At 71.8% G+C, this 54,577-nt stretch carries 60 protein-coding genes, 2 tRNA genes and 1 riboswitch (2 of these 63 only partly in view); of the genes, 31 read left to right on the forward strand and 31 right to left on the reverse strand.

Features of this window, described 5'->3' with window-relative positions; all coding sequences use genetic code 11:
* Positions 1–1,151, reverse strand: the 5' portion of a protein-coding gene (locus ABD292_RS11470) for an acyl-CoA dehydrogenase family protein (RefSeq protein WP_344207083.1). Its footprint begins 4 nt before the window's first position; only the first 1,151 of its 1,155 coding nucleotides appear in the window; the start codon lies at positions 1,149–1,151; its stop codon lies off the left edge, out of view.
* A gap of 115 nt (positions 1,152–1,266) precedes the next feature.
* On the opposite strand from ABD292_RS11470, the gene ABD292_RS11475 reads away from it, so the two are divergent.
* The gene (locus ABD292_RS11475) at positions 1,267–1,878 is read left to right on the forward strand and encodes a TetR/AcrR family transcriptional regulator (protein WP_020542109.1); all 612 of its coding nucleotides are present in this window, start codon (positions 1,267–1,269) and stop codon (positions 1,876–1,878) included.
* Positions 1,879–1,887: 9 nt separating this feature from the next.
* On the opposite strand, the gene ABD292_RS11480 is transcribed toward ABD292_RS11475, so the two are convergent.
* Positions 1,888–2,706 (reverse strand): MaoC family dehydratase, encoded by an 819-nt coding sequence (locus ABD292_RS11480; RefSeq protein WP_344207084.1) that lies wholly within the window; start codon positions 2,704–2,706, stop codon positions 1,888–1,890.
* A gap of 1 nt (position 2,707) precedes the next feature.
* Positions 2,708–3,607, reverse strand: a complete 900-nt coding sequence (locus ABD292_RS11485) for an SDR family oxidoreductase (RefSeq protein WP_344207085.1) — start codon at positions 3,605–3,607, stop codon at positions 2,708–2,710.
* Between the two features lie 101 nt (positions 3,608–3,708).
* Here ABD292_RS11485 and ABD292_RS11490 point away from each other — a divergent pair, with 101 nt between their 5' ends.
* The 3 genes from ABD292_RS11490 to ABD292_RS11500 are packed head-to-tail and all read left to right on the forward strand — an operon-like array spanning position 3,709 to position 6,720.
* Entirely contained in the window at positions 3,709–5,118 is a 1,410-nt protein-coding gene (locus ABD292_RS11490) for an MFS transporter (protein WP_344207158.1), read from the forward strand.
* A gap of 22 nt (positions 5,119–5,140) precedes the next feature.
* Positions 5,141–5,557 carry an acyl-CoA thioesterase gene (locus tag ABD292_RS11495; protein ID WP_344207086.1) on the forward strand — a complete coding sequence of 139 codons (417 nt, stop codon included), beginning with the start codon at positions 5,141–5,143 and terminating at the stop codon, positions 5,555–5,557.
* A complete protein-coding gene (locus ABD292_RS11500; protein WP_344207087.1) occupies positions 5,557–6,720 on the forward strand; it encodes an MFS transporter in 1,164 nt (387 codons plus the stop codon). The genes ABD292_RS11495 and ABD292_RS11500 overlap by 1 nt, the downstream gene beginning before the upstream one ends.
* A 3-nt stretch (positions 6,721–6,723) precedes the next feature.
* Here the strand turns inward: ABD292_RS11500 and ABD292_RS11505 are convergent, their stop codons facing one another.
* The 4 genes from ABD292_RS11505 to ABD292_RS11520 form a co-directional block, all read right to left on the reverse strand.
* On the reverse strand, positions 6,724–8,232 hold the full coding sequence (locus tag ABD292_RS11505; RefSeq protein ID WP_344207089.1) for a glycoside hydrolase family 13 protein: 1,509 nt from the start codon (positions 8,230–8,232) through the stop codon (positions 6,724–6,726).
* 17 nt (positions 8,233–8,249) lie between these two features.
* On the reverse strand, positions 8,250–8,630 hold the full coding sequence (locus ABD292_RS11510) for a globin (protein ID WP_344207090.1): 381 nt from the start codon (positions 8,628–8,630) through the stop codon (positions 8,250–8,252).
* Positions 8,631–8,639: 9 nt separating this feature from the next.
* The gene (locus ABD292_RS11515; RefSeq protein WP_344207091.1) at positions 8,640–9,635 is read right to left on the reverse strand and encodes a mechanosensitive ion channel family protein; all 996 of its coding nucleotides are present in this window, start codon (positions 9,633–9,635) and stop codon (positions 8,640–8,642) included.
* A gap of 454 nt (positions 9,636–10,089) precedes the next feature.
* The gene (locus ABD292_RS11520; RefSeq protein ID WP_344207092.1) at positions 10,090–10,374 is read right to left on the reverse strand and encodes a hypothetical protein; all 285 of its coding nucleotides are present in this window, start codon (positions 10,372–10,374) and stop codon (positions 10,090–10,092) included.
* 271 nt (positions 10,375–10,645) lie between these two features.
* Here ABD292_RS11520 and ABD292_RS11525 point away from each other — a divergent pair, with 271 nt between their 5' ends.
* The 6 genes from ABD292_RS11525 to ABD292_RS11550 all read left to right on the forward strand — a co-directional run bounded on the left by ABD292_RS11525 (position 10,646) and on the right by ABD292_RS11550 (position 17,656).
* Positions 10,646–12,196 carry an NsdA family TPR-like regulatory protein gene (locus tag ABD292_RS11525; protein WP_344207093.1) on the forward strand — a complete coding sequence of 517 codons (1,551 nt, stop codon included), beginning with the start codon at positions 10,646–10,648 and terminating at the stop codon, positions 12,194–12,196.
* The gene (locus ABD292_RS11530; protein WP_344207094.1) at positions 12,193–12,696 is read left to right on the forward strand and encodes a GNAT family N-acetyltransferase; all 504 of its coding nucleotides are present in this window, start codon (positions 12,193–12,195) and stop codon (positions 12,694–12,696) included. Before ABD292_RS11525 ends, ABD292_RS11530 begins: the two co-directional genes overlap by 4 nt.
* 304 nt (positions 12,697–13,000) lie before the next feature.
* Positions 13,001–14,260: a DMT family transporter gene (locus ABD292_RS11535; RefSeq protein WP_344207095.1), complete on the forward strand. Its 1,260-nt coding sequence runs from the start codon at positions 13,001–13,003 to the stop codon at positions 14,258–14,260.
* 201 nt (positions 14,261–14,461) lie between these two features.
* Positions 14,462–16,165, forward strand: a complete 1,704-nt coding sequence (locus ABD292_RS11540; protein ID WP_344207096.1) for a tetratricopeptide repeat protein — start codon at positions 14,462–14,464, stop codon at positions 16,163–16,165.
* Positions 16,166–16,236: 71 nt separating this feature from the next.
* The gene (locus ABD292_RS11545) at positions 16,237–17,202 is read left to right on the forward strand and encodes a YbgA family protein (protein ID WP_344207097.1); all 966 of its coding nucleotides are present in this window, start codon (positions 16,237–16,239) and stop codon (positions 17,200–17,202) included.
* A 13-nt stretch (positions 17,203–17,215) separates the two neighbouring features.
* Entirely contained in the window at positions 17,216–17,656 is a 441-nt protein-coding gene (locus ABD292_RS11550) for an NUDIX domain-containing protein (protein ID WP_344207098.1), read from the forward strand.
* Here ABD292_RS11550 and ABD292_RS11555 read toward each other — a convergent pair.
* Positions 17,643–18,440, reverse strand: a complete 798-nt coding sequence (locus ABD292_RS11555; protein ID WP_344207099.1) for a hypothetical protein — start codon at positions 18,438–18,440, stop codon at positions 17,643–17,645. The two genes, ABD292_RS11550 and ABD292_RS11555, sit on opposite strands and share 14 nt — an antisense overlap.
* Before the next feature lie 17 nt (positions 18,441–18,457).
* Positions 18,458–19,084: a TetR/AcrR family transcriptional regulator gene (locus tag ABD292_RS11560; protein WP_344207100.1), complete on the reverse strand. Its 627-nt coding sequence runs from the start codon at positions 19,082–19,084 to the stop codon at positions 18,458–18,460.
* Between the two features lie 80 nt (positions 19,085–19,164).
* On the opposite strand from ABD292_RS11560, the gene ABD292_RS11565 reads away from it, so the two are divergent.
* Positions 19,165–20,091 carry a zinc-binding dehydrogenase gene (locus tag ABD292_RS11565; RefSeq protein ID WP_344207101.1) on the forward strand — a complete coding sequence of 309 codons (927 nt, stop codon included), beginning with the start codon at positions 19,165–19,167 and terminating at the stop codon, positions 20,089–20,091.
* An 80-nt stretch (positions 20,092–20,171) separates the two neighbouring features.
* Here the strand turns inward: ABD292_RS11565 and ABD292_RS11570 are convergent, their stop codons facing one another.
* The 3 genes from ABD292_RS11570 to ABD292_RS11580 are packed head-to-tail and all read right to left on the reverse strand — an operon-like array spanning position 20,172 to position 22,243.
* The gene (locus ABD292_RS11570) at positions 20,172–20,624 is read right to left on the reverse strand and encodes a hypothetical protein (RefSeq protein ID WP_344207102.1); all 453 of its coding nucleotides are present in this window, start codon (positions 20,622–20,624) and stop codon (positions 20,172–20,174) included.
* A gap of 39 nt (positions 20,625–20,663) precedes the next feature.
* Entirely contained in the window at positions 20,664–21,299 is a 636-nt protein-coding gene (locus tag ABD292_RS11575; RefSeq protein WP_344207103.1) for a DUF47 domain-containing protein, read from the reverse strand.
* The gene (locus ABD292_RS11580) at positions 21,296–22,243 is read right to left on the reverse strand and encodes an inorganic phosphate transporter (protein ID WP_344207104.1); all 948 of its coding nucleotides are present in this window, start codon (positions 22,241–22,243) and stop codon (positions 21,296–21,298) included. The genes ABD292_RS11575 and ABD292_RS11580 overlap by 4 nt, the downstream gene beginning before the upstream one ends.
* A 187-nt stretch (positions 22,244–22,430) precedes the next feature.
* Between ABD292_RS11580 and purU the strand changes: the two genes are divergently transcribed.
* Positions 22,431–23,285, forward strand: coding sequence for a formyltetrahydrofolate deformylase (gene purU, locus ABD292_RS11585; protein WP_344207105.1), 855 nt, complete (start codon positions 22,431–22,433; stop codon positions 23,283–23,285).
* Between the two features lie 12 nt (positions 23,286–23,297).
* On the opposite strand, the gene ABD292_RS11590 is transcribed toward purU, so the two are convergent.
* The 3 genes from ABD292_RS11590 to ABD292_RS11600 are packed head-to-tail and all read right to left on the reverse strand — an operon-like array spanning position 23,298 to position 26,509.
* Complete coding sequence (locus ABD292_RS11590) at positions 23,298–23,645, reverse strand: VOC family protein (RefSeq protein ID WP_344207106.1); 348 nt, start codon at positions 23,643–23,645, stop codon at positions 23,298–23,300.
* A 4-nt stretch (positions 23,646–23,649) separates the two neighbouring features.
* Complete coding sequence (locus ABD292_RS11595; RefSeq protein ID WP_344207107.1) at positions 23,650–24,441, reverse strand: helix-turn-helix domain-containing protein; 792 nt, start codon at positions 24,439–24,441, stop codon at positions 23,650–23,652.
* Between the two features lie 10 nt (positions 24,442–24,451).
* A complete protein-coding gene (locus tag ABD292_RS11600; RefSeq protein ID WP_344207108.1) occupies positions 24,452–26,509 on the reverse strand; it encodes a prolyl oligopeptidase family serine peptidase in 2,058 nt (685 codons plus the stop codon).
* A 279-nt stretch (positions 26,510–26,788) separates the two neighbouring features.
* Here ABD292_RS11600 and ABD292_RS11605 point away from each other — a divergent pair, with 279 nt between their 5' ends.
* The 3 genes from ABD292_RS11605 to ABD292_RS11615 are packed head-to-tail and all read left to right on the forward strand — an operon-like array spanning position 26,789 to position 28,358.
* On the forward strand, positions 26,789–27,298 hold the full coding sequence (locus ABD292_RS11605) for an HNH endonuclease (protein WP_329591958.1): 510 nt from the start codon (positions 26,789–26,791) through the stop codon (positions 27,296–27,298).
* A 46-nt stretch (positions 27,299–27,344) separates the two neighbouring features.
* Positions 27,345–28,142: a GNAT family N-acetyltransferase gene (locus tag ABD292_RS11610; RefSeq protein ID WP_344207109.1), complete on the forward strand. Its 798-nt coding sequence runs from the start codon at positions 27,345–27,347 to the stop codon at positions 28,140–28,142.
* Positions 28,143–28,145: 3 nt separating this feature from the next.
* Positions 28,146–28,358 carry an FmdB family zinc ribbon protein gene (locus tag ABD292_RS11615; protein WP_344207110.1) on the forward strand — a complete coding sequence of 71 codons (213 nt, stop codon included), beginning with the start codon at positions 28,146–28,148 and terminating at the stop codon, positions 28,356–28,358.
* A gap of 81 nt (positions 28,359–28,439) precedes the next feature.
* Here the strand turns inward: ABD292_RS11615 and ABD292_RS11620 are convergent, their stop codons facing one another.
* The 3 genes from ABD292_RS11620 to ABD292_RS11630 all read right to left on the reverse strand — a co-directional run bounded on the left by ABD292_RS11620 (position 28,440) and on the right by ABD292_RS11630 (position 31,880).
* Complete coding sequence (locus ABD292_RS11620) at positions 28,440–28,940, reverse strand: WYL domain-containing protein (RefSeq protein WP_177241217.1); 501 nt, start codon at positions 28,938–28,940, stop codon at positions 28,440–28,442.
* 110 nt (positions 28,941–29,050) lie between these two features.
* Complete coding sequence (ilvD, locus tag ABD292_RS11625; protein ID WP_344207113.1) at positions 29,051–30,889, reverse strand: dihydroxy-acid dehydratase; 1,839 nt, start codon at positions 30,887–30,889, stop codon at positions 29,051–29,053.
* Positions 30,890–31,052: 163 nt separating this feature from the next.
* Positions 31,053–31,880, reverse strand: a complete 828-nt coding sequence (locus ABD292_RS11630) for a nuclease-related domain-containing protein (protein ID WP_344207114.1) — start codon at positions 31,878–31,880, stop codon at positions 31,053–31,055.
* 202 nt (positions 31,881–32,082) lie between these two features.
* On the opposite strand from ABD292_RS11630, the gene ABD292_RS11635 reads away from it, so the two are divergent.
* Positions 32,083–32,373: a hypothetical protein gene (locus ABD292_RS11635; RefSeq protein ID WP_344207115.1), complete on the forward strand. Its 291-nt coding sequence runs from the start codon at positions 32,083–32,085 to the stop codon at positions 32,371–32,373.
* Between the two features lie 21 nt (positions 32,374–32,394).
* Positions 32,395–32,760 carry a DUF5130 family protein gene (locus tag ABD292_RS11640; RefSeq protein WP_344207116.1) on the forward strand — a complete coding sequence of 122 codons (366 nt, stop codon included), beginning with the start codon at positions 32,395–32,397 and terminating at the stop codon, positions 32,758–32,760.
* A gap of 18 nt (positions 32,761–32,778) precedes the next feature.
* Here the strand turns inward: ABD292_RS11640 and ABD292_RS11645 are convergent, their stop codons facing one another.
* The 3 genes from ABD292_RS11645 to pepN all read right to left on the reverse strand — a co-directional run bounded on the left by ABD292_RS11645 (position 32,779) and on the right by pepN (position 38,043).
* Positions 32,779–33,738 (reverse strand): hypothetical protein, encoded by a 960-nt coding sequence (locus ABD292_RS11645; RefSeq protein WP_344207117.1) that lies wholly within the window; start codon positions 33,736–33,738, stop codon positions 32,779–32,781.
* Between the two features lie 90 nt (positions 33,739–33,828).
* Positions 33,829–35,328, reverse strand: coding sequence for a serine/threonine-protein kinase (locus tag ABD292_RS11650; protein ID WP_344207118.1), 1,500 nt, complete (start codon positions 35,326–35,328; stop codon positions 33,829–33,831).
* A 150-nt stretch (positions 35,329–35,478) separates the two neighbouring features.
* Complete coding sequence (pepN, locus tag ABD292_RS11655; protein WP_344207119.1) at positions 35,479–38,043, reverse strand: aminopeptidase N; 2,565 nt, start codon at positions 38,041–38,043, stop codon at positions 35,479–35,481.
* Positions 38,044–38,133: 90 nt separating this feature from the next.
* Here pepN and ABD292_RS11660 point away from each other — a divergent pair, with 90 nt between their 5' ends.
* Together ABD292_RS11660 and ABD292_RS11665 are read left to right on the forward strand one after the other, a co-directional pair.
* Positions 38,134–38,751, forward strand: coding sequence for a mycothiol-dependent nitroreductase Rv2466c family protein (locus ABD292_RS11660; protein WP_425565059.1), 618 nt, complete (start codon positions 38,134–38,136; stop codon positions 38,749–38,751).
* Between the two features lie 127 nt (positions 38,752–38,878).
* Positions 38,879–40,282, forward strand: a complete 1,404-nt coding sequence (locus tag ABD292_RS11665; protein WP_344207121.1) for an aldehyde dehydrogenase family protein — start codon at positions 38,879–38,881, stop codon at positions 40,280–40,282.
* A gap of 18 nt (positions 40,283–40,300) precedes the next feature.
* Here the strand turns inward: ABD292_RS11665 and ABD292_RS11670 are convergent, their stop codons facing one another.
* Together ABD292_RS11670 and def are read right to left on the reverse strand one after the other, a co-directional pair.
* Positions 40,301–41,062, reverse strand: a complete 762-nt coding sequence (locus ABD292_RS11670) for an SDR family oxidoreductase (RefSeq protein WP_344207122.1) — start codon at positions 41,060–41,062, stop codon at positions 40,301–40,303.
* Between the two features lie 22 nt (positions 41,063–41,084).
* Complete coding sequence (gene def, locus ABD292_RS11675) at positions 41,085–41,570, reverse strand: peptide deformylase (protein ID WP_344207123.1); 486 nt, start codon at positions 41,568–41,570, stop codon at positions 41,085–41,087.
* Positions 41,571–41,659: 89 nt separating this feature from the next.
* Here def and ABD292_RS11680 point away from each other — a divergent pair, with 89 nt between their 5' ends.
* Entirely contained in the window at positions 41,660–42,127 is a 468-nt protein-coding gene (locus ABD292_RS11680) for a ribose-5-phosphate isomerase (RefSeq protein ID WP_344207124.1), read from the forward strand.
* On the opposite strand, the gene ABD292_RS11685 is transcribed toward ABD292_RS11680, so the two are convergent.
* The gene (locus ABD292_RS11685) at positions 42,128–42,283 is read right to left on the reverse strand and encodes a hypothetical protein (protein WP_344207125.1); all 156 of its coding nucleotides are present in this window, start codon (positions 42,281–42,283) and stop codon (positions 42,128–42,130) included.
* A 44-nt stretch (positions 42,284–42,327) separates the two neighbouring features.
* A complete protein-coding gene (locus tag ABD292_RS11690) occupies positions 42,328–43,560 on the reverse strand; it encodes a GNAT family N-acetyltransferase (protein WP_344207126.1) in 1,233 nt (410 codons plus the stop codon).
* Between the two features lie 118 nt (positions 43,561–43,678).
* Between ABD292_RS11690 and ABD292_RS11695 the strand changes: the two genes are divergently transcribed.
* Both ABD292_RS11695 and ABD292_RS11700 read left to right on the forward strand, forming a co-directional pair.
* Positions 43,679–44,794 (forward strand): PP2C family protein-serine/threonine phosphatase, encoded by a 1,116-nt coding sequence (locus ABD292_RS11695; RefSeq protein ID WP_344207127.1) that lies wholly within the window; start codon positions 43,679–43,681, stop codon positions 44,792–44,794.
* Between the two features lie 141 nt (positions 44,795–44,935).
* Positions 44,936–46,240: a M50 family metallopeptidase gene (locus ABD292_RS11700; RefSeq protein WP_344207128.1), complete on the forward strand. Its 1,305-nt coding sequence runs from the start codon at positions 44,936–44,938 to the stop codon at positions 46,238–46,240.
* Positions 46,241–46,471: 231 nt separating this feature from the next.
* Here the strand turns inward: ABD292_RS11700 and ABD292_RS11705 are convergent, their stop codons facing one another.
* The 3 genes from ABD292_RS11705 to ABD292_RS11715 form a co-directional block, all read right to left on the reverse strand.
* A complete protein-coding gene (locus tag ABD292_RS11705; protein ID WP_344207129.1) occupies positions 46,472–46,657 on the reverse strand; it encodes a nucleoside/nucleotide kinase family protein in 186 nt (61 codons plus the stop codon).
* A gap of 50 nt (positions 46,658–46,707) precedes the next feature.
* A complete protein-coding gene (locus ABD292_RS11710; protein ID WP_344207130.1) occupies positions 46,708–47,139 on the reverse strand; it encodes a hypothetical protein in 432 nt (143 codons plus the stop codon).
* Between the two features lie 76 nt (positions 47,140–47,215).
* Positions 47,216–47,292: transfer RNA gene (locus ABD292_RS11715), tRNA-Pro, on the reverse strand.
* An 89-nt stretch (positions 47,293–47,381) separates the two neighbouring features.
* On the opposite strand from ABD292_RS11715, the gene ABD292_RS11720 reads away from it, so the two are divergent.
* A tRNA-Gly gene (locus ABD292_RS11720) sits at positions 47,382–47,455 on the forward strand.
* Positions 47,456–47,535: 80 nt separating this feature from the next.
* Here ABD292_RS11720 and ABD292_RS11725 read toward each other — a convergent pair.
* Entirely contained in the window at positions 47,536–47,799 is a 264-nt protein-coding gene (locus tag ABD292_RS11725; protein ID WP_344207131.1) for a hypothetical protein, read from the reverse strand.
* Positions 47,800–48,023: 224 nt separating this feature from the next.
* Here ABD292_RS11725 and ABD292_RS11730 point away from each other — a divergent pair, with 224 nt between their 5' ends.
* The 4 genes from ABD292_RS11730 (at position 48,024) to ABD292_RS11745 (ending at position 50,558) form a co-directional block, all read left to right on the forward strand.
* Entirely contained in the window at positions 48,024–48,218 is a 195-nt protein-coding gene (locus tag ABD292_RS11730) for a hypothetical protein (protein WP_344207132.1), read from the forward strand.
* A gap of 130 nt (positions 48,219–48,348) precedes the next feature.
* Positions 48,349–48,534: a hypothetical protein gene (locus tag ABD292_RS11735; RefSeq protein WP_344207133.1), complete on the forward strand. Its 186-nt coding sequence runs from the start codon at positions 48,349–48,351 to the stop codon at positions 48,532–48,534.
* Between the two features lie 38 nt (positions 48,535–48,572).
* Positions 48,573–49,205 (forward strand): nucleoside/nucleotide kinase family protein, encoded by a 633-nt coding sequence (locus ABD292_RS11740; RefSeq protein ID WP_344207134.1) that lies wholly within the window; start codon positions 48,573–48,575, stop codon positions 49,203–49,205.
* A 42-nt stretch (positions 49,206–49,247) separates the two neighbouring features.
* On the forward strand, positions 49,248–50,558 hold the full coding sequence (locus tag ABD292_RS11745) for a TrpB-like pyridoxal phosphate-dependent enzyme (protein ID WP_344207135.1): 1,311 nt from the start codon (positions 49,248–49,250) through the stop codon (positions 50,556–50,558).
* A gap of 44 nt (positions 50,559–50,602) precedes the next feature.
* On the opposite strand, the gene ABD292_RS48925 is transcribed toward ABD292_RS11745, so the two are convergent.
* A complete protein-coding gene (locus tag ABD292_RS48925) occupies positions 50,603–50,680 on the reverse strand; it encodes a 50S ribosomal protein bL37 (RefSeq protein ID WP_371252575.1) in 78 nt (25 codons plus the stop codon).
* A 142-nt stretch (positions 50,681–50,822) separates the two neighbouring features.
* Here ABD292_RS48925 and ABD292_RS11750 point away from each other — a divergent pair, with 142 nt between their 5' ends.
* From ABD292_RS11750 to ABD292_RS11765, 4 genes are all read left to right on the forward strand, one after another.
* Positions 50,823–51,605: a DeoR/GlpR family DNA-binding transcription regulator gene (locus tag ABD292_RS11750; RefSeq protein ID WP_344207136.1), complete on the forward strand. Its 783-nt coding sequence runs from the start codon at positions 50,823–50,825 to the stop codon at positions 51,603–51,605.
* Positions 51,602–52,681 (forward strand): galactose-1-phosphate uridylyltransferase, encoded by a 1,080-nt coding sequence (galT, locus tag ABD292_RS11755; protein WP_344207137.1) that lies wholly within the window; start codon positions 51,602–51,604, stop codon positions 52,679–52,681. The genes ABD292_RS11750 and galT overlap by 4 nt, the downstream gene beginning before the upstream one ends.
* A 68-nt stretch (positions 52,682–52,749) precedes the next feature.
* Positions 52,750–52,887, forward strand: a riboswitch (cyclic di-AMP (ydaO/yuaA leader).
* Between the two features lie 6 nt (positions 52,888–52,893).
* Positions 52,894–53,862: a coiled-coil domain-containing protein gene (locus ABD292_RS11760; RefSeq protein ID WP_344207138.1), complete on the forward strand. Its 969-nt coding sequence runs from the start codon at positions 52,894–52,896 to the stop codon at positions 53,860–53,862.
* Between the two features lie 7 nt (positions 53,863–53,869).
* Complete coding sequence (locus tag ABD292_RS11765) at positions 53,870–54,370, forward strand: DinB family protein (RefSeq protein ID WP_344207139.1); 501 nt, start codon at positions 53,870–53,872, stop codon at positions 54,368–54,370.
* A gap of 14 nt (positions 54,371–54,384) precedes the next feature.
* Here the strand turns inward: ABD292_RS11765 and ABD292_RS11770 are convergent, their stop codons facing one another.
* On the reverse strand, positions 54,385–54,577 hold the 3' portion of the coding sequence (locus tag ABD292_RS11770; RefSeq protein WP_344207140.1) for an ATP-binding protein. 290 nt of this gene lie beyond the right edge of the window; 193 of the gene's 483 nt are visible here — the last part of the coding sequence; its start codon lies off the right edge, out of view; it ends in the stop codon at positions 54,385–54,387.

Below are 54,577 nucleotides of genomic sequence, written 5' to 3' on the forward strand. Positions count from 1 at the left end.
TCCCCGATGAGACCCAGCCGCGCGTGTCCCTTGATGAGGTTGCGGGCGATGGTACGGCGCTGGATCTCGTCGGTGCCCTCGAAGATGCGCAGCAGCCGCAGCTCGCGGTACCACCGCTCGATCGGCAGCTCCTTCGTGTACCCCATACCCCCGTGGATCTGGAGCACCCGGTCGACGACCTGGTTGGCCATGACCGCGCCGTTGAGCTTGGCGATGGAGGAGGCGTGCCGGGCGTCCATGCCCTCCTGGACCCGCCAGGCCGCGTACAGCGTGAGCCACTTGGCGGCCTCGATCTCCACCTGGGAGTCGGCGATCATCCACTGGATGGCCTGGTACTCCGCGATCGCCTGCCCCATCGACTTGCGGATCTTGGCGTAGTCGACGGCCATCTGGAGCATGCGCTCGGCCGAGCCGATGGCGCGGGCGGGGATCATGTAGCGGCCCTGGCCGATCCACTGCATGGCCAGCTCGAAGCCCTTGCCCAGCTCGCCGAGGATGTTCTCCTCCGGCACCCGGACGTCCTGGAACACCAGCGACGCCGGGCCCCACTCGCCCATGGTCGGGATCGGCTCGGAGGTCCAGCCCATCTCCCTGTCCACCAGGAAGCAGGTGACGCCGTGCTCCTCGGCCACGGCGAACACCATGACGAAGTCGGCCTCGCTGCCGTTGGTGATGAAGGTCTTCTCGCCGTTGATGATCCACTCGCTGCCGTCGCGTACGGCCTTGGTGCGGATGTTGCGGGCGTCGGAGCCCGCGCCCGGCTCGGTGATCGCGAAGCAGGAGCGGCGCTCGCCCTCGATGGTGGGGATGAGGTAGCGGCGCTTCTGCTCCTCGGTGCCGGCGTAGAGGATGTTGTCGGCGGTGCCGCCGAAGGTGAACGGCACGAACGTACGGCCCAGCTCCATCGCGATGATCGCGGACATGACGGGGCCGAGGGCGGCGCCGCCGTACTCCTCGGGGGTGTTGATGCCCCAGAACCCGGACTTCCTGGCCTTGGCGCGCAGCTCGACCAGGGTGTCGCGGTCGATCGCCGGCCGGCCTTCGCGCTCGTTGCGCAGGACCTCGGGCTCCAGCGGCATGACCTCTCTCTCGATGAAGGACCGTACGGTGTCGCGGATCTGCCGTTCCTCGGGGGTGAGTGAGAAGTCCACGGCCGCCTCCTGCCTGCGGAAATTTCTAGAATCTTTCTCTAGGAATACATTCGGGGCAAGGAGGTCCGGTGTCAAGAATCAGATTCTAGAATTTGGAGGCGCTAGCATGGCACGCATGGCACGCAAGTCGTCGTGGGAGTGGAGCCGCACCGCGCAGACCCGCAAGAGCATGCTGCAGGCGGCCCGTGAGGTCTTCAGCGAGCACGGCTTCGCCGAGGCCAACGTCTCCGAGGTGGTGGCCCGCGCCGGATCCAGCGTCGGCAGCCTCTATCACCACTTCGGCGGCAAGACCGAGCTGTTCCTCGCCCTCTACGAGGACCACCAGGCGGCGCACGAGCAGGCGTCGGCCGCCAGCGTGTCCAAGGCCAAGAAGGAGGGCGTGAGCGACCCGGTCGAGCTGCTGATCGCCGGGGCGCGCGCCTACCTCGCCGGGGCGTGGGAGCGCCGCGACCTGGTCCGGCTGTTCATCGACGGCGACGGGCCGCCCGGCTTCGAGCTGATCAGGCGCACCCGGGGCCGCGAGTGGGTCCGCCAGAACGCCGTGCTGCTCGGCGCCGGCGGCGACCCGCTCGACCGGTTCACCGTGGCCGTGCTGACCAGCATCATCGGCGAGGCCGCGCGCGAGGTCGCCACCTCCGACACCGAGGAGGAGGCGCAGGAGGTCATCGAGGCGGCGATGACGCTGATCCGCCGCCTCGACCCCCTGCGGGTCCTCGACGAGAGCTGAGCCCGGGGCTCAGGCGACGGTGGCCCGGCCGCGGTCGATGACCACCGTGCCGTCGTCCTTCGCCGTACGGAACAGCACGTCGGTCCCGTCCACCCAGATCGACACCGTCAGCGACTCGCCAGGGAAGACGGGGCTGCTGAACCGGCCCGACATCGCCTTGAACCTGGCCGGGTCCGAGCCCGCGACCGCGTGCAGCAGCGCCCGCCCGGTCACCCCGTACGTGCACAGCCCGTGCAGGATCGGCCGGTCGAAGCCCGCCCGCGCGGCGAACTCCGGATCGCTGTGCAGCGGGTTGTAGTCGCCCGACAGCCGGTAGACCAGCGCCTGCTCGGGCCGCGTCGCGTAGGTGATCTTGTGGTCGGGAGCCCGGTCCGGCGCCCGCCAGTCGTCGCGCGGTCCGCGCTCGCCGCCGAAGCCGCCCTCGCCCCTGATGAACACCGAGCTCCGGCTGACGACGACCGGCTCGCCGGTCTCCAGGTCCACCGCCCGCGCCTCGGTCGTCACCAGCGCGCCGGAGCCCTTGTCGTAGATGCCGGTGACCGTGCTGGACGTGCGCACCCCGCCGGCCGGCGGCAGCTCGCGAAACAGCTCGAACGCCTGCTCGGCGTGGACCAGCATGGCCCGGTCGAAGTCGCCGAGCCGCCGCCCCGGCGACTGCGCGGCCAGCACCGCGAACGTCGGCAGCACCCGCTGGCCCTTCTCGGTCGCGAACTCCAGCTCCGACAGGCCCGCGCCGACGCCGAGCGCGTACAGCATGGTGTCCCTGGCCGTCCAGGTGCGCTCGTGCGCCGGCCCCTCCTGGCCGACCACGCCGTGGTCGAGCGGCATGTCAGTCCTCCCGTCCCGGGATGCGGCCGTTGGTGAGCGCGTTGGGCGCGGCCTTCTCGACCAGGCCGGGGATGACCGCGCCCAGCTCGGCCGGGTCCCACCGCGAGCCCTTGTCGACGCCGGGCCCCGCGTGCCAGCCCTCGGCCACGCTGATCGCGCCGCCGCGCACGTTGAACACCCGGCCGGTGATGCCGCGCGCCTCCGCGCTGGCCAGCCAGACCACCAGCGGCGCGATGTCCTCGGGGTCGGCGCCCTTGGCCCCGGAGGAAATGAGGTTCTCGGTCATGCGGGTGAGCGCGGCGGGGGCGACGGCGTTGACGGTGACGCCGTAACGCTCCAGCTCCCGCGCCGCGATGACGGTCAGGCCCGCGATGCCCGCCTTGGCCGCGCCGTAGTTGCCCTGCCCCGGGTTACCGTAGATGCCGGAGGACGAGGTCGTGTTGATGATCCGGGCATCCACCGGTTCGCCCGCCTTCGCCTTGCCCCGCCAGTAGGCGGCGGCGTGGCGCAGTGGCGCGAACGTCCCCCGCAGATGCACCTTGATGACGGCGTCCCACTCGTCGGCGGTCATGTTGACGAGCATCCGGTCCCGCAGGATGCCCGCGTTGTTGACCAGCACGTGCAGGTCGCCGAACCGCTCGATCGCGGCGCGCACCAGGCGTTCCGCGCCGTCGAAGTCGGAGACGTCCTCGCCGTTGACGATCGCCTCCCCGCCCATGGCCTCGATCTCGGCCACCACGTCCGCCGCGGCCCCGGACGAGCCGGTGCCGTCCACCTCCGCGCCCAGGTCGTTGACCACCACCTTGGCGCCCTGCCGGGCGAACTCCAGCGCGTGCCCGCGCCCGATGCCCCGCGCTCCGCCCGTGACGATGACCACGCGGCCCTCGACTATCCCGCTCATCCGACACCTCGATCCTTGACCGGCTGACGATGCGAATTGGATTCTAGTATTAAAATCTAGAAAGGACAGGGTCTCTCTTGACGCTCACGACCACCACTCCCATGGGCCAGGCCTGGCGAACGTTGTCGGTCGTGAGCCTCGCCAGCGTGCTGACCGGTCTCGGCGGCAGCTCGATGAACGTCGCGCTGCCCGAGATCGCCCGGCACACCGGGGCCGACGCCACCGCGGCCGGCTGGATCCTCCTGGGCTTCCAGTTGACCACGACCGTGCTCATGGTGGTATTAGGCAGGCTGGCCGACCTGTTCGGCCGCCGCCGGATGTACCTGCTCGGGCTGGGGATCTACACCTTCGCCGCCCTCCTCGCCGGCTTCTCGCCCAACGCCTGGGTGATCGTCGCGCTGCGCGTGGTGCAGGCCGCCGGGGCCGCCATGCTCCTCACCAACAGCGCCGCCCTCGTCAGCGACGCCTTCCCCCGCGAGCGGCTGGGCGAGGGCATGGGCGTGTACGTGGCCTCGTTCTCGATCGCCGGGCTCATCGGGCCGACGCTCGGCGGGTTCCTTGCCGAGAGCCTGGGCTGGCGGTGGGTGTTCTGGTTCAACGTGCCGATGGGCGTCGTGTGCCTGGTCTGGGGCGCGCTCGTGCTGCGCGGCCCCGCGCCCGGCGACCGGGACCGCGGCCTCGACCTGCCCGGCAGCCTGCTCGTGCTGGTCACACTGGGCGGGCTGCTGCTGGCGCTGTCGGAGTTCACCCGGCTCGGCTGGAGCCACCCGGTCGTGGTGTCCGGGCTGGTGGCGGCCGTCGCCGGGCTGCCGCTCTTCCTGATCAGAGAGCGGCGGGCCGCGCACCCCGTGGTGGACCTGGGGCTCTTCCGCGACCGGGCGTTCGCCTTCGGGACGCTCGCCTCGTTCCTCAACGCCGTCGCCCGCATGGGCATGGTGTTCCTCGTCGCCCTCTACTTCCAGGCCGTACGCGGCGAGGACCCGGTGCAGGCCGGGCTCAAGGTGCTGCCGCTCGCGGTGGCCGCGATGACCGCCTCCGTGGTCTCCGGGTTCCTCCAGCGCCTGCTCACCGCCCGTACGCTGGCCGTCGGCGGCGCCGCCGCCACCACCTGCGGCCTGCTCGTCATGCTGGCCGTGATGTCCACCGACGTCCCCTATCCGGCCGTGGCGCTCGGGCTGGTGCTCATCGGGCTCGGCTCGGGGGTGTTCCTGCCCTCCAACACCACCGCCATCCTCGACGGCCTGCCTTCCGACCGGCTCGGCATCGTCAACGCCATGCGCCTCATGCTCCAGAACACCGGCAACGTCGTCGGCACCGCCCTGGTCCTGTCGATCCTCACCGCCCCGCTCCCGGCCGCCCTGCACCAGCAGGTCTTCGCCGGCACGCTCGGCCGGCTGTCGGGCGGCGCGGTCGAGCAGCTCGTCACCGGCTACCGCTACGCGCTCGCCGCCATGGCCGCGATCTCGGTGCTGACCGTGCTGGCCTGCCTGGCCCGGCGCAGGGCCACCTGACCGGGACCGGTACGGTGGCCAGGTGGTTGAACGCAACGGTCCCCGGCGACACGTCTACCTCCGCGCGGTGCGCTTCGGCGACGTCGACTCCCAAGGTCACGTCAACAACGTGCGCTTCCTCGACTACCTGGAGGACGCCCGCTTCGGCATGTTCGCCATCGACCCGCACAACGCGGGGGAGGAGCCGTTCGGCGGCCTGGTCGTCACCCGGCACGAGATCGACTACCGCCGCCCGCTCGGCTTCCGCCCCCAGCCGGTGCGCGTGGAGACCTGGGTGGAGGAGGTCCGCGCGGTGCGCTTCCGGCTGCGGTACGAGATCCGCGACGACGACGAGCTCTACGTCACGGCCACCTCCGTGATCGCCGCCTACGACGTCGAGCGGGCCGCCCCGCGCAGGCTCAGCGAGGCCGAACTGGCCTACCTCAAGCGCTTCGCGTAATGAAGCGCTGGTGGATGCTGGCGCTGGGCGTCAACGCCCACGCCGGCGTCACCCTCGGGCTGTTCGGCTTACCGCTGGTCATGCCGGAGATCCAGCGCCACTTCGGGGTGTCGCTGCCGGTGGCCGGCATCATCGCCAACGCCTCCGCCGTCGGCATCCTCGCCGCCCTCGTCGCCTGGGGCGCGCTGGCCGACCGGCACGGCGAGCGGCTCGTGCTCGGCGCCGGCGTGGGCCTGGCGGCCGTGCTGTTCGCCGCCGCCTCCCGCGTCGAGAGCGTCTGGGGGGTGGCCGTGCTGCTCGCCCTGGCCGGCGCGGCGGGCTCGGCCGCGATGGTCGGCGGCGGGCGGATCGTGCTGCGCTGGTTCCGGCCGCCCGAGCGCGGCGTCGCCATGGGCGTGCGCCAGGTGTCCTTCACGCTGGGCATGGCGGTGAGCGCGTTCACGCTGCCGCCGGTCGCGGCGGCGTACGGGCTGCCCGGCGTGCTGCTCGTCTGCGCGGGCGTGAGCCTGCTGGCCGCGGTGCTGGCCGCGATCTTCCTGACCGAGCCGCCGCACGAGGCCGCCGGGCAGGGCGCGGCGCCGGCCGGCTCGCCGTACCGGCAGCCGGCGCTCTGGCGGGTGCACGCCACCAGCGCCCTGCACGTGGTGCCCCAGATCGTGGTCACCACGTACGGGGTGACCTGCCTGGTCGAGCTCTACGGCTGGGACGCCGTGTCGGCCGGCCGGCTGTTCGGCGTGGCGGCGATCGGCGGGGCCGCGGTGCGCGTCGCGGCCGGCCGCTGGTCGGACCGGGTCGGGCTGCGCATGCGGCCCCTGTTGCTGATCACGTTCGCCAACGTCGTCGTGCTGCTCCTGCTGGTCGCCGGGACGCTCACCCGCACCTGGCCGGGCCCCGTCATGCTGGCGCTGGCCGCCGTGATGACGGTGGCCGGCAACGGGCTCGCCTACCTCGCGGCGGGCGAGCTCGCCGGGCCCGCCTGGGCGGGGCGGGTGCTCGGCACCCACAACACCGTCCAGAACACCGTCTCCTTGGCCGCCATCCCGCTCACCGGCGTGCTCATGGAGAGCGCCGGGTTCTGGGCGGGCTTCGCCGCGGGGCTGGCGTGCACGCTGCTGTCGGTGCCGGTCGTGCCGTGGAGAAATGAGCGGGCCCGGCGGGGGTGAGGGCTACGCGGCCCGGCGCAGCCACACGGCCGTGTCGGCGGGCAGCAGGCCGCCCTTGACCGGGCCGCTCGCCAGGATCACCTCGTCGTGGGCGGGGAGGCGTACGGGGTGGGTGCCGCAGTTGACGGCGCAGATCAGCGGGCCGCGGGTGAAGAAAAGCGCACCTTCGGGAGAATCCAGCCACTCCAAGGTATAAGGAATTTCCTCCACCAGTTCGCGGCGCCGGGCCAGCGCCCGCCGGTAGAACTCCAGCGTCGAGTCGGCGTCGCCCTCCTGCTTCTCCACGCTCAGCTCCGCGAACTCCGGCGGCTGCGGCAGCCACGGCTCCACCGAGTCGGGGGAGAACCCGTGGGAGGGGGCGTCCACCGTCCACGGGATCGGCACCCGGCACCCGTCGCGCCCCGGCAGCTTGCCCTCCGACTGGAAGAACACCGGATCCTGACGGGCCTCGGCCGGCAGATCGGTGACCTCGGGCAGGCCCAGCTCCTCGCCCTGGTAGAGGTAGGCCGAGCCGGGCAGGGCCAGCATGGTCAGCAGCGCGGCCCGTGCCCGCGCCAGCCCCGTGCCGGGGTCGGCCGTGCCGTAGCGGGTGCGGTGGCGTACCACGTCGTGGTTGGACAGCACCCACGTCGCGTAGGGGACCGCGCCGAGCGTGTCGTCGATCACCTGCTTGAACGCCGTCGGCGACCAGGGCGCCTGCAGCCAGGCGAAGTTGAAGCTCTGCTGCAGCTCGTCGGGGCGCACGTAGAGCGCGAGGTCGTCGAGGCTGTCGGTCCAGACCTCGCCCACCGCCATGCGCTCGCCCGGATAGCTGTCGAGCAGCCGCCGCCAGTCGCGGTAGACGCCGTGCACCTCGGGCTGGCCCCACACCGGCGAGGCCGCCATGAACGACTGGTCGCCCACGTCGGGCAGGCCCTCCGCCTTGTAGAGGCCCATCGCCACGTCGATGCGGAACCCGTCGACGCCGCGGTCCAGCCAGAACCGCAGCACGTCGAGGAACTCCTCGTGCACCTCGGGGTTGCGCCAGTTGAAGTCGGGCTGGCCCGGGGCGAACAGGTGCAGGTAGTACTGGCCGTCGGGCACCTGCGTCCAGGCCGGGCCGCTGAAGGTGGACTGCCAGTTGTTGGTGGTGTCGCGGAAGATGTAGCGGTCGCGGCCCTCGCCCCGCAGCGCCGCCTGGAACCACGGATGCTGGTCGGAGCTGTGGTTGGGCACGATGTCGACCAGCACCCGCAGCCCCAGCTCGTGCGCCTCGGCCACCAGCGCGTCGAAGTCGGCCAGCGAGCCGAACAGCGGGTCCACGCCTCGGTAGTCGGCCACGTCGTAGCCGCCGTCGGCCATGGGGGAGGGGTAGAACGGGGTCAGCCAGATGGCGTCGATCCCCAGCCGCTTCAGGTAGGGCAGCCGCTGCCGCACCCCGGCCAGGTCGCCGACGCCGTCTCCCGAGGCGTCGGCGAAGCTGCGTACATAGATCTCGTAAACGACGGCGTCACGCCACCAGGGGATGTCCATGACGGCTCTCTGCCCCGTCAGGCGGGGGAGTTCACCAAGCTGTGGGCGGCGTAGACCAGATAGTCCCAGAGCCGGGTCTCCTGCTCCTCCGGCAGGTCGAGCGAGTCGACCGCGTCCCGCATGTGCCGCAGCCAGGCGTCCCGCTCGGGCTCGCCGATCACGAACGGCATGTGCCGCATCCGCAGCCGGGGATGCCCGCGCTGCTCGCTGTAGGTCTTGGGGCCGCCCCAGTACTGGACGAGGAAGCCCCGCAGCCGCTCCTCGGCGCCCGTCAGGTCGGGCTCGGGGTAGAGCGGCCGCAGGATCGGGTCGTCGGCGACCCCCTCGTAGAAACGGTGGACGAGGCGCCGGAAGGTCTCCTCGCCGCCTACGGCATCGTAGAAGGAGGTCTCAGTCACAGCATTAGCTTAGGCAATCGCGACCATGGGAATGCCCGCGGTGTCCATGGCCGTCTTGACCCGGAGCCGGAGCTCCCGCGCCACCTCGGCCTGCGCGGACGGCAGGGTCTTGACCGTGACGCGGAACACCATCGCGCTGTTGGACATCTGCTCCACGCCGAAGACCTGGGGCTGCTCGACCATCTTGCTCTCGCGCAGCTCGGAGTCGGCCCACATCTCCTCGGCGGTGTGCTCAAGCAGCACCTTCACGGTGACCACGTCGGCGTCATAGGCGACCGGGACGTCCACGAAGGCGCGCGACCAGCCCTGCGACTCGTTGCCGACTCGGGTGATCGTGCCGTTGCGCACGTACCAGACGCGGCCGTCGGAGTCGCGCAGGCGGGTCACCCGCAGGGTCACGGCCTCGACGGTGCCGACGGCGGCGCCCGCGTCGATCACGTCGCCGACGCCGTACTGGTCCTCCATCAGCATGAACAGGCCCGCGATGAAGTCCTTCACCAGCTCCTGGGCGCCGAAGCCGATGGCCACGCCGAGGATGCCGACGCTGGTCAGCACGGGCGCGATGGGGATGGTCAGCCGGTCGAGCACGGTCAGCGCCGCGGTGCCCAGGATGACGATCGAGGCGATGTACCTCAGCACCGAGCCCATGGTCTCGGCCCGCTGCTTGCGCCGCTCGTGCAGCAGCACGTCGATGCTGTCGGGGGGCGCGCCCTTGCGGAACCTGCTGGTGATCGAGCCGCCCGCGGCCGCCCGGTTGACCACCCGGGTGATCACCCGGTGGGCGATGTTGCGGATCACGAACGCGAACACCACGATCAGGACGATCGTGATGGCGGTCGCCACCAGCGGCGCCCAGGGCGCGTTGTCGAACACCCCCGCGAGCGTGGAGCAGAGCACCGTGTCGTTCTGGCAGACCGTGCTCACTCCGTTCGTGAGCGTGTCCAGGTCGGGCAGGACCGTGGACGTCGACGAGGGCTGTGGCGACGGTGTCACCAGCAGTAGCACTGGGTGGATCCCCCTCCGGAAGCGGTTCGATCGGCTTTGGACCGAGTTGATCTAGTTGATCTAGTTCGGATCCAAAATACCGCCGACCGAACCGCCCGCCGTCACATCACGCCGGGGAAGACGGGGACGCGGGCTCTCTGGGCCGCGGAGGGAGAGAGCCCACGCTCCGATGACGGACGGCTCGGAACGGGACACGCACCCGGAAGCATGTCCCGCGCCGGTTCCGGGAGGGATCCCCCGAACACCCGCCCCGGTGGGACGGGTGGCTTGGCCACGCGCACGGGTGCGAGCCGTGCGCGCGAGATCTGCCGCCCCCGAAAGGGCGGGAACCGGCGGAGTGACACAGGGCGCCTTCGGTCGGAGCCCTCCGCACCGGTCACCCCGCCGGCTCCGAGGAGCCGCCGTGGTCGCGGTGAGCCGTGATGGCCGCGTTCCATCCGGATCACCGCCGTCGTCACTCGCCCACGGCGGCGAGCACTCGGGCGACCTTCGTCGCCGCACCGGCCGGGTCGTCCGCCGTGTGCATCCGCTCGCCCCAGGACCAGCAGTACCACCAGTCCGGCATGTCGGAGATGGTGGCCGAGCGGCAGGTCACGTTCTCCGTCAGGCTGGTCGCCTTCGGGTTGATCACCCGTACGAACTGCCGGCCGCCCTGGGTCCGGACCACTCGGGCGAGCAACCCGCGGGCGCCGAGCTCCTTGACCAGACGCTCCAGCCGCTCGTAGTCGTCGTCCCCCACCGTGTCCTCCTAGGAATCGCTGCTGGTGGGCCAAAGATGGCTCAAGACGGCGGCGGGCGCAACGAGCGGAATCCGGCTACGGGGAGTTGCTTCTCCCTCATGGGATGTAAGAAACAGCCCCTGGGAGGACGATCCTTAACCGTAGGCTTGTCGCGGAGCGTTTCCTTCCAGTCTTCGTTGCTTCATAGTCATGGGTAGGCGCGCTGCGACTTGATGACTACGATCAGTCATCAGTTGCGGACCGGTCGAGACTTGCGGGAGAGGGGCCGGGATGTCCGGCAGGCAGCACAGGGAGACGGAGATCGCGCGGCGGATCCGGGCCAAGGGCCTCGCCGCGGGGCGCACTTCCGCCCAGATAGCCGACGAGATCCACGAAGCATGCGCGTCGCAGTTCAGCACGAGCCGGATCAAGGCGCATCGCCTGGCGCACGGCATCGCGCTGGCCGACGTGATCGAGCAGGTCAGGGCCCTGTTCGATCGAGATCAGAAACCAGCGCCGGGCATCGGCGAGACGCTGCTGTCCGCGTACGAGAGCGGGCTCAAACGCCCGGGGCCCGAATACCTCCACTACCTCTGCACGGTCTACCGGGTCGAGCCCTCCTCGCTCGGCTTCGACGCGCCGTGCATCTGCGGGCACGGTCACCGCATGCCCGGCACCGTCAGCGGCGAGAACATCCCCCGCCCCCTGACGCTGGCCGAGCGCGACCTGGTGCTCCACCCGATGGTGATCGACCCGGAGACGGAGGAGGACGAGAACATCCTCCGCCGCACGCTGTTAAACCTGCTCAACACCGACACGAACCTCTCGGAGCAGCTCGACGGCCCCGTGCTCGGCGCGTGCGAGGGCATCAGGCGTCGCATGGACGAGACGCTCGTGGCGGCCACCGTCTCCGCCCAGATGCTCGACCAGTGGGAGGAGGCGACGGCCAGCTTCGGCCGCCAATACACCACGACGGCCCCGCTGCGGCTGCTGTGCGACGTGCTGCTGGAGCTGAGCGCGGTCCGTACGGCGATGTCCAGGCGCCAGCCCATCGACCTGACGGATCGGCTGTGCCGGATGGCCGCCCAGCTCTCCGGGCTGAGCGGCATGATCCTCATCAACCTCGGCGACCACCGCCTGGCCCGCTCGTTCTTCCGCACCGGGCGGGTGGCGGCCGACGAGACCGGCGACCGCGCGCTGCGGGCCTGGATCTGCGCCCGTGAGTCCCTCGTCCCTCTCTACTTCGGCGACGCCCGCGAGGCGCTGCACCTCGCGAAGAAGAGCCGCGACCTGGCCGGCAACACCCCGTGCGTCGCCCAGGCCATGGCTCCGGTCGTCGAGGCCAGGGCGCTGGCCATGATGTCGGGCATCGACAGCAAGAAGGAGGTCGTCGACCAGGCCAAGCGGGCGCTCGCCCGGGCCAGGAACGCCTTCAGCCACATGCAGGACGAGGACAAGGAAGACCTCGCCTTCGGCTACACCGAGAAGCAGCTCTACTTCTACCAGGGCGACGTGCTCACCAAGCTCGGCCAGACGCTGGAGGCCGAGGTGGTGCTAGACCAGGCGCTCAGCGCCTATGAGGACCACATCCTCGACCAGACGCTGATCCGGCTGGACCAGGCGCAGTGCCGGCTGATCGACGGCGACGTCGCCGAGGCGGTGTCCGTCGCGACCAAGGCGCTCCACCTGGTGGGCAACGAATACCTGACCGACTTCATCGTGCGCCCGGCCACGGCGCTGGAGCAGCTGATCGTGGCGCAGGACCCGCACGCGCCCGGTCTTGAGGAGTTCCGCGCCGCGCTGCGGCGCCCGAGGGCACAGATGAAAGGGGGCGGTGCGTGAAGCTGACCATCAGGCGCTATCGCTGGTCCGATCTCGACACCATTCTCACGCTGCACCAGATCTGCCTCGCCCAGGTGGGCCTGTTCCCCGGCGACGGCGTCTACTACGACGACGACTTCCCCCGCATCCAGGACCTCTACCTGGCCTGCGGCGGTGACTTCCTCGTCGGGGAGACCGGCGGGCGGGTCATCGCGATGGGCGGGCTGAGACCCGTCGACACCGTGACGGCCGAGGTCTGCCGGTTGCGCGTCCATCCCGAGTTCCAGCGGCGCGGCTTCGGCGCGGCCATGCTGCGCGCGCTCGAACAGCGCGCGGCGGAGCTCGGGTTCCGCAGCGTCAGAGGCGACACCACGCTCAACCAGGGTGCGGCGCTGTCGCTCTACCGGCGCCAGGGCTGGCGCGAGCTGTCCAGGGAGCGCGTGGGCGACCTGACCGTCGTCTACGGCGAGAAGCGCCTGGCTCCTCCCGCGGTCCTCGACGCGGCGTCCGGCGCGCTCTAGCCCGGCCCCCTCGCGTTTCCCCCTCCCGAGGCCATCCCCCTCCGGCCTCGTTCGGCGTGACCGTTCCGCCGATCCTCCCTGTTGTGGACAGGACGCGCCATTCCCGTGAAGCGGGATAAGTGAGGAGATGGGGCGACCCCCGGTGCGTGCGAGGTAGGGATGTACGAACCCGCGGGTGAGTGTCTTCACTCCAAGTGGTAGAGGAACCTGCCCGGCTCGCTGGCTGTACATCCACGGCTGCGAATAGTAGTGAGATGCTTCAGCCATGGCAGGTGTGCCCGCTCCCCGACCCCTCCTGGGAGCCGTGCTTCTGTTGTTCGTCAGCGCCGCTTGGGGGTCGGCGTTCCCGCTGATGAAAGACCTCATCCACCGGTTACCGGTCGAGGACCTCCTCGCCGAGCGCTATCTGCTCGCGGCGCTGACGCTCCTGCTGATCCGGCCGCGCTGCCTTCGGGGGCTGCCGCGCGAGACGTGGATCAACGGGGTCATCCTGGGGATCATGTTCGGCATCGGGCAGACCGCGCAGGCCGTGGCGCTGCACGGGCTGCCGTCGGCGGTGTCGGGGTTCGCCGTGGGATGCAGCGTGGTGATCACGCCCATCCTGGCGCTCCTCATCCACAAGGCCCGGGTGCAGACCCGCATCTGGTACGGCGTCGTCTTCGCGCTCGCCGGGATGACCGCGTTCACGCTGATGCGCGGCGTCGAGGAGCACGAGATCTCGCTGATCGCGCTCGCGGCCACCCTCGCCGCGGCGGCGCTCTACTCCGGTCACACGCTCATGCTCGGGCACATCTCCAAGCAGCGGGCCTTCCAGCCGTACGCGCTGACCGCGATCCAGCTCGCCACCATCGGGCTGACCACGGGCCTCGCCGGCGCCAGGGACGGCATCACGCTCCCTTCGAGCGCGCCCGACTGGCTGCTGCTCGCGCACCTGTCGGTGGTGTCGTGCGCGCTGGGGTTCCTCGCCCGCTCCTACGGCCAGGCGCACGTGCCGGCCATCCCGAGCGCCGTCCTCATGTCGTCGCAGCCCGTCTTCGTGGCCCTCATCGCGGTGATCTGGTTCCACGAGCAGCTCGGCTGGAGCATGGTGGTGGGCGGCGGGCTCATGGCGGCCGCGATGCTGCTCGCCGTCCCCGCGCGGGCCACGCCGGACAAGCGGGCCGTCGCGCCGGACGAACGGGCCGCTCCGCCGGACAAGGAGCGCGTGCCGGACCGACGCGAGCTTCTCGACCTGTCCCGCAGGGCCGCGAAGGTGCTGAAGGACCTCCGCGTCAAGCGCGAGGAGCCGGCGGCTCCCTGCGCCGGGCCGACCCCGATCATCGCCAAGAGCGCCTGCGTGGACACCGCCTCCTGCCCCTGGCACACCCGCTCGCTTAAGGGCGGCGGCGAGCCCAGCCTCGAACGCCTCATCGAGCGCGCCACCATCATCGTGCGCGCCAGGAACCTGCCCGGCCCCGGCTGCTGCCGATCGGTCACGCTCCTGGGCCGCTGCCTGTGTGAGTTGATGGAGGAGACCGAGCGCAATCGCATGGAGTCGATGCCTCGGTGGTTCGGCACCAAATAGGTTAGGGAAACCAGTCAAAAGGCAACTACTTCTTATCCCCGGCCCTCCGGCTTATCCACCGCGAACCTTGATATGCGTAGGGATGCCCTCCTGATAGGGCATCACCCCCGCGCGAGTGGAGAGGCACGTCATGAAACGCATCGTCGTCCGCAAGCCTGGCCCCAAGAGGCTCGCCGGGACCTCCAGCGTCATCCACAAGGGGTGACCGGGCCCCACCTCAAGGTCGAGGGCGCACCGCCCGAGAGCTGGCAGGCCGCGCGGCTGCTGATGCCGATGATCGACGCGCACCGGCGGCCACGCGGCCCCTACACCGTCGCGGCGGCGCTGCTGCGCAGGCTGGTGCCCGAGACCCTCGAACGCTCGGCGGAGCTGGTGGCGGCCCACGACATCGAGATCCGGGCAGCGGCGCCCGAGCTGGCCGAGCTGGTCCCGGCCCGGCGGGTGACGATCGACGCCGCGCTGAGCGACGACGAACGCATCCTCGTGCCCGCGCCGCGCCGCACGCTGCGGCTGGCCAACGGCCTCGCCGAGTTCGTCCGCGCCGCCGTGCCGCCGGGACGGGCGCTGGCCGTGTGCAACCTCGCCGAGGCCGACCCCACCGACCTCGAACTGCTCGACGTGCTGGCCCGCCGCGTACCGCCCGGCACGCTCACCCTGCTGCTCTGCACCGGCGGCCCCGAGCCGCCGCCCGACACGCGGGACGCCGCCGCGCTCTGGGCCGTCGTGGACCGCTCCATGCGCGAGGGCTTCCTGCACGCCGTCGCCGAGCTGGGGGAGCGCGGTCTCGCCAGGACCGAGCCCGGCGGGGCCGCGTGGTGGGGCTTCGCGCAGCGCACCGCGACCGCGCTCGGCGGGCTCGGCCGCACCGCCGAGGCCCGGGCGCTCTGGGACCGGGTGCGCGAGGTCAGCCAGGACCCGAAGATGCACGCGGCGGCGGCGTACGGCACCGCCATGCTGGACGCCCGCCACCCCGACCCGGCCCGTCGCGACCTCGGCCGCGCCCGGCGCTGGATCAACCTGGCCATCGCCGTCTCCTCCCTCCTGCCCGACCCCGCCGAACGGGCCTTCAAGCTCGGCTTCGACCGCAACGGCCTGGCCCTGGTCGAGCTGCGCGGGCAGCGGCCCGAGGCCGCGCTGGCGCTGGTGGAGTCGGCCATCGAGCTGGCCCGCGAGCTGGGGGAGCGGCATCCGCTGCACCGCATGGTGCTGCTGGCCAACCGGGCCCAGCTGCTCGCCGGGCTCGGCCGCGACAAGGAGGCCCTGGACGACTACGGGGCCGCCATCGCCCTCGACCCCGCCTTCCCCGACCACTACCTGGAGCGCGGCAACCTGCTGCTCAGGCTCGGCCGGCACGAGGAGGCGCTGGCCGACTACGAGCAGGCCATGCGGGCGGGGCCGCCGCTGCCGGAGGCGTACTACAACCGGGCCGAGCTGCGTGTGACGCGCGGCGACACCGAGGGCGCGCTCGCCGACCTCGCCCGGGTCGTCGAGCTCGACCCGGCTCACCTGGACGCCTCCATCAACCGGGCCGGGCTGCTGGCCGCCCTGGGACGCGACGAGGAGGCCGCGGCCGAGGTGGCCGCCGGGCTCGCCCGCGCGCCCGGCAACCCGCACCTGCTGACCGTGCTGGGGCAGCTGGAGACGTCGGCGGGCCGGTTCGACGCGGCCGCGGCGGCGCTGGACGAGGCCGTGTCGGCCGCGCCCGACCTGGCCGCGGCGTGGGGGAACCGGGGGGTGCTGCGGTACGCGACCGGCGACGTCGAAGGCGCGATCGAGGACCTGAGCCGGGCCATCGACCTCCAGCCCCAGCCCGACCTGTACGGCAACCGCGCCGTCGCGCTGCGCGCCCTGGGCCGCACGGAGGAGGCCGAGGCCGACGAGCGGCGCGCGAGCGCCTTCTCCTGAATCGGGCGGCCTTGCGACGGATCTCCCCGGCCTTGGTTGCCCGCGCTCACCTGACGGGATTGGATAGAAGGATGATCACGGGCAGGCCGGACGCGCGACCGCGGGTGGCGGTGTCGAGCTGCCTGCTGGGCGAGCTGGTCAGATACAACGGCGGCCACAGCCGCGACCGCTTCCTCACCGACGCCCTCGACCCGTACGTCGACTGGATCCGCATCTGCCCCGAGATGGAGGCGGGCCTCGGCACGCCCCGCGAGACCCTCCGACTGGAGGCCGCCGACGACGGCCCCCGGCTGAGGACCCGCGCCACCCACGTCGACCTGACCGACCGGATGCGCGCGCTCGCCGCCGAGCGGGCCGCCGCGCTCGACGTCGACGGGTACGTCTTCAAGGCCAAGAGCCCCACCTGCGGCATCCACGGCGTGCCCGTCTACCGCGCCGACGGGACGCCCGCCGACCGGCGCAACAGGGGCCTGTTCGCCGAGACGGTCATCGCGGCCCATCCGCTGCTGCCGGTCGAGGACGAAGGCCGCCTGCACGACGCGCTGCTGCGCGAGAGCTTCGTGGAGCGCGTGTTCGCGCACGCCCGGCTGCGGGCGCTGCTCGCCGGCGACTGGCGGCCCCGCGACCTGGTCGCCTTCCACGCCCGGCACAAGATGCAGCTCCTCGCCCACGACCCGCTCCGCTACCGGCAGGCCGGGCGGGTGGTCGCCGAGGCGGGCGTCCGGCCCCATGAGGAGGTGGCCGCCGCCTACGCCGCGCTCTTCCGCGAGGCGCTGGCGAGCAAGGCCACGCTGGGCAGGAACGTCAACGTGCTGCAGCACGCCATGGGCATGCTCGCCCTCGACCCGACCCGGCGCGCCGACCTGGCCGAGGTGATCGAGTCCTACCGGGCCGGCGTGGTGCCGCTGAGCGTCCCGACGACGCTGCTGCGCCACCACGCGCGGGGCGAGGCGGCCGATTACGTCCGCGACCAGACCTACTTCTCGCCCTACCCGGACGACCTGCGGCTCCGCAACCACGTGCCGGCTCTCGGATAGCTAGCCTCGGGGGATGGAGCACGTGAGCGCCCGTCCCGCCGCCCGCGTCGTCTGCCTCGACCGCGACGGCCGGGTGTTGCTGCTGCACTGGTACGACCGCGTCGCCCGGGCCGACCTGTGGGAACCGCCCGGGGGCGGCATCGACCCGGGGGAGACGGCGCTCGACGCCGCCCGCCGCGAGCTCACCGAGGAGACCGGGCTGCCCGGCTCGGCGGTGCTCGACCGGCACGTCGTGGTGGCCCGCGACTACGCCTGGCTGGGCGTCCGCTACGTCAAGGACGAGTCGTTCTACCTCGCCAGGTTCGCCGGGGCCCGGCCGGTCGTCAGGCCGGACGGGCTGACGGAGGAGGAGCGGGAGGCGTACCTCGGGTACGTGTGGGCCGAGGAGCTGCCCGCGGCGGGGCTGGAGCCGCCGGGCCTGGCAGAGGTCGTCCGCCGGCTCACGGACCAGTAGGCCGCCGGAGCTTCGCGCCGCCCAGCTCGGTCAGCGTCGTCGCCATCAGCCCGCGCAGCAGCGTGCCGGACAGCTGGTCGTGCACCTGCTCCACCGGCAGGCCCTTGCCCACCCGCTGCCGGTAGTCCTCGCGGGCGGCGGCGTCGGGGAAGGGCAGCGCGGTCATGCCGACGACGACGCTCACCCGGGTGCCGCCGCGCGGCAGCAGGGCGACCGCGTGGGTGCGCAGGCAGGTCTCGTCGGGGGCGCCGTACCAGCCGCACTTGACGGCCGCCTCGGCCGAGCCGAGCGCCTCCCGGACCCCGAACGTCTGCTCGCCCTCCACCTGCCGCATCCACTCCAGCACGTCGGCGGCCACCGGGTCGCCGGCCGCCGCGGACTGGGCGAGCACCGCGTACGCGGTCGCGACCTCCTCGGCGGCGACCTCGACCGAGCCGAAGCGCGAGGGGTCGCCGTTGGGCGGGGTCCAGGACACGCCCGTGCGCTCGCGGAGGTCGTCGAGGATGACGCCGGGCCCGACGCCGAGCCACAGGTTGAGCGTGTCGGCGTTGGAGGAGACCACGACCGCGGGCTCGGCGTGCCGGCGCCAGCGCTCCCGGTCGGGGATGCGGTCCGCGGCCACCCACGCGTAGAGGGGTTTCAGCAGCGACGCGCAGCGCAGCCGGGTCAAGCCGGCGCACGCGGACACCGTGCGGGGCGGCGGCCCGCCGTAGCCGCGCCGGATCCCGGCGGCCTGGGCCGCGGCGCTTTGGTCAAGGTCGTCGAGCAGGTCGTTGAACGCCACGCACCCCACCGTAGACCCTACGGGCGCTCTCCCCAGCGGCCTTCGTACCACTCCGCGCCCGGCGGCTCGCCGGGCAGCGGGGTGCGGCCGGGGGCGCGCAGGCCGTCGAGCGCGATGGCGAGCAGCCGCCGCTTGACGTGCTCCTGCGCGGGGTCGGGCGGGCCGGGCGCGGGGCGGCTGAACTGCTCGATGAGCAGGGAGAGGTCGAGGGCGGTCACGTCCCGCCTGAGCACGCCGGCCGCGTGCGCCCGCCCGACGAGCCGCCCGGCCAGCTCGGTGGCCCGGCGCGAGACGCGCCACATCTCGGGGGTGACCTCGATGGTGCCCGCGACGGGGGCGAGCGCGCCGGAGCGCAGGCCCACGCATTGCCGTACGTACCCCTCCAGGCCGGACCACGGGTCGTCGTCGGCGAGGGCCGTCTCGGCGGCCTCGGCGACGCGCTCCATGGCGATGAGGCACAGCCGCTGGAGCAGCTCCTCCTTGGTGCGGTAGCGGCGGTAGAGGCTGCCCATGCCCACGCCCGCCTGCCGCGCGATGGCCGAGACCGGCGCGTCGAACCCCTGCGTCGTGAACACCTCGTGCGCCGCCCGCAGCAGCCGCAGATCGTTGCGCGCCGCCTCGGCCTGCCTGCCGCGTCCGGACATGGTGACCACGATAGTCGCGGAGCGGTACGCTCCGATAAAGATTGCGGAGCGAATCGCTCCGATAACCGGAAGGGCTGGACATGCGCGCGGTGGTCCTGAGGCGGTACGGCGGACCGGAGGAACTGGTCGCCGAGGAGGTGCCGGACCCGGTCGCCGGGCCGGGGCAGGTGCTGGTGCGGGTCGCGGTGGCGGGCGTGACGTTCGTGGAGACGCAGGTGCGCGCCGACCGGGGCCCGCGGCGGGCCGAGCTGCCCGCCGTCCTCGGCAACGGGGTGGCGGGCACCGTGCTGGCGGTGGGGGAGGACGTGGACCCGGCGCTGACCGGCACGCTCGTCGTCACCACGCTCGGCGGCCAGGGCGGCTACGCGGAGCTGGCGGTGGCCGGCGCCGCGGACGTCATCCCCGTTCCTGAGGGGCTGTCGCCCGAGCACGCCGTCGCGCTGCTGGCCGACGGGCGCACCGCGCTCGGCCTGGCACGCGCCGCCGCCCCTGAGCCGGGGGAGTGGGTGCTGGTGGAGGCGGCGGGCGGCGGCGTGGGCAGCCTGCTCGTGCAGCTCGCGAGCGCCGCCGGGGCGCGCGTGGTCGCGGCGGCCGGCTCCGCCGCCAAGCGCGAGCTGGCCGCCGGTTTGGGGGCCGAGCTGACCGTCGACTACACGCGGCCGGGCTGGGCCGGCGAGGTGCGCGCCGCGACGGGCGGGCTCGACCTCGTCTTCGACGGCGTCGGCGGCGACATCGGCGCGGCGGCGCAGGGGCTGCTGAAGGACGGCGGGAGGATCAGCGTGTACGGCATGGCGGGCGGCCCCATGACCACCCCCGACCCGCGCGTCAAGGCCGTCGCCTGGCCGGACACGGACCTGCGCGAGCTGTCACGGGCGGCGCTGGCCGAGGCCGCGGCCGGCCGCCTCCGCCCGGTGATCGGCGCGGTCGTTCCCCTGGAGTCCGCCGCGTCCGCCCACGCGGCCATCGAGGCCAGGACGGTCGTCGGCAAGACCCTGCTGGTCCCCTGAAGGCCGCCTTAGAGGCGGTCTCTGGACAGGGCCTTCAAAGGACCGCGGAGGAGCCATCGGCGGGCTGCGGGCGCGGGCCGTCAGAGGGGTGACCTGGCCAGGGTCAGGGCCAGGGCGAGTGGCGGCAGCGCGACCAGCGTCAGCGCCGCCGCCACCCGCCACCCCCGGTGGACCCGCGACTCGGTCACGAACGCCGCCACGACCCCCGCCCCCGCGAACGCCGCCCCCGCCGCCGCCAAGTCCGCCCACTGCGACGTCCACGACGGCAGCGCCTCCCCGGCCAGCCGGAACACCACCAGCGCCCCGGCGGCCACCAGCGCCACCCGCCGCGCGGGCCGTACGTCCACCCGCTCCAGCACCCTTACGGCCCCGGCCAGCAGCACCAGGCTGATCACCACGAGCAGCCCGACCGACGGCGCGAGGCACCCCCAGTCCGCGCAGCCCACGCCGAGCCAGGCGACGCGGACGGTGGCCCACCACAGCACCCCGAGGACGGCGCACACCGCGGCCGCCCGCCCCATTCGCCCCGCCATGACCTCCATGTTCTCATCCAGGGCCGGTGGGGGAGCCGCTCAGCGCTTCATGGCGCCGTCCGCGATGGCGTCCGCCGCCTCGCCGATCGCCACCCCGACGATCTCCAGCCGCCGCACCAGCTCCCGCTCCTTCATCTTCTCCGGGGTCAGCTCGTCGCCCGAGAAGATGCGCGAGATCTCGTACTGGTACATCCGCCGGATCGCCCCGCCCGCCTTCTTCGCCTCCAGCGCGTCCACCTCGACCGCCGACGGGCTCGCGGCCAGGTCGCGTACGGCCTGCTCCAGGGCGTCGATGCCGACGATCACCTGGTCCAGCATGGGCGTGAAGCGGATCTGCTCCGGCACCCGGTACAGATGGGACTCGCGCACGAAGTCCCGCAGCGAGTCCAGCACGTCGTCGATCGAGCGCGACAGCCGGAACAGGTCCTCCCTGTCGATCGGCGTGACGAGGGCGGACTGGAGCTCGTCCACGAGGCGGGCCCGCTCCTCGTCGCCCAGGTGCTCGATGGAGCGCATCCGCTCGTGCGCCCCCGTGCGCCCGACCTCGCCGCCGATCATGGCCATGGCCAGCCAGGCCCCCTCCTTGGTGGCTTCAAGCTGGCCGAGCAGCGCTTCGGTCACCCCGGCGTCCATGCGCCCGGAGATGAGATCCCTGATCCACCGCAGCCGCTTCACAACGCTCTCAGTCCTTTCACCGCCAGGGCCAGGACCCAGCCCGCCAGCGCGCTGGCCGGCAGGGTCAGCAGCCAGGCCGTCGCGATCTTCAACGCCGCGTACCAGCGCACGCGGCCGCTGCCCTGCGCGACGCCCGCGCCGATCAGGCCGCCCGCGATGGCCTGGGTCATGCTCACCGGCATCCCGGCCGCCGCGCAGCCGATGACCGCCAGCCCCGACGCCAGCTCGGCGGCGACACCGTGCGGGGGCCTGGAGACGATGATCTCCCGGCTCAGCGTGCGGCCTGCCCTCGGCAACCCGTAGAGGACGCCGATCCCGAAGAGCACGGCCACCAGCGCCGTGTACGGGACCGGCGCGTCACGGAAGCCGATGGCGATCATGAAGAGCGCGAGCATCTTCTGGGCGTCGTTGGCGGCGTACGCGACGGTCTGCAGCAGGAAGCCCAGCCGGTGCCACCGCCCGAGCCCCCGCGAGCCCGTCACCAGCGCCAGCAGCCGGATCAGCACCCATGCCAGCAGCCCGCCGACGATCGGGGCGGCGACGCCGAAGGCGAGCACCTGCGCCACCGTCGCCCCCGACACCGGCAGCCCCCAGCCGAGGCCCGCCCCGGTGAGCCCGCCCACGACGGCGAGGGTGAGGCTGGTCGGGCGGCCCTTGACGCTGAGCGCGACGACCACGCCGAGCGCCGCGAGCACGGCCGCCGACGTCGCGATCCGCCCGCCGGGCGCGTCGAAGTGCGCCAGCCGGTCCACGAACGTCAACGCCACCTGGTAGGACAGCAGCGGCACGACCGCCACCATGAGGATCAGCCCGAGGATGCCCACCGCCGGCCGCACCGTGGGCAGCTTGAGCCCGGTGGCGAGCAGCGCGCCGCCGTCGTTGATCCCGGACACGATCGCGAACAGGGCGGCGACCACGACCAGGACGACGGCGTCCAAAGGCACGCGCTCCACCCCCGTCGGCTCAGGACGATGAGGCGGGACCCGGCCGAGTTACCCAAATCGTCCGCAATGCCGGATAACTACCCCATATTTGATCGCCCAGCGTGTCCCCGGCGACACTCCTCACGCCGGTACGCTCGACGTGACGCCCGATCCACGTCCCCACGACACTAAGCGCGAGAGTGACCGCATGACCAGCCCAGCCGAATACATCCTGACGCTCTCCTGCCCCGACCGCCCCGGCGTCGTGGCCGCCGTCTCCGGCCTGCTCGCCCGCCACGGGTGCAACATCATCGAGAGCCAGCAGTTCGGCGACCGGAAGGCGGAGCGCTTCTTCATGCGCGTGCAGTTCGCCGGAGGGCCGGCCGAGGACGACATCAGGGCGGCCTTCGCCGCGCTCGCCCCCGACTTCGCCATGGAGTTCACGGTCCGGGACGTCGCGCGCAAGCCGCGCGTGCTCATCATGGTCAGCAAGTTCGACCACTGCCTCAACGACCTGCTCTACCGGGTCAAGGCGCGGACGCTCGACATCGACGTGGTCGCCGTCGTCTCCAACCACCCCGACCTGCGCCCGCTCACCCAGTCGCACGGCATCGACTACCACCACCTGCCGGTCACTCCGGAGACCAAGCCCCGGCAGGAGGCCGAGGTGCTGGCGCTGGTCGAGCACTACCAGGTCGACCTCGTGGTGCTGGCCCGCTACATGCAGGTGCTCTCCCAGGACCTCTGCGAGAAGCTGGCCGGGCGGGCGATCAACATCCACCACTCGTTCCTGCCGTCGTTCAAGGGCGCCAAGCCCTACCACCAGGCGCACGACCGCGGCGTCAAGCTGATCGGCGCCACCGCCCACTACGTGACCTCCGACCTCGACGAAGGGCCGATCATCGAGCAGGAGGTGGCCAGGGTCAACCACAGCCACTCGCCCGAGGACCTCGCGGCCATCGGGCGCGACGTCGAGTGCGTGACGCTGGCGCGGGCCGTCAAGTGGCACGCCGAGCAGCGGGTGCTGCTCGACGGCCACAAGACGGTGGTCTTCCCGCGCTGAGCCCGCGGGGGATCAGGGCCGGTAGGTCCCGAACCACCAGGTGTTGCCCTCGGGGTCGGCGCAGCCGTACTCCCTGGACCCGTACGGCTGGTCCACCAGCGCCATGGTGACCCGGGCCCCCGCCGCCACCGCGCGGTCGTGGTGGGCGTCCACGTCGTCCACCGCGACGTAGATCCCCGGCCCGCCCGGCCGGCCCTGGCCGAGCATGATGATGTCGTCGCCTGCCAGCACTTCGACGTGGTAGACCACGCCCTCGTCGTTCTTGGACACCTCGTGCGCCCGGAAGCCGAACGCCTCCGTCAGGAAGTCGAGCGCCGCCCCGCAGTCCTGGTAGCGGGCGAGCGCGTACACGGTTCGCATGCGCTCAGGATGCCGCGCGGCCGCCCCGGGGTCTTGGAGAAATCTGACCGGGCGTGACGCCGCCGAGCGCCCGGAACTCCCTGTTCAGGTGCGCCTGGTCGGAGAAGCCGCACTCGGCGGCCACCAGCGCGGGAGCCGCGCCCGAGCGCAGCAGCCGCGCCGCCCTCCCGAACCTGATCACCCGGGCCGCCCTCTTCGGCGGCAGCCCCACCTGGTCCTGGAACCGCGCCACCAGATGCCGGTGGCTCCAGCCGAGCGCGGCGGCGAGCTCGGGCGCGCGGACCCGCCCACCCGACTCCAGCAGCCGCGCCCACGCCCACGGCACCTCCGGCCCCACCTCGGGCCCCTGCCGGAGGCGGGCCAGCAGCAGCCGGTCGGCCAGCGCCAGCCGCTCCCGCCAGGACGGCGTGGCGGCCAGCCGCTCCACGACCGTCTCCGCCCACGACCCCAGCAGCTCACCGGCCGGCAGGACGCGGTTGGTCAGGTGACGCATCGGCAGCCCGTGCAGCCGCCGGGCGCCGAACGGCGTGAGGAAAACCTGTACGCCCTCCGTCGGCCCCGCCGTGCGGGTGACGGTGAACCGGTCGCCGAGACCGCCCGCGAACGCCGTGAGCCGCTGCCCGTCCACCTCCATCGGCGTGCCGAAGGCGAGGATGAGCACGGCCCCGGGCATCGCCGGCTCCGCCCGCGTCACCGGCGCTCCGTGGCGCTCGCGGTAGGCGGTCAGGCGGGTGACATAGGGACGCAGGGCAGCGCTGGGGACGGCCTCGACCATGGCCAGCCCCAGCGCGCTCACCTCTCCGACTCTAGAGCCCGGTGTGGGCGGCGAGGAAGCTCAGCGTGTCGGCCGACAGGTCGACCGAGCGGCTGACCGAGCGGGCGCCGTGGCCCACCTCGGTCTCATTGCGCAGCAGCACCGGCCGGTCGGAGGTCGTCGCGTGCTGCAGCGCCGCGCACATCTTCCAGGCGTGCAGCGGGTGCACCCGGGTGTCGGACTGGAAGACGGTGAACAGCGTCGCCGGGTATTCCACGCCCTCCTTGACGTGGTGGTACGGCGAGTAGCCCCAGAGCCAGCCGAACTGCTCGGGGTCGTCGGCGGAGCCGTACTCGACGTTCCAGGTCGCGCCCAGGCCGAACAGCTCGTACCTGACCATGTCGAGCAGCGGGGCCGAGCACACCACGGCGGCGTACAGGTCGGGCCGCTGGGTGAGCGCCGCGCCCACGAGCAGGCCGCCGTTGGAGCCGCCGGAGATGCCGAGCTGCCCGGCCGTGGTCACCCCGGTGGCGATCAGGTGCTCGGCCGCGGCGTGGAAGTCGTCGAAGACGTTCTGCTTGTTGCCCAGCATGCCGTCGCGGTGCCACTGCTCGCCCTCCTCGCCGCCGCCGCGCAGGTTGGCGATGGCGTAGACGCCGCCGGCCTCCACCCACGCGAGGATCGAGGCGGAGTAGCCGGGGGTCATGGAGATGCCGAAGCCGCCGTAGCCGTAGAGGATCGTCGGGCGGGGGCCGCTCGCCTCGCCGGGCGGCGAGATGACCAGCATCCGGACGTCGGTGCCGTCCGCGGAGCGGTAGACGACCTGCTCGGTGCGGACGTCCGGCACCTCCACGGCGCCCGGCGAGGCCGCCCACAGCGTGGTCTCGCCGGTGCGGGCGTCGTAGCGCTGGATGGTGGGCGGGGTGGTGTTGTCGGTGTAGCCGAACCAGGCCTCGTGGCCGCCCTCGGGGCGCTCGGCGATGCCGCCGATCGAGCCGAGGCCGGGCGTGGGCACCTCGCCGAGGCGCTCGCCGGTCTCCAGGTCGTGCAGGGTGAGCTCGCTGATCGCGTGGCGGGTCCAGCCCACCAGCAGCACCGGGCGCTCCAGGTCGTCGAGGATGGCGAAGTCGTTGAGCACCGCCTCGGGGTCCTCGGGGATCAGCTCGCGCCAGGTGTCGTAGCCGGGCTCGGCCGGGTCGGTGACGCACACCCGGCCGCGGGAGGCGTCGCGGTCGGTGTGGACGTACAGCCGGCCGTCGCGGCCGAAGACCAGCCCCGCCTGCGCGTCCACGCCCTCCTGGACGACCCTGAGGTCGGGCCGGTCGACCGGGGACGCCGTCAGGTCGGCCACCCAGAGGTCGTTGCGCGGCGCGGTGCCCTCGTGCGCCGAGACCTGCAGCCAGCGGCCGTCGCGGGAGACCCCGACGCCGTAGTAGTTGGTCATCTTCAGCCCCTGGCCGAAGATCATGACGTCGTCCTCCGTGGAGGTGCCGACGCGGTGCAGGTAGACGCGGCGGTGGAACTGGCTCTCGTTCTCCGGCACCTCGGTGCTCGGCAGCCGGCGCACGTAGTAGAACGCCTCGCCGCCGGGCAGCCAGGCCACGGGGGAGTAGCGGCAGCGGTCGATCGGCCCCTCGACCCGGGCGCCCGTCGCCACGTCCATGATGTAGAGGACGGACTCCTCGTTGCCGCCCACCGAGATCTGGTAGGCCAGCAGGCGCCCCTCCTTGTCGGGCTGGACGGCGTCGAGCGTGGTCAGCCCGGACGGGTCGATGGCCATCGGGTCGATGAGCGCCCGCTCGGTGCCGTCGGCCTCGACGACGTAGTAGACCGCGTGCTCCTGGTCGGGCGTGCGCCGGCTGAAGAAGTAGCGCTCGCCTCGCCAGGCGGGCACGCCGACAGAACCGGACCGCAGCAGCTCGGCGATGCGGCTCTTGAACCGTTGCGGCCCCCTGCTCCGGCTGAACAGCTCGCTCTGCGCGAGCAGCCACCCCTTCGTCTCTGGACTGTCGGGATCCTCCAGCCATCGATAAGGGTCCGGTACGGGCGTTCCGTGCAGTTCGTCGATGATGTCTTCGCGACGCGCGGTCGGGTACGGCTCTCGGGTCATGCAGGGAACCCTACTGCCACGGAGCAGGCGTAAAACGCAGGTGAAGCGGGCATAAAACGTACCGTGCGTCCCTTTGGTCAGTCCGGTGAGTGGTTATGGGGTGGCGGGGACAGCGCTGCTAACGCCAGACTTGCTGACAGGACGGTGCCGTGGTGACCATCCGCTGGGCCGTCCGGCGGAGGTCCACGTGACGGAAGCACGAGTGCCCCAGGAGGGGCCGATAGCCGGGACATGCCACGGCATGTCCCCTCTCATACGCAAGCAGCGGGGAGAGGCCCGATGACGCGCCAGGTCCTGCTGCTGAACGCCACTTACGAGCCGCTCACCACGCTCTCCCTGCACCGCGCCGTCGTGCTGGTGCTCCGGGGCAAGGCCGACGTCGTGCACCGCGACGGCAGGGGCGCCGTGCTGCGCTCCGCCAGCTGCACGCTCGACGTGCCCTCGGTGATCAGGCTCCGCAGATATGTCCGCATCCCTTACCGGTCACGCATCCCCCTGACCAGGGCGGCGCTCATGCGCCGTGACAACTACCGCTGCGCCTACTGCGGGCAGCGGGCCGAGACCATCGACCACGTCATCCCGCGCTCGCGGGGCGGCACGCACACGTGGGAGAACTGCGTGGCGTCCTGCACCACCTGCAACCACAGCAAGGCCGACAAATACCTGGAAGAGCTGGGGTGGACGCTCCGCGTCCTCCCCGCGGTGCCGCGCGGGGCACACTGGCGGCTGATCGGCGCCTCCCTCGTCGGCGACCCCCAGTGGGCGCCCTACCTGGAGGCGGCGGCCTGACCGCCTGCTTTGTCCGGGCAGGCCGGTGCCTGGCACCATGCCAGGCATGTGGACCTTCACCTCGGACCCCGAGGAGTACGCCGCGGTCGCCGAGCCCTTCCTGCTCGGCGACCCGGTGGGCAACACCGTCCCACTGACCGTGCTGGCCGACCTGCGCGCCGGCACGCCGGCGAAGGACCCGCGATTCGGCTGGTGGACGGTGGGCGGGCAGGTGCGCGGGGCGGCCTTCCGCACGCCTCCTTACCCGATCGGGCTCGCCGTGATGCCGGTCGAGGCGGTCGCGCCCCTGGTCGAGGCGCTCGGCAGGGCCATCCCCGCGCTGGTCGGCCGGGTCGAGCTGACCGACGAGGTCGTCCGCCTGATGGGCCCGCCCGCGCGGACCGTCGCCGAGCGGCTCTACCGGCTCGGCACGCTGAGCGTCCCCGAGGTGCCGGGGCGGGGCAGGCTCGCCACGCCCGCCGACTTCCCGCTGCTGGTGAGCTGGTACCACGCCTTCGGCGAGGAGGCCGGGCTCGGCGAGGGCGACCCGGCCGAACGGGTGGCCCAGCGGCTCACCCGGCGCGAGCTGTTCGTGTGGGAGGACGGCGGCGCGCCGGTCGCCCTCGCGGCGCTGTCGCAGCCGGCGGGCGGGGTCTGCCGGATCGGGCCGGTCTACACGCCGCCCTCGCGCCGCCGGCGCGGCTACGGCTCCGCGGTCACCGCCCACGTCAGCCAGGTCGGGCTCGCGGAGCGGGGCGAGGAGGTCGTGCTCTTCACCGACCTGGCCAACCCCACCAGCAACGCCATCTACCAGGCCATCGGGTACGAGCCCGTGTCCGACTACGCGCACATCACCTACGCTTAGGCCATGCCGCGTTACGACTTCCGCTGCCGCGCGTGCGGCTCCACGTTCGAGGTGTCCCGCCCCATGTCGGCTTCCGACGCGCCGGCGTCCTGCCCCGAAGGCCACGACGACACGGTGAAGCTGCTCTCCACGGTCGCCATGACCGGCGGCGCCGCCGCACCCCGCCCGAGCGGTGGCGGCGGCGGTTGCTGCGGCGGGGGCTGCTGCTCCTCCTGACCCCGAAAGGCCGGGGTTGCTGTTCCCCCTGACCCCTGATACCGGGGCGGCGGTGCGCCGGCCGCCCCGGGCGTCCTGGCGCTAGGCCGCTCCGGCCCTGACCCGCTTGCGGCGCTGGAACGGCAGGAACCGGTCGGCCAGGTGCGGCCGCGCCGGCGTGAGCGTGGGCTCGACCGCGAGGATGCGGTCGAACCGGAAGGCCCTGATCCCGCGGCGCATCCGGCACACGCCGACGAGATACCAGTATTCGCGGTGCACCAGGCAGGTCACCGGCTCGACGTCGCGGACGGTGACGTTACCCCCGGCGTCGCGGTAGTGCAGGCGGATCATGAGCCGGCTGGTGATGGCGTCGGCCATCAGCCTGGCCCGGGAGGCGATCTCCAGGGGCAGCGGCTCGGTCAGGGTGGTGAGCGTGGCGGCGATGACGTCGTCGTCGAGCTCCAGGTGCTGGAGCGCGTGCTGCAGGCCGCGCCGTGCGGTGACGGCCTGGGGTCCCGCGCCGAGGTGGGCGAGGGAGAGTGCGAGGGCGGCGATCTCGGCGGTCGTCAGCGGGCGAGTATCGTGCTTCACGACTGTCGTCATACCCAAAGAATACGGACCGCGACCGACATTTTTCGAAAACCTGTCCGGAAGGACAGGTGCCCGGACACGCGGAAGCGGCGGGTGGGAAACCCGCCGCTTCGGACGCCGGACTACTTCGACAGTTGTGACAGGTCCCGCGAGGCCCCCGTCGAGGCGGAGGTCGTCATCGCGGCGTAGGCCTGCAACGCCACGCTCACCGGCCGGTTGCGCTCGCGCGGCCGGTAGCCGCCCAGGTCGGCCAGCAGCCGCTCACGCCGCGCCGCCAGCTCCGCCTCGGGGACGCGCAGCTCCATCGACCGGCCGGGGATGTCGATCTCGATGAGGTCGCCGTCCTCGACCAGCGCGATCGTGCCGCCCTCGGCCGCCTCGGGGGAGGCGTGGCCGATGGACAGGCCCGAGGTGCCGCCGGAGAAGCGGCCGTCGGTGACCAGCGCGCACGCCTTGCCGAGGCCCTTGCCCTTGAGGAACGAGGTCGGGTAGAGCATCTCCTGCATGCCGGGGCCGCCCTTGGGGCCCTCGTAGCGGATGACGACGACGTCGCCCTCCTTGACCCGCCCGCCGAGGATGCCCTCGACGGCCTCCTCCTGCGACTCGAACACCACGGCGGGGCCGCTGAAGCGCCAGATCGACTCGTCCACGCCGGCGGTCTTCACCACCGCGCCGTCGCGCGAGATGTTGCCGTAGAGCACCGCGAGGCCGCCGTCGGCGGTGTAGGCGTGCTCCAGGTCGCGGACGCAGCCCTCGGCCCGGTCGAGGTCGAGGTCGTCCCAGCGGTTGTCCTGCGAGTACGCCTTGACCGTGCGCACGTTGCCGGGCGCGGCGTGCCAGAGCTCGACGGCCTCCGGCCGGACGGCGGGCGACTTGACGTCCCAGCCGGCCAGCAGGTCGGCCAGCGTGCCGCCGTTGACCGTGGGCACGTCGCGGTGCAGCAGCCCGGCCCGGTCGAGCTCGCCCAGGATGGCGGGGATGCCGCCGGCCCGGTGGACGTCCTCGACGTGGTATTTGCTGGTCGCCGGGGCGACCTTGCACAGGCACGGCACCCGCAGCGAGATCTCGTTGATCTCCTTGAGGCCGAAGTCGACCTCGGCCTCGCGGGCCGCGGCCAGGATGTGCAGGATCGTGTTGGTGGAGCCGCCCATGGCGACGTCGAGCGCCATGGCGTTCTCGAACGCCTCGCGGGTGGCGATCGAGCGCGGCAGCACCGACTCGTCGCCCTCCTCGTAGTAGCGGCGGGTGATCTCGACCAGGGTGCGGCCGGCGTCCTCGAAGAGCTGCTTGCGCGCCTTGTGCGTGGCCAGCGTGGTGCCGTTGCCGGGCAGCGCCAGGCCCATCGCCTCGGTCAGGCAGTTCATGGAGTTGGCGGTGAACATGCCGGAGCACGAGCCGCAGGTCGGGCAGGCGCTCTCCTCCATCGCCAGCAGCTCCTCATCGCTGACCGACTCGTCGGCGGAGGCGATCATCGGGTCGATGAGGTCGAGCTTGCGGCCGGGGGTCTTGCCTGCCTCCATCGGGCCGCCGGAGACGAAGACCGTCGGGATGTTGAGCCGGAAGGCGGCGAGCAGCATGCCCGGCGTGATCTTGTCGCAGTTGGAGACGCAGATGAGCGCGTCCGCGCAGTGCGCGTTGACCATGTACTCGACCGCGTCGGCGATCAGCTCGCGGGACGGCAGCGAGTAGAGCATGCCGCCGTGACCCATCGCGATGCCGTCGTCGACCGCGATCGTGTTGAACTCGCGGGGGATGGCGCCCGCCTCGCGCACCGCGCCGGCGACCACGTCGCCGACCTCGCGCAGGTGCACGTGACCGGGGACGAACTGCGTGAAGCTGTTGGCGATGGCCACGATCGGTTTGCCGAAATCGCTCCCGGCTACGCCGGTCGCCCGGAGCAGGGCCCGGGCACCGACCATGTTCCTGCCGTGAGTGACCGTACGTGACCTGAGGGCGGGCATCGCGCTTCTCCCATCGCTGTCGAGTCTTCACATGGTACGACCACCGCCCGGTGACTGAGACAAACCGTCCACGCTTCGGACGAGGCGACGACCCGGCGGGAGAGCGCGCGAAAGCGCCGCACGCCCGCCCGGGGAGGCGGCGTGCGGCGCTGCCGGTCGTCCGTCAGCCTTCGCCGTAGCGGGGAGGCAGCACCTTGCCGGCGATCTCGAAGATCTTCTCGATCTCGGCGTCGGTCAGCGCCCGCTCCCGCTTGGTGATCCACTTGCGGGCCCGGTCGCCCTGGTAGACGTCCACGCCCCGGATCGTCATGATCTTCCACGGCACGGGCGGCCCGTAGATCGCGAGCGAGGGCACGACGGGCACCTCGCGCCCGAACGACGCGCTGATCAGCTCGCTCGCCCTCGACGCCTCGAACTTGGCGTGGGTCAGCCGCTCCTTCTGGTCGAACGGCCCGTGGAAGAGCTTCTTGGCCATCTGCACGCGGACCGGGAGGCGCTTGTCCCACTTCTCGGAGTCGACGGCGTAGACGCCGGTCGGGCCGACCACGAGGTGGTCGATCTGCTGCTCCGTGTCGGGGATCGCGCGGGCGTGCAACGTGCGGTAGCCCAGGCGTTCCAGCTTGCGCAGTTGTGCCTCGGTGCGCCGCTCGGCCACGGAGGCGCGCCGCCAGGCGGGTACGGACGAATTGGAGCGTGCCCGGTAGGCCGCCTCCAGGATCGCCGCGACCACGCCCGCGGTCACGCCGATCCGCCAATCCTGCGCCAGGAAGCCCACCACGATCGCCGCGGCGACGCCCACCAGCAGGCGCGTGCGCCACCGGCGGAAACGCGGTTGTGCCAGCAGCTCGCGCACGGACGCGCGTGGCACGGGCGCGTACGTGGAGGTGGGCGCCGATGGCGTCGAGGCGGCGGTCCGCTCGCTCTCCGGCCGGTCGCTCACCCAGATCGGTGACGCGTTGTGACCGTCTTCTCGCTGGTTGTCGGTGTCCACGTGACTCACCGTAGCCCGGAAATCTTGCCGAATCCTAGTGTTGCCCTGTCCATAGTTTTATGGCCCAGCTCATCGTGTTCCACGCCCGTTTTCGGGGTATTAACTACGTTCTTCTCTAGAGAAGTGCCCCCTCACCCATGATCATAACTCCCGCCCCCGCCGGGGTCTGGCCGGACTCGCACACGAGGTTTACGTTCGTGGTGTGAACAGCGCGGCAGAGATCCTGCTCTATCTCTTCGGGGTGTCCTCAGGGCTGTTCGTGCTGATCAGCCTGCTGGTCATGCTGCCGGGACGCGGCGCGCAGCGGCGCGCGGAGGCGGGGCCGGTCTGGCTCGGCGGGCCGTTCCGCAGCGAGCGCGGCGTGAGCACGTCGGGGCTCGTCCTCGCCGACCGGGTGGCGCACTGGGCGGAGGTCCCCGAGAACGACTGGGTGTCAGCGGCCGAGACGGCGGAGCCGAGCCGGCACGTCGGCGGCGCCTCGGCCGGATGGTGAGGTGACGATGGGAGCACCGAGATGCGCGGACTGACCAGCGCCCAGGCCGACGACCTCCGCCAGGCCCTGCACACCGCCGAACGGCGGAGCGGGCTGCGCTTCGGGCTCTTCCTCGGCGCGCCCGCCGCCGGCGGCCGGCGGCACTTCGCCGAACGCCTGCACGCCGCGCTCGGCACGGAGTCCGCCGACGCCGTGGTGGTGCTGGTGGACCTGCACGGGCGCGGCATCGAGATCGTCACCGGCGAGCGCGCCCGCGCCCGCCTCGGCGACGCCGCCTGCCGGCTGACCGCGATGTCCATGGCCACGGCCTTCAGCGCCGGCGACCTGATCGGCGGCCTGCTGCACGGCATCAACGCCCTCGGCGAGCAGGCGACCGCCCGCCGCTGACGCGGGCGCGCGCGGAGGTCAGGCGGCCTCGTGCCGTTCGAGCAGCCGCACGACGTGCTCGCTGACGCCGTGCAGGAGCGTGGAGGGCTCGATGGCGGCGTCGGCGATGGCGGCGAACAGCGCGGGCAGCCCCGGCAGCGGGAACCCGTCGTCCTTGGAGGCGGCGGCGCCGATGGGGTTCTTGTCCAGCGCCAGGCGGCTGCGCTCCCAGGCGTCGAGCACCTCCTCCGGCGACGGCACCCCGAACCCGTGCCCCACGGGCGCGGCGTGCCGCAGCCGCACCAGCGGGGTCTCGGCGAAGGCCAGCGCCGTGCGGGCGCGCAGTTGCAGGTCGGCCCGGGGCTCGGGATCGATCCAGTCCATCGACGTGCAGGGGTTGCGGCAGGTGGCCACGCACACCGCCAGGGCGCCCGCGACCTGGCTGTGCTGCCGGTCGAAGTAGGCCCGCCAGCCCTCCGCCGGCTCCACCGACACCCGCAGAGTGCGGTTGGTGGCCGACTGCTCGGACTTGGTGTGGTCGCACTCCCGGTCGCCGATCACCCCGAACCTGCTCCCCGGCGCGCTCAGCCCGGCCGGCCAGCGGGCCGGATCGCCGGCGTGGCCGAGATGCGGCTCGAACGCCAGCAGCGGCAGGTATTCGCTGGCGATGTGCACGGCGGCGATCATCGGGCTCAGCTCCCGCCGGTGCCACCGCACCGCGATGGCCTCCAGCAGCAGCCCGTACGCCGGCCGCAGCGACTCCAGCGCCCCCCGAGGCTGCTCGCGCGGCGTCTGCGGCATGTGGCAGGCCCGGGCCCGGCGCCTCAGCTCGGCGGGCACCACCCTGGCCTCGGCCGCGAAGTCCTCCGCGTCGAGGGAGAGCAGCCGCTGCCCGAACTCGCACACCTCCGCGATCTCCGCCGCCGGCGCGAGCGCGCCGAGGTCGGCGAAGGCGTAGCGGCGGGCCAGGGCGATGAGCAGGTCACGAGTCGTCTCCACGGGACGACCTTCTCACGATCGCCGAGTGTTCGCGTACACCGGCAAAGCGCGCGGGCAGCCGATTCCGGGCACCCTGCTACGGGCACACGCTTACGGGCACGGCTCGCGGACGCACTGGATGTCGCCCGGTGGGTCGCTCGGCGGCTCCGTCGCCGGCTCCTCCGGGCCGGAGGACTGCGTGGGCTCGGAGGTGGGCTCCTTCGTCGGCTCCTTGCTCGGCTCGGGCGTGGTCGGGGCCGCCGTGGGCGTCTGCGTGGCCGACGCGGTCGGCGTGACCGTCACCGACGGGGTGGGCAGCGGGTCGACGCCCTTCGTCGGCACGGCGGTCGGACTCTGCCGGACCGGAGGCACACTCTGCTGCCGGGAGGGGGCCGGGGTCTTGGGGCCGGTGGTGGCCGTGGTGTCGGTCACGCTGGTCGGCGTCACCGTGGCCTCGCTCGACGAGCGGTCCGGGCGCAGCCACACCGCTCCCGCGACGCCGGCCGACACCAGCACCGCGGCGGCGACGGTGAGCGCCACCCGCGCCGTCCGCCGCACACGCCGCTCGGGACGGGCGGGCAGGGTGCCTGCGGAGGCCCCGCCCGCGATGCCGCCTGCTGGTCCGCCTGCCGTGCCGCCTGCCGTCCCGGCCGTCGCGCCGGGATCGGTCCCGTGAACGCCGCCGCCCGGGAAAGCTCCCAGCCCTCCGGCCGCGACCGCACCCGCGACGCCGGTGCCCGGCGCCGCCGTGGGCCCCGTGTCGCCGGCCCCGTACGGCACGACGTCGGGGGCGGCCAGGGCCTGCCGGGCGGCCGCGGCCATGGCGGCGGCCGACTCCCAGCGCTGCTCGGGCGTCTTCTGCAGCGCCCGCGTCACCACGGCCCGCGGCCCTGCGGGCACCTCGCCGGGCAGCTCCGGCACCGGCGAGTTGAGGTGCTTGAAGATGATCTGCACGGGCGTTTCGCCCTGGAACGGCGGCCGCCCGGTCAGGCACTCGTACGCCACCACGCCGAGCGCGTAGACGTCGACCGCCGGCGTGACCTCGCTGGAGGTCGCCATCTCCGGCGCGCAGTAGCCCGCCGAGCACAACATCTGCCCGGTCGCCGTCAGGTGCCCGGCCGAGACCGAGTGCGCGATGCCGAAGTCGGTGAGCGCCACCCCGCCGCCCTCGCGGACCATGAGGTTGGCCGGCTTGACGTCGCGGTGCACGATGCCCTGGGCGTGCGCGGCGGCCAGCGCGTCGCCGACCTCGGCGACCAGCCGCATGGCGGCGGCCGGGTCGAGCGGGCCGCGGCGCAGCACCCGGTCGAGCGACTCGCCCCGCACGTGCTCCATGACGAGGAAGGTGACCTGGCGGCCGGAGATCTCGCAGGTGCCGTAGTCGTAGACGTCGACCACGCCGGGATGGGTGAGCGTGGCCATGGCCCTGGCTTCGTTCTGGAACCGCTGGGCGAAGGTGGCGTTCTCGGTCAGCGCGGGCGTCATCACCTTCACCGCGACCGAGCGGCCGAGCACCTTGTCCTCGGCACGCCAGACCTCGCCCATGCCGCCGCCGCCGAGGCGACCGGCCAGCACGTAGCGGTCGTTGAGCGTGGTCCCGGCGCCTAGCACGTAGTCGAATCTAACACCGGCTCTGAGGTGGCAGGACCAAGTCGGAGCGGGTGTCGGACGTCCCGCCCGTCCCCGCCCTCGCAGGTAGGGAACACTCACCTCACGGGTATGGTGCGCCGGGCGGAGCGGCACTCCGCCCGGCGCGCGGGATCAGGACGCCGCCGCGTCCTTCTCCTGGTTGCGCAGGGCGCGGCGGACGCCGTCGGCGCCCTCCAGGATCAGCCGGCGCAGCGCCTGCGGCGGCTGCTCGGCGGCGAGGTAGTCCTCGGCGGCCCGTACGGTCGCCTCCTCGATGAGCAGCGCGGGGAAGCAGCCCACCGCGAACGACGACGCCTGGTCGAACGTCCACTCCTTGTAGATGCGCCCGACCTCGGCGAAGTACTTCTCCCGGTACGGCGCGAGCAGCTCGGGGTGATGCGGGTCCTGGAACCCGCCGATCGTGGCGCGCGCGATGTGGTTGGCGAGCTCGCCGCCCACGACGCGCTCCCACGCCGCCGCCTTGGCCTCGGCGGTCGGCAGCGCGGCCCGGCACTGGGCGGCCGAGCGCTCACCGGTCGCCGTGGGGTCGCGCTCCAGCTCGGCCGCGATGCCCGCCTCGTCGATCCGGCCGCCGACGACCAGCGCGTGCACCAGGCTCCAGCGCAGGTCGGCGTCCACGGTCAGCCCGTCGGGCACGGAGGTGCCGTCGAGGATGCCGGCCAGCAGGTCGAGGTCCTCGCCCGAGGTGGCCGCCGGCGCGAACGCGTGCAGGTAGGCGAGCTGGTGGTCCGAGCCGGGCGCGGCGGCGGCGAGCAGCGAGCGCAGCTCGTCGGCCAGCAGCCGCAGGCCCTCGGCCCGCCAGGCCGGGTCGGCGTACTGCTGGACGGCCTGGCGGGCCTGCCGCAGGATCGCCTGGAGCACGGTGAGGTCGGTGACCACGCTCGCGCCCGAGATGACCAGCCGGACGTAGTCGCGGGCCGGCATCTCGCCGTCGCGGGTCATGTCCCAGGCCGCCGACCAGCACAGCGCGCGCGGCAGCGAGTCGGTGAACGCGGCGATGCCGCCGTTCACCAGCGTCCGCAGCGAGTCGTCGTCGAGGCGGATCTTGGCGTAGGTGAGGTCGTCGTCGTTGATCAGCACCAGGTCGGGCCGCTCCGCGCCGACCAGCTCGGCCACGGGCGTCCGGGCGCCGACGACGTCCAGCTCGACCCGCTTGGTACGGGTCAGCGCGCCGTCCACCAGCGAGTACAGGCCGACGGCGATGCGGTGCGAGCGCAGCGTCGGGTAGTCGGCGGGAGCCTCCTGCAGCACCTCGAAGCGGGTGAAACGGCCGTCCTCGACGTCGAACGACGGGCGCAGCGTGTTGACCCAGGCGGTCTCCAGCCAGTCCTTCGACCAGGCCGACAGGTCCCGGCCCGAGGTGCGCTCCAGCGCGTCGAGCAGGTCCTTCAGCTCGGTGTTGCCCCAGGCGTGGTCGGCGAAGTAGTCGCGCACGCCGGCGAGGAAGTTCTCCAGCCCCACGTACGCGACGAGCTGCTTGAGCACCGAGGCGCCCTTGGCGTACGTGATGCCGTCGAAGTTGACCTCGACCGCCTGCATGTCGGGGATGTCGGCGGCGATCGGGTGGGTGGAGGGGAGCTGGTCCTGACGGTAGGCCCAGGCCTTCTCCACGTTCGCGAACGTCGTCCAGGCGCCCCTGCCCCACCGCGTGGCCTCGGCCTGGCAGAGCACCGACATGTAGGTGGCGAACGACTCGTTGAGCCACAGGTCGTCCCACCAGCGCATGGTGACGAGGTCGCCGAACCACATGTGCGCCATCTCGTGCAGGATCGTCTCGGCGCGCCGCTCGACCAGGGCGTCGGTGACGCGGGAGCGGAAGACGTAGTCCTCCAGGAACGTCACGCAGCCCGCGTTCTCCATCGCGCCGGCGTTGAACTCGGGCACGAAGAGCTGGTCGTACTTGCCGAAGGGGTAGCGCACCCCGAACACCTTGTGGAAGAAGTCGAAGCCCTGCCGGGTGACCTCGAAGATGTTGTCGGCGTCGAGGTGCTCGGCGAGCGAGGCGCGGCAGTAGATGCCGAGCGGGATGCCGTCGTGCTCGGAGGTCGCCTTGTGGTACGGCCCGGCCACCAGCGCGGTGATGTAGGTGGACATGACCGGAGTGGTGTCGAACGTCCACCGCTTGGCCGCCTGCACGGTGCCGTGCCGCCCGGCCTGCTCGGGCAGGTTCTCGACGTTGGTCGCGGCGGCGTTGGAGACGACCTCCCAGTCGGCCGGGGCCAGCACGGTGAGCTGGAAGGTGGCCTTGAGGTCGGGCTGGTCGAAGCAGGCGTACATCCGGTGGGCGTCGGCCGTCTCGAACTGCGTGTGCAGGTAGACGCCCTGGTCGACCGGGTCGACGAAACGGTGCAGGCCCTCGCCGGTGCGCATGTAGGAGCAGTCGGCGTCCACGCGCAACTCGTTCGACTCGGCGATCGAGGGGAGCGGGAAGCGGCCCTTCTCCGCGTCGTAGGCGGACACGTCGAGGTCCTCGCCGTTCAGGGTCACCTGGCGGACGTGCGCGCCGTGCAGGTCGATGAAGGTGGACGAACCGGGGACCAGGCCGGAGAAGCGGACCGTGGTGACGCTTTCGAAGCGCTCCTCACCTTCCGTCAGATCGAGGGCGACCTCATACGACTCGACCTTCAACAGCTTGGCGCGTTCGCGCGCTTCGTCCCTGGTCAGGTTGCCTGCCAAGTTCCGCTCCTTTTCAACCGCTTCGTCGGGGTTGTCGGTATCCTGTCACGGCGGGAATAGGATCCGAGCCACCCCAGGTTATGGCCCCACATGGCTGAGAAGATTCCCGTAGACCTCTGGTTCGATCCTTCCTGTCCCTTCGCATGGGTAACGTCACGGTGGCTGCTCGAAGTCGAGAAGGTTCGGCCCATCGAGCCCCGCTTCCGCTTCATGTCGCTCCACTACCTCAATGAGGGCAAGGACGTGCCCGCCGAATACAAGGAGCGGGCGCTCAAGGCGCACGGATCGGTCCGCGTCGTGGCGGCCGCCGCCAAGCACGGCGAGGAGTACATCGGCCGGCTCTACACCGAGCTCGGCACCCGCCTGCACAACGAGGGCCTCGGCAAGGACCCGGAGAAGCTGCGCGAGATCAACGAGGCCGCCCTGGAGGCCGTGGGCCTCGACCCGCAGCTCGCCGACGCCATGGAGTCGGACGAGTGGGACGCCGGCATCCGCGCCTCGCACGACGAGGGCATCACGCTCGTCGGCCAGGAGGTCGGCACGCCGATCATCCGCGTCGGCGCCAACGCCTTCTTCGGGCCGGTCATCACCAGGATCATCAGGGGCGAGGACGCCGGTCGCCTGTGGGACGGCGTCGTCGCCGTGACGGAGTTCGACGACTTCTTCGAGCTGAAGCGCACGCGCACCCGCCGCCCGCAATTCGACTGAAAACCCGCTGTCAGCGCATTACGGATACCCCGCGGGGAGGAAAGACCCTGATCGCGGTGGAGAATCCTCATCCCCGGCTCAGTGAACCTCCCTCGCGAACGCCGGGACGCGCTGTCAGGATGGGGACATGCGTCAGCTGTACATCGGCGGCTCCTGGACCGCCTCAGCGTCCGACGAGTCCATAGAGGTCGTCAACCCGGCCACAGAAGAGGTCATCGACCACGTGCCCGCCGGCTCTCCCGACGATGTGGAGTCGGCCGTGGCCGCGGCGCGAAGAGCGTTCCCGTCCTGGTCGCGCAGCGCGCCGGCCGAACGCGGCAAGCTGCTCGCCGCCGCGGCCGAGCTGCTGAAGCAGCGCGCCGACGACGTCGCCGCGGCGATCGCCACCGACATGGGATCGCCGCTGGGCTTCGCGCTCAAGGTGCAGACCCTGATGCCCGCGGGGGTCCTCGCCTCCTTCGCCCACCTGGCCGAGAGCCATCCGCGCGAGCAGCGCGTCGGCTCCTCCCTGGTCGTCAAGGAGCCCATTGGGGTGGTCGCGGCCATCACGCCGTGGAACTACCCGCTGCACCAGATCGTCTGCAAGGTGGGCGCGGCGCTGGCCGCCGGGTGCACCGTCGTGCTCAAGCCGAGCGAGGTGGCGCCGCTGGCGGCGTACGAGCTGGCCGGCATCCTCGACGAGGTGGGCCTGCCGCCGGGCGTGTTCAACCTCGTCAGCGGGCGCGGGCCGGTCGTCGGCGAGGCCATGGCCGCCCACCCCGAGGTCGACATGGTCTCCTTCACCGGCTCCACCGCCGCGGGCCGCCGGGTGGCCGCGCTCGCCGCCGAGACCGTCAAGCGGGTGGCGCTCGAACTCGGCGGCAAGTCCGCCAACATCATCCTCCCCGACGCCGACCTCAAGCTCGCCGTCAAGGTCGGCGTGGCCAACTGCTTCGTCAACGCCGGGCAGACCTGCTCGGCCTGGACCCGCATGCTCGTCCACCGCGACCAGTACGACGAGGCCGTCCGCCTGGCCGTCGAGGCCGCCCGCGGCTACACCGTCGGCGACCCCTTCGACGAGTCCACCCGGATCGGCCCGCTGGTCTCGCAGGTCCAGCGCGACCGGGTGGTCCGCTACATCAACCGCGGCCAGGAGGAGGGCGCCCGGCTGGTGGCCGGCGGCACCGAACGGCCGCACGAGCGCGGCTTCTACGTCGAGCCCACGGTGTTCGCGGGCGTCGAGCCCGGCATGGCGATCGAGCAGGAGGAGATCTTCGGGCCGGTGCTGTCGGTGATCCCCTACACCACCGAGGACCAGGCCGTCTCCATCGCCAACGGCACCCGCTACGGCCTGGCCGGCGCGGTCTGGGCGGGCACCGAGGAACGCGCCCTGGGGGTGGCCCGCCGCCTGCGGACCGGGCAGGTCGCCGTCAACGGCGGCCGGTTCAACCCGCTGGCCCCGTTCGGCGGCTACAAGCAGTCGGGCGTCGGCCGCGAGCTCGGCGAGTACGGCCTGGAGGAATACCTGGAGATCAAGTCGCTCCAGCTCTGACGCCCGCCGGCGGGCGGCTCAGACCAGCAGGCCCCCGCTGGCGATCAGGTTCTGGCCGGTGATCCACCGCCCGTCGGGCCCGGCCAGGAACGCCACCACCGAGGCGATGTCGTCCGGCCGCCCCAGCCGTCCGAGCGCCGTGAGCGCCTGTGTCCGCTCCAGCGCCTCGGGCGGGTTGGCGCCGCGCAGCATGTCGGTGTCCGTCGCGCCCGAGGAGACGACGTTGACGGTGATGCCGCGCCCGCCCAGCTCCCGCGCCGCCACCTTGGCGAACTGCTCGACCGCGCCCTTGCCGCCGCAGTAGAGCGCGAGCGTCGGGGCGGGCACCTGCGTGTTGAGCGAGGAGATCGTGACGATGCGCCCGCCGTCGCGCATCACCCCGGCGGCCCACCGCAGGGCGAGGAGGACGGCGCGCACGTTCACCGCGAACGAGCGCTCGAAGTCGTCGTCCGTGAGGTCCGCGAGCAGCTTCTGCCCGGTGGTGGTGGCCGCGTTGTTGACGAGGATGTCCACCCCGGGCAGCCGGGCCTCCGCCTCGGCGAACAGCCGCTCCAGATCCTCCTTGACGCCGAGGTCCGCCCGCACCGCCGTCGCGCCCGTCTCCTTCGCGACCCGCAGCGCGGCCTCCTCCGACCGCTCGTAGCAGAAGACGACCTCGGCGCCGTCCTGCCGCAACCGCTCCACGACGGCTCTGCCGATGCCACGGGAGCCACCCGTGACCAACGCGCCCTTGCCGGAAAGCCCTTTGCCGGAAAGCCCCTTGACGGAAAGCACAGTCATGCGGCCACGCTACGCCTCGGGGTCAGGCGCGCGACATGATCCCGCGGGCCTCGTCGCGCGGCAGGCGGTCGACGTACAGGCGGCCGTCGAGATGCTCGACCTCGTGCTGGAAGCAGCGCGCCAGCGAGCCGCGGGCGCGTACGCGCACCGGCCGCCTGAGCCGGTCCACGCCCTCCACGGTCACGCCCGCCGCGCGCGCGACGGGGGCGTAGATCGGCCGTCCGGTGCGCCGGTCGGGCACCGACAGGCAGCCCTCCTCGTCGGCGATCTCCTCCGGGTCGTCCACCGTCAGCACCGGGTTGATCACGTGGCCCTTGCGCCGGTTGATGTCGTAGACGAACAATCGCCGCGACACGCCGATCTGCGGGGCCGCCAGGCCCACCCCGTCGACCGCGTACATCGCCTCGAACATCTCCTCGATCAGGCGGCGCAGCTCGCGGTCGAAGTCCGTGACCGGCTCGGCGGGCGTGCGCAGCACGGGGTCGCCGATGACGCGGATCTCTCGCATGATCCCTGCCTTCGTAAGGGGCGGCGGACGGAAGTGATCCTTACTCTAGTGCGCGAGCCGCCACCCCGGGGCTGTGGAAGACTGGGCGGGTGCGTGTCTACATCGGTGCCGACCATGCCGGCTATGAGCTCAAGAACCACCTCGTGTCCTGGCTGAAGGACCACGGGCACGAGGTGACCGACTGCGGTCCCTTCGTCTACGACGCCGAGGACGACTATCCGGCGTTCGTGCTGCGCGCCGCCGAGGGCGTCGCGGGCGACCCGGCGAGCCTCGGCATCGTCATCGGCGGCTCGGGCAACGGCGAGCAGATCGCCGCCAACAAGGTGCGCGGCATCCGCGCGGCCCTGGCCTGGAGCGAGGACACCGCGCGCCTGGCCCGCGAGCACAACAACGCCAACGTCGTCAGCATCGGGGCGCGCATGCACTCCCTCGACGAGGCCACCCGCTTCGCCGAGGTGTTCCTGGGCACGCCCTTCTCCGGCAGCGAGCGCCACAGCCGGCGCATCGCGCAGCTGGCCTCGTACGAGACGATCGGCCAGCTCCCGCCGCTGCCCTGACTAGCTGTTCTGCCCTTTACGCCGGGTCTCGCGCTTCGGCATCTCGTCACGCAGGGGCCGCCGGTCGGCGGCCTCCTGCTGCTCCTTCGCCGGGCGCGACACGTCGCGGGCGCGCATGGCGATCGTCGCGGTGATCTGCAAGCTCTGCAAGGCCATGCCCCGAGCGTACGTCCGAAGCCCCGGCTCTCGGGAGAGGCGGCTCAGAAGACCCGGCCCGCCCACGGCCTGGGGCTCCAGGACATCGCGGTGGCGAGGTCGCGCACCGCGCCCGGGGTGTGCTCGCGCAGCAGCCCCGCGCCGAGCATCGGGCCGAGCTGCCCGTCGCCCAGATACGCCGAGCCCAGGGCCGCCACCGGCACCGTGAGGTCCGGCTCGTCCTCGACCTGCTTGCACTCCGCGCCCGACGGGTCCGCGGTGAGCCGCCAGCGGCCGGCGTTCCACGGGCACACGTCGTCGTCCACCTCGATCACCAGGTCCACGGGGGCGGCGTAGGCGCGCGCGGTCAGCGCGCGGTCCACCTCGACCAGGCGTACCCACAGCTCGTCGCCGTAGGTCGCGCGGAGCTGGCGCGGGTCGGCCAGGAGCGTCTGCAGGGGGTCGTCCACCGGACGTCTGCCCGCCCGCAGCGTGGTCACGAGGTCCCGGTCCAGCAGGTGGCGCCACAGCAGCGCGTACGCCGCCGGATCGCTCGCCTCCAGCTCATGGAGCCGCACCTCGCCCTCGGGCACCCCGTTGTCGTCCCAGGACGACTTGATTCGGAACAACGCGTACCCGCGCACGCCCCCGTCGTCCTCCGCCAGTACGCAGCGCAGCGCGCCCATCCCGCCCCGGTCGGACTCGTCGTCGGCGAGGCTGCTGTTCCAGAAGGCGGCGTGCCGCTCGTAGCGGCCGGGCCGGGCGGTCACCACGGAGGCGAACAGGGCCTCCAATTCGTCCCGCACCTCGGCCGGCGGCGTCACCCTGATCCGCAACGACGGGTCCGCGGGCGCGTCCGGCACGAACGCCGCGGCACGCTTGGTGATACGGAAGGACAGCTCGCTCGCGGCCCGGCCGTAGCCGAAGCGGCCGTAGATGCCCGACTCGGAGGCGTACAGCGCGGCCACAGCCTCCCCCCGCTCGCGGATGTCGGCGAGCTGACGGCGCATCATCTGCGACAACACGCCGCGGCGCCGGTGCGAGGGCAGCACGCTCACGGACGTCACCCCGCCCACGGGCAACTGCCGCCCGCCGGGAAGCGTCATCCTGAGGCTGAGGGTGTCGGTGGTGCCCACCATGACCTCGCCGTCGAAGACGGCCAGCGTCCGGTCGAACTCGGTCTCGGCCTTGAACCGCTCGATCATCCCGGGCGGCGCGGTCCAGCCGAACCCTTCGTTCATGACGTTGACGTACGCCGTCCACTCGGATTCGGCGATCGGACGGATGGGGAAGCTCATCCGTCCACGGTAGGAGCGGGCAAAGGGGGAGAGCCACCGAATATCCGCACGTAATGATCAAGGCCTTGGTCAAGTGGACTGCCCAAACGGGATGCGGACCGATACAGTCAGGCCCATCATGAGTTCCCGTCCGGCGCCGCTGATCCCGCCACGGGTCCGCGCCGCGCTGGCGCGGGTGCCCTTCCTCGTGTCCATCGTCCGCTTCGTCCGCAGAGGGCCGCTCGCCCGCGACCGCAATCTGCTCATCACGCTCGCCGTGCTCGCGCTGCTCATCGGGGTGCTGGCCGGCCAGGTCTCCACCGAGTGGTTCTCGCCGTCCCTGCTCATCCTCGTCACCCTGGTCGGCGGGCTGCAGCTGCGCCTGCGCAGCCTGGTCGTGCTGCTCGTGGCCGTGGGCGCGGCGCTCGGCTACGTCGCGGTCACGCTCGGCGCGGGCAGCGTCGGGGTGGGGCTCATGGTGACGATCGGGTTCACCACCGTGCTCGCCGTGCTCATGGCGCGCACCCGAGGCAAGCTCGGCGTGCAGGGGCTGCGCGGTGACGCGATGCTGCTGGAGCTGCGCGACCGGCTCAAGAGACAGGGCGAGCTGCCGCCGCTGCCCAAGGACTGGGGCGCCAAGGTGGTGCTCAAGCAGGCCGGCGGGTCCTCCTTCGGCGGGGACTTCCTCGTGTCCATGCGTGACGGCGACAGCGTCGAGATCGCCCTGGTCGACGTCTCCGGCAAGGGCGTGGACGCGGGCACCAGGGCGCTGCTGCTGTCGGGGACGTTCGGCGGCCTGCTCGGCTCGGTCGACGACTTCCTGCCCGCCTGCAACGCCTACCTGCACCGCCAGCGGGGCGACGAGGGCTTCGTGACCGCCGTGCACCTGCGCCTCGACCTCGCGACGGGCGACTACACGATCACCTCGGCCGGACATCCGCCGGTGGTGAAGTTCGACGCCGGCACCGGGAGCTGGCAGGTCGCCGCGGCCAAGGGCGTCGTGCTCGGCGTGGTGCCCGACCTGCACTGCGAGCCCGACAGCGGCACCCTGCGCAAGGGCGACGCGCTGCTGCTGTTCACCGACGGGCTCATCGAGCAGCCCGGCCGCGACATCGACGCCGGGCTCGACCGGCTGCTCGGCGAGGCCGAGCGGCTGCTGCCCTCGGGGTTCCGCGACGGCGCCCGCGCGCTGGTCAACGCCATGGCCTCGGGGCACAACGACGACTGCGCGCTGGTGCTCATCTGGCGGCCGTGACCCTGACGTTCGACACGGGCCAGGTCGTGAGAAGGGCGTACTGTCAACGCCTGCCCAAAATGTCTGAGGCCCTTGAGGACCGGGGAAGTCGACTACCCTGAAGCTGTCTGGACCGTCCGCCTTGCCCTGGAGCGCGCATAGATGAACTGGCTCTATCTGGTGGGGATCATCCTCTTCCTGCTCGGGTTGATGTTCTCCATCGCGCTGCACGAGATCGGCCACCTCATCCCCGCCAAGCTCTTCGGGGTCAAGGTCACCCAGTACATGGTGGGCTTCGGCTCGACCGCCTGGTCCAGGCGCAGGGGCGAGACCGAGTACGGCATCAAGTGGATCCCGTTCGGCGGCTACATCCGCATGATCGGCATGCTGCCGCCGCGCCCCGGTGACGACCCGAACAAACTGCGCAACACCGCCACCGGCCCCTGGCAGGGCCTCATCGAGTCGGCCAGGGACGCAGCCCAGGAGGAGGTGCGGCCCGGCGACGAGGACCGCGTCTTCTACCGCAAGAAGTGGTGGCAGAAGATCATCATCATGTCCGGCGGGCCGCTGATGAACTTCGTGCTCGCGTTCGTCTTCTTCAGCATCCTGCTGGTCGGCATCGGCCTGCCCGCCTGGGCCCCGGTCGTCTCGCCCGAGACCTCCACCTGCGTGATCCCGGTCAGCGAGCAGCGCAAGACCTGCCAGGCCGGCGACCAGCCCACTCCCGCGGCGCAGGCCGGACTCAAGCCCGGCGACCGGATGGTCACCTTCGACGGCCAGAAGATCACCACGTGGGAGGACGCCACCCGGCTCATCCGCTCCCACGGCCCCGGCCCGGTCGAGCTCGGCGTCGTACGCGACGGCAAGCCGCTGACGCTCGACGTCACCCTCATCGCCCAGGACCGCCCCAACCTCCAGGACCCGAGCAAGATCGACAAGAACGTCGGCTTCCTCGGCGTCCTGCCCACCGAGGTCATGCAGCGCCAGAGCATGGGCGCGGTCGTCGGCTACATGGGCGAGCTGACCGGCCGTGTGGCGGGCTCCCTGCTCAACCTGCCGGACAAGATGGTCGGCGTCTGGCACGCGGCCTTCTCTGGCGAGAAGCGCGACCCCGAGGGTCCGGTCGGCGTCGTGGGCGCGGGCCGCATGGGCGGCGAGATCCTGGCCAGCGACCTGACCAACGAGAAGAAGATCGCCATCTTCGTCAACCTGCTGGCCGGCTTCAACCTGGCGATCGGCATGTTCAACCTCATCCCGCTGCTGCCCCTGGACGGCGGGCACATCGCCGGCGGGATCTGGGAGGGCATCAAGCGGGCGTACGCGAAGATCATGCGACGGCCGGAGCCGAAGTACGTGGACATCGCGAAGGTGCTGCCGCTGACGTACGCGATCGCGCTCGTCATGATGGTGATGGCCGGGCTCCTGGTCTACGCCGACCTGGTCAACCCGCTTACCCTGACCGGCTGACCGGCGGCCGTACTTCCCAGGCCGGCTGTTGGAGCAATGTGGCGGTCGCGCCAGGACCGTGAGTTCTGGACGCAGGAGGAAGACCCCGTCGAAGAGCAGTACGGCGTCTGGGGAAGCGGGCGCGGCCGCGGGGGACCACGGTGTGTCGGAACCTCCGATCTGCGACCGGGCCCAGCGAATCGAGCAGGACCCGGCACGATCGCGGGGGTCGAAGTAACAGCCTTCGGCCGACTACCGGCCGCGTCGATAGCGCTGCGCACGGGCGAAGAGGAAGTCGTCGACGGTCACGCGGATGGTGTCGCGGTCCTGCGCGCGCAGGACGACGGCGAGCTCATCGGCCGGCGTGGTCCTGCCGGCGGCGGGCGGCCCGCCGACGACGACCCGCAGCGGGTGCGCGGCCGCGACGGACCCGATCACCTCGACCAGCCGGCTGATGAGCTCGCCGCGGCCCGCTCAGCCCTCGTCCCCTACGAGTAGGGGGCGACCGACACCCCTTCGACGATCGACCGTTCGTCCTCCTCGTCCGCGTCAGGGTCCAGATCGAGAGCCCACAGAGATCCCATCGACCACACGGAGAAGCCGGCGTGGAAGGTGAACCCGATGTCCGAAGACGTGCCCGTGTGGCCCTTCGCAACCAGTCCGGAAACCACCTCGTCCATGAACCGGTAGGTCAGCTGCACGCCGTCGAAGAACACCTCTTCCCCACCGTGGCCCGAGTAGGCGATCTCCACCAGCTCGACCCGGTCGTCCGGGCCGTAGTGGACGATCAACATGGGAGCGGTGTCGTAGACGTTCTTACTGCCGTGGCCATGCACCGGGCCCCCGATCCGGCCCTCAACCTCGGCTCGCTGGTCCCCGACCTTCACCAGGGCCACACCCGCGCCCGGAAGTATCTCCATGCGCCCATAGTCTGCCGACTGATGACCCGCGCCCGGACGCACAAGGCCCCTTCCGCATCGGAAGGGGCCTTCGAGCTGGTCGGGGCGACAGGATTTGAACCTGCGACTTCTTGCTCCCAAAGCAAGCGCGCTGCCAAGCTGCGCCACGCCCCGCTTCGCCGAGTGCGCATGCGCCCCGGGACTCCGGTACGCTTACGCTCTGACGACCGGATGAAGTCTAGACCAGAGTTCGACCGGTTCGCGCGGACGTAGCTCAATGGTAGAGCCCTAGTCTTCCAAACTAGCTACGCGGGTTCGATTCCCGTCGTCCGCTCCAAGCACGAAGGCCCAGGTCCGGGAGTTGATCCCGAGTCTGGGCCTTGCTGTTATCCGACCTTGTCTCTCTGACCGTGCCACTCACGCGCCGCTCGTCTCGTCGGCCTGACCGCCCCTTGCCACCCGCCGGGCTTCCCCGAGCGCCTGAGTGGACGGCCCCACCATGGCGAGCCGATCCTTGCGCCACCGTCGTACGTCTGCCTCTCGGATGCCGGTCAGACTGCGATTGCCGACAGCCGGGGCGAAGTGGTTCTTGAGCAATCTCCGGTAGAGATCTTCCATCGTGGGCTTGATCACGCTGCCGGTGATCCACTGCTCGGCGTATGCGCCGAACGAGATCTTCACCAGCCAAAGATCAGCGTCATGGTACCTGCCGGAGGGAAGCGCTCGGATGGTGCCGAAAGTCGTCGGGCACCGGCCATCATGCAGCCCTCCCTAGCCCTGCGGTGACTGGCTCAACCACGTTGCCGGCGAGGAAGGCTCCAAGGCGGCGGCCCTCCGCGCTGCGCGTGCGGCCTTGGGCCGTTCTCGCGCGGGAGCCGCGCGGGCTGAGGAATCAGGGGTCACCTATGACCAGCATGACGACAGGAGGCTCAGTGATCTTCCATCCGTTCGCGCTCTTCGTGCTCGTGATTCTGCTCGGCGGAGTTGCCCTGTTCGTTGTGATGAGCATCCAGCTCTGGAAGCTGTTCTGTGCAGGCGACGCCTCCGGCGGGGGCACTCGGCTCCAGGGTGATCGCGAAAGCGGTCCAGCCTTCGAGTAGTCAGTGGCTGAGGGCCCGATCTTCCCGTCCGCCACGTCCCGGGCAGAGCCCAGCAGTCAGTCGCACGCGGCTGCCTGGCCTTTCCCTTCTCGTGATCGACACGTCCGCGCGGCGGGAGTAGCGTCGCCTCGTGACCTGGGTCGAGATCGTGCAGACGCTTGCCCTCGTGTCCGTGGCCATCACGCTGGTCATGAGAGCGCGGCGGCGCGGCAGGAATGCTCAGGACCACCGGCAGCTCCGTACGGGGATCATCCTGATGTTCGCCTGCTGGTTCGGCGCGATGCTGCTCGTGCGGATCACGGCCTGGACAGCCTGATCCGAGGTCGGCGGGCGGGCGATCGTAAGCTGAGAAGGATGATGCGCGCGCGACCGATCTCCCGTGACGTCCTGGTCGAGGAGCTGGCCGAGTTGATCGCCGGTCGGCCGCGGGAGGCGTGGGTGCGGGTGGCCGTGGACGGCGCCCCCGCGGCGCGGCCGGAGGCGCTGGCCGACGAGCTGGTCGCCCCGCTGCGGTTGCGCGGGAGGCCGGTGCTGCGGGTGTCCGCCGGCGACTTCCTGCGTCCGGCGTCGCTGCGGCTGGAGCACGGCAGGACCGATCCCGACGCCTTCTACGAGGACTGGCTGGACGTCAAGGCGTTGCGGCGGGAGGTGCTGGAGCCGCTGGACGCGGGCGGGTCGGGGCGGGTCCTGCCGGCGCTGTGGAACAGCAGCGTGGACCGCGCCTACCGGGCGCCGTACGAGGAGCTGCCGCCCGGCGGGGTGGCGCTGGTCGACGGGACGTTGCTGCTGGGGCACGGGCTGCCGTTCGACGTGAGCGTGCACGTGTGGCTGTCGCCGGGCGCGCTGAGCCGCGGCACGCCGGAGGAGGAGCGGTGGCGGCTGCCCGCGTACGAGCGCTACGAGCGCGAGGCCCGCCCCCAACGCTCGGCCGACGTCGTCGTCCGGGCCGACCACCCCGATCGGCCGGCGGTGTTGACCGGTAGCTGAGAGTTACTGGATTGCCGTGCGTAACGGGCGCAGACTGAAACAGTGATCCCGAGCAACTGGTACAACATCGTTCCCGACCTGCCCGCTCCTCCTCCGCCGCCGCTGCACCCGGCCACCCGCGAGCCCGTCGGGCCGGACGACCTGGCCCCGCTGTTCCCGATGGAGCTGATCGCGCAGGAGGTCAGCACCGAGCGGTTCGTCCCGATCCCGCAGGAGGTCATGGAGGTCTACCGGCTCTGGCGGCCGACGCCGCTGATCCGGGCCCGCCGTCTGGAGCGGGCCCTCGGCACGCCGGCCAGGATCTACTACAAGTACGAGGGCGTCTCGCCGGCCGGCTCCCACAAGCCGAACACCGCCGTCCCGCAGGCGTACTACAACGCCAAGGAAGGCGTCCGGCTGCTCACGAGCGAGACCGGCGCGGGGCAGTGGGGATCGTCGCTGGCCTTCGCCTGCGCCCAGTTCGATGTGGAATGCCAGATCTGGATGGTGCGCGCCTCCTACGACCAGAAGCCCTACCGCCGCTCGCTCATGCAGGTGTACGGGGCGACGGTGCACGCCAGCCCGTCCCCGGTGACCGGCGCGGGCAGCAAGGTCCTGGCCGGCGATCCGGACTCGCCCGGCAGCCTCGGCATCGCGATCAGCGAGGCCGTCGAGGTGGCGGCCGCGACCCCCGACGCCCGTTACGCGCTCGGCTCGGTGCTCAACCACGTGCTCATGCATCAGACGCTCATCGGCGAGGAGGCACTGGAGCAGCTCCCCGAGCTGCCCGACCTGGTCATCGGCTGCACGGGCGGCGGCTCCAACTTCGCCGGGCTGATGTTCCCGTTCCTGCGCGAGAAGCTGGCGGGCCGCCTGGACACGGTGTTCCGCGCGGTCGAGCCGGCCGCGTGCCCGTCGTTCACCCGCGGCGTGTACGCCTACGACTTCGGCGACACCGCCGGCCTGACACCGCTGCTCAAGATGCACACGCTGGGCCACTCGTTCGTGCCGGACCCGATCCACGCGGGCGGCCTGCGCTATCACGGCATGTCGCCGCTGCTGTCGCACATGTACGACCTGGGCCTGTTCGAGGCCGTCACCCGAGCCCAGAGCGAGTGCTTCGAGGCCGGCGTCCGCTTCGCCCGTACCGAGGGCATCGTGCCGGCCCCCGAGCCCACGCACGCGCTGGCCGAGACGATCGCGGAGGCGTTGCGCTGCAAGGAGAGCGGCGAGGAGAAGGTCATCCTGACCGCGCTGTGCGGCCACGGGCACTTCGACCTCGCGGCCTACGACCGGCACCTGGGCGGCGAGCTGGAGGACTACACGCTGCCGCAGGAGCGCATCGACCAGGCGCTCACGGAGCTGCCGACCTGACCTTGATCGCCGGGTGGCCGCAGGAGGCGGCCACCCGGTGGTTCCTAACGTGCGGTGGGGCGCTTGCCGTGGTTCGCCTTCTTCTTCTTGCGCGCCTTGCCTTTGCGTGCTCGCCTGGCCATGAAGCTCGCCTCCCGCGTTCGGGGTCCGGCATGGATCCCCACCGTCCTCCCACCGCGCCGACCAGGCAAGTGATCCACGCGAACTAACATTTCCCACCATCGTCATGTCATAATTTGGTGGAATCTGTTGGAAGGGGCAAGGGTGCTCGCACAGCAGCGTCAGCAGGCGATCCTCGAACGCGTACGCAGCAACGGCGGCGTACGCGTGGCCGACCTCGTACGCGAGCTCGGCGTCTCCGACATGACCATCCGCCGCGACCTCGAGGTGCTGGCCGAGCGCGGCCTGCTGGAGAAGGTGCACGGCGGCGCGACCGCACTCGGCCCCGGTTCGACCGAGGAGCCGGGCTTCACCGCCAAGTCCGCCCGCCAGCAGCCGGAGAAGCAGGCGATCGCGCGCCGCGCCGCGCAGCTCGTCCGGCCGGGCACCGCAGTCGCGCTGTCGGCGGGCACCACCACGTGGGCCCTCGCCCATCACCTGATCGCCGTGCCCGAGCTGACCGTGATCACCAACTCGGTCCCCGTCGCCGACGTCTTCCACCGCAACCCGCGTGCCGACCGCACGGTGGTGCTGACCGGCGGCGTCCGTACGCCATCGGACGCGCTGGTGGGCCCGGTCGCCGTGGCCGCGATCCGCCGCCTGCACGTGGACACGCTCTTCCTCGGCGTCCACGGCATGAGCGTCCGTGCCGGCTTCACCACGCCCAACCTGCTGGAGTCCGAGACCGACAGGGAGCTGGTGAGCGCCGCCGGCCGCCTGGTGGTGCCCGCCGACCACACCAAGTGGAACACGGTCGGCATCAGCACCATCGCCGAGCTGAGCGAGGCCGACGTGGTCATCAGCGACGCGGCGCTGCCGGAGGAAGCACGCACGGAGCTGGCCGACCGGGCCGGCGAACTCATCATCGCGGAAGAGGGCACGCTGTGAAGCGCACCATCACCCATCTGGCCGACGGCCGGGAGCTCATCTACTTCGACCGGAGGGACGACGCCGACCGGAGCGCGGTGGACCGGCGCGAGCTCGGCCCCCGGCCGGTGGCCTCCGAGCTGCGTTACGACCCGCTGACCGAGGAGTGGATCGCGATGGCGGGGCACCGCCAGACCCGTACGTTCCAGCCGAAGGGCACGGCGGCCGAGTGCCCGCTGTGCCCGTCGGCGCCCGGCCGCGACACGGAGATCCCGGCGTACGACTACGACGTCGTGGTGTTCGAGAACCGCTTCCCGTCCTTCTCCCGAAATTTCGGCACCTATGAGGATGTGGGCGGCCTGAGCGAGGTCCGTCCCGGCGCCGGCCGCTGCGAGGTCGTCTGCTTCACCTCCGACCACGACTCCAGCTTCTCCCGCCTCTCCGACGACCAGGTCGAGCTGGTCATGGAGGCATGGGCCGACCGCACCGCCGAGCTGTCCGCCGTCGAGGGCGTGGAGCAGGTGTTCTGCTTCGAGAACCGCGGCTCGGAGATCGGCATCACGCTCGCGCATCCGCACGGTCAGATCTACGCCTACCCGTACGTCACCCCGCGCACCAAGCTCAACCTCGGCGCGGCCTCCCGGCACAAGGGCCCCGGCAACCTGTTCGCCGACGTCCTCGCCGCCGAGCGCGCGGCGGGCACGCGGGTCGTGACCTCCAACGAGCACTGGACGGCGTTCGTGCCGGCCGCCGCGCGCTGGCCGTTCGAGGTGCACGTCTACCCGCACCGGCAGGTGCCGGACCTGCCGGCGCTGACGGAGGCGGAGCGGGCCGCGTTCGCGCCGCTCTACACCTCGGTGCTGCGGGCCTTCGACGGGCTGTTCGGGGTCGTGATGCCGTACATCGCGGCCTGGCACCAGGCGCCCGTGCGCGAGGGGCGGGACCTCGCCTACCTGCGGCTTGAGCTGTTCAGCATCAGGCGGGCGCCCGAGAAGCTGAAATATCTGGCGGGGTCGGAGTCGGCGATGGGCGCCTTCGTCAACGACGTGCTGCCGGAGGAGGCGGCACGCATGCTCCGATCACAACTCGATCACTAATAGATTTCTACTTAAGGTCGCATTACTTGTGATCTACCACTAATATCCCCATAAGCAACGGCCTCACCAGCCGTCGCACGCCTAATCCCGGGCGCGTCGCCCGGGAGCCGGGGACCCACCGCACCTGGGGTGAATCCACTTCGGTGGTAGGGACGCTCTCACGCCCGAACCCGTCAGCTAACCCGGCCGGCAGAGGGAGAGGAACCCTGTACGTGGCGGCTTCGTCCCCCGTGCCCTTCGCCATCGGTCTCGTCACCGCCGCCGCCGTCCTCCTGTCGACGCCTTACCCTGCGCAGGCGGCCGCTGTGCAGGCGGCCGCGCCCAAGCCGTCGGAGTCACAGCTCCGCGCCCAGCTCAAGCGGCTCAACACCAAGGTCGACAAGCTGATCGAGCAGTACAACCTCAAGCGCGTCGAGCTGGCCAAGGCACAGGAGACCGCCGAGACCGCCAAGGAACGCCTGGCCACGGCCGAGCGCACGCTCGCCGCCTCCGAGCAGCGCGTCGCCGAGCTCGCCCGCCTCCGCTACCAGAACGGCAACCCCCCGGTGCCTGGCTTCATGCTCGACGGGGCCAGCGCGGCCGTGCTCGACCAGCTCACCACCGAGCAGCAGGCGCTGGTGCAGGGCGTGGCAACGGCCCGCGACGAGAAGAAGAAGGCCGCCGCCGAGGCCGAGGCGCTGGCGGTCAAGATCCGCGCGGACGCGGCCGAGGTCGCCGAGCAGCGCGACGAGGCCGAGGACGTCATCGACGACATCAAGGACAAGCTGGCCGATCTGGTCCCGTACGGCACCGGCCGCAACTCCGACGGCAGCTGGGCCCCCGAGCTGCCGGCCGGCTCGGACAACATCACCGCGCGCACCCGGCTCATGCGCGAGCAGGTGACGAAGAACTTCGCGCTGCCGTTCTCGGTGGGCTGCTTCCGCTCCGGCTCCAGCGGCGAGCACCCGCTCGGCCGCGCCTGCGACTTCATGATGAGCTCGGGCGGCACCATGCCCAGCGCGGCCAACAACGCCCTGGGCGACCGCATCGCCGCCTGGGCCCTGCAGAACCAGAGCAAACTAGGCGTCAAGTACGTGATCTGGAAGCAGCGCATCAACTCGGGCTCCGGCTGGCGCGCGATGTCCGACCGCGGCAGCATCACCGAGAACCACTACGACCACGTCCACATCTCGATGAACTGAACGGAATATGGAAGACCCTCGCACCCCTCCGCCGCTGACCGGCGACGAGCGCACCGTGCTGAACAACTGGCTCGAATGGCACCGCGGCACCCTCGCGGTCAAGTGCGCCGGCCTGACCGACGAGCAGTTGCGCCTGCGCAGCGCCGAGCCCTCCGGGATGTCCCTGCTCGGCCTGGTACGGCACATGGCGAACGTCGAGCGCGCCTGGTTCCGCCGGGTGCTCGCCGGCGAGGACGTGCCGAAGCTGTGGGACAAGGACCGCGACAACGACGCCGACTTCAAGGAAGTGGACACCGCGTCGGTGGAGGAGGCGTTCGAGACCTGGCGGGACGAGATCGAGCGAGCCCGCGCCATCTCGGCCGCGCGGCCGCTCGACGCCGTGGGGGAGCGCAACGGCGGCGACTGCTCGCACCGCTGGATCCTCGTCCACATGATCGAGGAGTACGCCCGGCACAACGGCCACGCCGATCTCCTGCGCGAACGCATCGACGGCGCCACGGGGGAGTGATCAGAAGAAGGCGGTCACGGCTCGGTGCGGAAGAGCGCCCAGACGGCCTTGCCGCCGCGGGCCAGCCGGTCCCAGCCCCAGCTCTGGCTGTAGGTCTCGACGATGTAGAGGCCGCGGCCGTTCTCGGAGATGAAGTCGGGCTCCTTGCGCCGCGGCACCTCGTCGCTGGGGTCGGCCACGGCCAGCAGCACGTGGGGGCTGACCCGC

The sequence above is a fragment of the Nonomuraea bangladeshensis genome (assembly GCF_039529455.1).
Classification (GTDB): Bacteria; Actinomycetota; Actinomycetes; order Streptosporangiales; family Streptosporangiaceae; genus Nonomuraea; species Nonomuraea bangladeshensis.

Excerpts from the sequence above, each read along its gene's own strand:
- ABD292_RS11475 (WP_020542109.1), top strand. The coding sequence starts at position 1,267 with ATGGCACGCAAGTCGTCGTGGGAGTGGAGCCGCACCGCGCAGACCCGC.
- ABD292_RS11480 (WP_344207084.1), bottom strand. The coding sequence starts at position 2,706 with ATGCCGCTCGACCACGGCGTGGTCGGCCAGGAGGGGCCGGCGCACGAG.
- ABD292_RS11485 (WP_344207085.1), bottom strand. The coding sequence starts at position 3,607 with ATGAGCGGGATAGTCGAGGGCCGCGTGGTCATCGTCACGGGCGGAGCG.
- ABD292_RS11490 (WP_344207158.1), top strand. The coding sequence starts at position 3,709 with ATGGGCCAGGCCTGGCGAACGTTGTCGGTCGTGAGCCTCGCCAGCGTG.
- ABD292_RS11500 (WP_344207087.1), top strand. The coding sequence starts at position 5,557 with ATGAAGCGCTGGTGGATGCTGGCGCTGGGCGTCAACGCCCACGCCGGC.
- ABD292_RS11505 (WP_344207089.1), bottom strand. The coding sequence starts at position 8,232 with ATGGACATCCCCTGGTGGCGTGACGCCGTCGTTTACGAGATCTATGTA.
- ABD292_RS11525 (WP_344207093.1), top strand. The coding sequence starts at position 10,646 with ATGTCCGGCAGGCAGCACAGGGAGACGGAGATCGCGCGGCGGATCCGG.
- ABD292_RS11545 (WP_344207097.1), top strand. The coding sequence starts at position 16,237 with ATGATCACGGGCAGGCCGGACGCGCGACCGCGGGTGGCGGTGTCGAGC.
- ABD292_RS11550 (WP_344207098.1), top strand. The coding sequence starts at position 17,216 with ATGGAGCACGTGAGCGCCCGTCCCGCCGCCCGCGTCGTCTGCCTCGAC.
- ABD292_RS11560 (WP_344207100.1), bottom strand. The coding sequence starts at position 19,084 with ATGTCCGGACGCGGCAGGCAGGCCGAGGCGGCGCGCAACGATCTGCGG.
- ABD292_RS11565 (WP_344207101.1), top strand. The coding sequence starts at position 19,165 with ATGCGCGCGGTGGTCCTGAGGCGGTACGGCGGACCGGAGGAACTGGTC.
- ABD292_RS11570 (WP_344207102.1), bottom strand. The coding sequence starts at position 20,624 with ATGGCGGGGCGAATGGGGCGGGCGGCCGCGGTGTGCGCCGTCCTCGGG.
- purU (WP_344207105.1), top strand. The coding sequence starts at position 22,431 with ATGACCAGCCCAGCCGAATACATCCTGACGCTCTCCTGCCCCGACCGC.
- ABD292_RS11590 (WP_344207106.1), bottom strand. The coding sequence starts at position 23,645 with ATGCGAACCGTGTACGCGCTCGCCCGCTACCAGGACTGCGGGGCGGCG.
- ABD292_RS11600 (WP_344207108.1), bottom strand. The coding sequence starts at position 26,509 with ATGACCCGAGAGCCGTACCCGACCGCGCGTCGCGAAGACATCATCGAC.
- ABD292_RS11605 (WP_329591958.1), top strand. The coding sequence starts at position 26,789 with ATGACGCGCCAGGTCCTGCTGCTGAACGCCACTTACGAGCCGCTCACC.
- ABD292_RS11610 (WP_344207109.1), top strand. The coding sequence starts at position 27,345 with ATGTGGACCTTCACCTCGGACCCCGAGGAGTACGCCGCGGTCGCCGAG.
- ABD292_RS11615 (WP_344207110.1), top strand. The coding sequence starts at position 28,146 with ATGCCGCGTTACGACTTCCGCTGCCGCGCGTGCGGCTCCACGTTCGAG.
- ABD292_RS11620 (WP_177241217.1), bottom strand. The coding sequence starts at position 28,940 with ATGACGACAGTCGTGAAGCACGATACTCGCCCGCTGACGACCGCCGAG.
- ilvD (WP_344207113.1), bottom strand. The coding sequence starts at position 30,889 with ATGCCCGCCCTCAGGTCACGTACGGTCACTCACGGCAGGAACATGGTC.
- ABD292_RS11640 (WP_344207116.1), top strand. The coding sequence starts at position 32,395 with ATGCGCGGACTGACCAGCGCCCAGGCCGACGACCTCCGCCAGGCCCTG.
- ABD292_RS11660 (WP_425565059.1), top strand. The coding sequence starts at position 38,134 with ATGGCTGAGAAGATTCCCGTAGACCTCTGGTTCGATCCTTCCTGTCCC.
- ABD292_RS11665 (WP_344207121.1), top strand. The coding sequence starts at position 38,879 with ATGCGTCAGCTGTACATCGGCGGCTCCTGGACCGCCTCAGCGTCCGAC.
- ABD292_RS11670 (WP_344207122.1), bottom strand. The coding sequence starts at position 41,062 with ATGACTGTGCTTTCCGTCAAGGGGCTTTCCGGCAAAGGGCTTTCCGGC.
- def (WP_344207123.1), bottom strand. The coding sequence starts at position 41,570 with ATGCGAGAGATCCGCGTCATCGGCGACCCCGTGCTGCGCACGCCCGCC.
- ABD292_RS11685 (WP_344207125.1), bottom strand. The coding sequence starts at position 42,283 with ATGGCCTTGCAGAGCTTGCAGATCACCGCGACGATCGCCATGCGCGCC.
- ABD292_RS11690 (WP_344207126.1), bottom strand. The coding sequence starts at position 43,560 with ATGAGCTTCCCCATCCGTCCGATCGCCGAATCCGAGTGGACGGCGTAC.
- ABD292_RS11695 (WP_344207127.1), top strand. The coding sequence starts at position 43,679 with ATGAGTTCCCGTCCGGCGCCGCTGATCCCGCCACGGGTCCGCGCCGCG.
- ABD292_RS11700 (WP_344207128.1), top strand. The coding sequence starts at position 44,936 with ATGAACTGGCTCTATCTGGTGGGGATCATCCTCTTCCTGCTCGGGTTG.
- ABD292_RS11710 (WP_344207130.1), bottom strand. The coding sequence starts at position 47,139 with ATGGAGATACTTCCGGGCGCGGGTGTGGCCCTGGTGAAGGTCGGGGAC.
- ABD292_RS11730 (WP_344207132.1), top strand. The coding sequence starts at position 48,024 with ATGACCAGCATGACGACAGGAGGCTCAGTGATCTTCCATCCGTTCGCG.
- ABD292_RS11740 (WP_344207134.1), top strand. The coding sequence starts at position 48,573 with ATGATGCGCGCGCGACCGATCTCCCGTGACGTCCTGGTCGAGGAGCTG.
- ABD292_RS48925 (WP_371252575.1), bottom strand. The coding sequence starts at position 50,680 with ATGGCCAGGCGAGCACGCAAAGGCAAGGCGCGCAAGAAGAAGAAGGCG.
- ABD292_RS11765 (WP_344207139.1), top strand. The coding sequence starts at position 53,870 with ATGGAAGACCCTCGCACCCCTCCGCCGCTGACCGGCGACGAGCGCACC.